The following is a 57,671-nucleotide window of genomic DNA, read 5'->3' on the forward strand; positions in this document are numbered from 1 at the left end:
TGAACCGCTTCGACGTTAAATCAGAAGCGGACAGATCATGTGCTACCAAAACCGGACAACTTGATTAGCTACCGACAGCCCGGTAGGCCTTGTGCGACCCGCCTGAGCCGGCTGGTGACGGGAAATCATGCGGTCTCCGTCGCCGATGCCGCAACCTTCTTCCAGTCTCCGGTCGTGTTCCACCAGCGATTCGGATTGGCGCGGTCGTCCAGCCCCTTGGAACGGCTGGCGAGAATCGGTTGAATGCGGATCACCGGTTCCTGGTAGGAATGTGCCTGGAAAATCGCCTCGACGACACGGGCGGCCAGCGCCTGATCGTCCGGCAGTTCGAAGGAAACCTCGACCGTGCCGGGCCGCCGCCGCAATTCGGTTTCGGCGCCGGCGGCCGCACCGTCAAGCGGCCTGTAGCGTTCGATGCCGTGCGCCGACTGATAGGCATTGCGGTCATATTTGCCCATGGCCAGCGGCGCGATCGCCACCACAGCATCCATGATGCGGTCGACGTCGGCGGCCGGAGCCTGGAAGGTCACGAGCAGAAGCAGTGTCATTCGTAGCGATGTGGTTTCAAAGCCGCTGTCGATCATGGAAGTGTCCTCAAGTGTTTTGGGACACCTTTCTAGCCCTGTGCTCCTGACACGGTTCTGTCAGCAGCCTGTCACCGTGACGTGCCAAATGCATGGTCGGTCGCGGTCGCGCTACAGCAGGATCTTGCGAACCAACCTGACGGCGACCAAAGCGATATAGGCGGCGAAGAACAGGCCGAGCGACCAGCCGAAGCCGGATGGTCCGAACGCATCCATGCCGATGCCGATCGCCTGCGGGCCGAGCACCATGCCGACGCCGTAGCACAGCACGAAGGCGGCGTTGGCCGACGCCAGTTCATGGCCGGAAAGCTGCGAGCCGAGATGGGCAAGGCCGATCGTGTACATGGCAGCGACGACGCCGCCCCAGACGAACAGAAGCGCGGCCATCAAATGCCAGTTCTGGGCGAAGAAGGGCATGAAGACGGTGCCGACAAGACCGACCGTCGCGCAGGCAATCAGCAGGTAGCGGCGGTCGCTGACGCGGTCGCTGATCATGCCGATCGGGATCTGCAGCAGCACGTTGCCAAGACCGATCATGGTCAGGAGAAGGGCTGCGTCGGCTTCGGAATAGCCGATGCGGCTGCCGTAGATCGGGAACAGCGCAAAGCCACCGGTTTCCACCGCGCCGAACACCAGCACGGCAGCGGTCGCCGACGGCACCAGCCAGATGTAGCGCAGGAAATTGCTGGTCTCGCCGTCGGAGGCGATCGTCGGGCTCTCGTTGCGCGCCGCCAGCACCGGTATGGCGGCCAGCGTCACCAGAGCGATGATGACGCCGAACGGCCTGAAGCCGGAACTGCCGAGATGGGCGAACAGCCACGGTCCGGCGGCAAAGCCGAGCGACAGGACAGTGGCGTAAATGCCCAGCACAAGGCCGCGCCGGTGCGGCGGCGCCGAGGTGCTGATCCAGAATTCAGACAGGATGAACAGCACCGTCAGCGCAATGTGCAGGACGATGCGCAGTGGGAACCACATCCAGAAATCGGGTGCGAAATGAAAGCCGACAAAGGCCAGCGCGCCGGCGGCGATCATGGCGATCATTGTCCAGGCAACGCCGAAGCGCATGGCGAGCGGGGTCGCCAGCGGCGCACCGGCGATCGAGGCGAGGCCGGCGACGGCGGTGTTGAGGCCGATCATCGAAGCCGAATGGCCGCGCGTTTCCAGGATGACGCTGAGCAGCGGCATGCCGAGGCCGATGGCGATGCCGACGACGCTGATCGACGAGATCGCCGCCACCATCGGCAGCCAGTGTACGCGTTCGTCGCCCTGTGGTTGGGTATCGACCGTCATGGGATGCTGAATACTCTGTCTCTTTGATCTTACGCAATTCAGGACGGAAATCCGCGTCACACATTCCTGGAATTGCTCTACAGAAGTTCGCGGGTGAAGCGGTTGCGGATAAGCCGGTAGAAGGGCACCGGGCCGCCTGGACGCAACAGTGGATCATGGGCGAGGAGCTTTTCCAGCTCGTCCAGGATCATTCGGGTGATGTCGGGTATGTCGGCTTCCCTGGCCTTGGCAAGCGGCAACCAGACCAGCTCTTCGAGTTCGTTGGTCGGGCCGCCACCGGGCAGTTCGACCGCGACGTCGTCGCGCCAGGCGCTGAAGAAGCGGGTGTCGAAGCGGCGCACCCGATTGGGCGGCGTGATGGCGCGCGCGACGAAGCGCAGCATGTCCAGCGAGGGTTGCACGCCGTGTTCGGCAAAACCTTGCCAATCGGGCCTGGTTGTGGCGAAGGCCCCTTTGCGGCCGATCAGCAATCCGGCTTCCTCATAGGTCTCGCGGATGGCGGACAGGGCGATGGCGCGGGCCCGTGCGGCGCTTGTGCGGCCCGGCCCGGCGATCAGCCGGGCCTCCTGCTCCGGGTGCAATGCGGCGGCGACCGGGATGCGGCTGTCGGCCGGATCGGTGCGGCCGCCGGGAAAGACGAACTTGCCCGGCATGAAGGCGTGGCCGGCATGGCGGCGGCCCATCAGAACCAGCACATCATCGCCCTTGCGGTCGAGCAGGATCAGGGTTGCCGCATCGCGCGGGCGAATTGGCCGGTCGCTATGAGCGATCATGCTCCGTTCGATCTTGTCGACTTCCGCCTTGGTCATACCGTCCATGCGCAGGACCTAGCGGAAACTTCTGGCAAGCGAAAGTGGCCTTTCACGATGGGTATGTTGCGCCAGGCCACATTCTTGGCTGCAGCTCAGGCTCCTGGATGCGGCTCGATCACGTCGTGTTCGCCGCCGAAGCCGTGCATATAGAAGGCCCATTGCAATCCTATGACGGCGCCCTTGACCGGCTGCAATAGCGCGACCGACAGAAGGATGGTCAGCGGCACCCAGATGGCGATGTGCTGCCATGTGGACAGAGTGGAGGTTGCCTCGACGCCCATGAAGGCGCCGAGCACGATGTGACCGACGATGACGATGACGAGATAAGCAGGCAGGTCGTCGGCGCGGTGGTGATGCAGTTCCTCACCGCAGACGCTGCATGTGTCGACGGTCTTGGTGAAGGCGCGAAACAGCTTGCCTTCGCCGCAATTCGGGCAACGGCCGAGCAGGCCGCGCTTCATCGCCGTCCACAGCGGGCGGGCAGCCCGGCCCGAGTGATGTTCTCCGCCGAAAACCTGTTCTTCCGTGACTGTTGTCATCATCGTCTCCTGCCGCGCGGACCCGGTCGCGTTTGCGACGCGCGGGCGCGGCCCTTGGCCTTGTGAAACGACCGCTTGGAGCCCGGCAAAGGCTTCGGGTCGGTCAACATCTCGAAGCGCATCGCGCCGGCCATCGGCGCCACCTCGATGAGTCGGACCTCGACGCGATCCGCGAGTTGATAGCCTTTGCCCGAGCGTTCTCCGAACAGGGAGCGGGCCGTTTCGTCGTATATATAGTAATCGCCGCCCAGAGTTGACACCGGGATGAAACCATCCGCGCCGTACTGCGGCAATTGGACAAATAGTCCTGATTTGGTGACGCCGGAGATCCGGGCATCGAACCGGTCGTCGACGCGTTCGGCGAGATAGCTGGCGATCAGACGGTCGACCGTGTCCCGCTCGGCCGCCATTGCGCGGCGTTCCGTGCCGGAGATCAGCACGGCGACATCTTCGAGCCGGGCCGCTTCGTCCTGCGTCAGCCCGCCCGGACCCAGTCCGAGTGCGGCAATAAGTCCGCGATGCACGATCAAATCGGCATAGCGGCGGATCGGCGAGGTGAAATGGGCGTAGCGGCGGAGGTTGAGACCGAAATGGCCGATGTTCTTTGGCGAGTATTCGGCTTGGCTCTGCGAGCGCAGAACCACTTCGTTGACCAGGCCTTCATTGTCGGCGCCGCGCACGCGCTCCAAAATGCCGTTGAACTGGCTTGGCTGCATCTGCGCGCCGCGCGCAAGTGACAGGCCCAATGTCTGCAGGAACTCGCGCAGCGATTCCTGCTTGGCCAGCGATGGCGCGTCATGGACGCGATAGACCAGTTCCTGTTTCTTCGCTTCGAGCGTCTCGGCCGCCGCGACATTGGCCTGGATCATAAATTCTTCGATGAGCTTGTGGGCATCGAGCCGCTCCGGCACGATGACGCGATCGACGGTGCCGTCCGGCTTGAGTACGATCTTGCGCTCTGGCAGATCGAGTTCGAGCGGCTGGCGGCCATCGCGGCCACGCTTGAGGATCGCATAGGCGTCCCACAGCGGCTTAAGCACCGTATCGAGGATCGGACCGGTCTTGTCGTCCGGCACGCCGTCGATCGCCGCCTGAGCCTGGCTGTAGGCGAGCTTTGCCGCCGACTTCATCATGACGCGATGGAAGGAGTGCCTGAGCTTGCGGCCCTCTGCCGAAAAAACCATGCGCACGGCGAGCGCCGGCCGGTCCTGGCCCTCACGCAGCGAGCAGAGATCGTTGGAGATGCGCTCGGGCAGCATCGGTACCACGCGATCGGGGAAATAGACCGAATTGCCGCGCTTCAGCGCTTCGCGATCGAGCGCCGTGCCATAGCGCACATAGGCGGCGACATCGGCGATCGCCACCGTGGCGACCACGCCGCCTGGGTTCTTTTCGTCGAGATCCGGTGTGGCGAAGACGGCATCGTCATGGTCCTTGGCGTCGGCCGGATCGATGGTGACCAGCGGCAGGTCGCGCCAGTCCTCGCGATGATCAAGCGTCGCCGGTTTGACGGCTTCGGATTCGGCGATGACGTCGGCCGGGAAGATATGCGGAATGTCATGCGCGTGGATGGCGATCATCGAGACCGCCTTTTCGCTGGTCAGCGAACCCAGTACGTTGAGCACCTTGGCTCTCGGCAGCCCATAGCGAGAGGCCCGTGCGGGCTCGACCTCGACCAGGTCGCCGTTCCTGGCGCCGTTCTGGAATTCCTTGTCGACGATCAGTTCGGGCTGACGCCGTTCCACCGGTTCGATGCGGAAGGTGCCGTCCTGCAGGATGCGAAAGACACCGAGCACGGCATCGGTGCGCTTCTCGAAGATCTTCATCACCCGCCCGGTGTAGGCGGGGCCGGTCGCTTCGTTGGTCGGAAAGGTCTTGGCCAGCACGCGGTCGCCGATGCCGGGCGCCGGGCCGCTGCCGCCACGCGATACGCGGATCGACACGACGGGCGGCTCGCCCGTGCCCACGGCCTCGGCCGGGTGCGCCAGCAAAATGCCATCGCCGTCACGGCCGAAGATGTCGAGCACGGCGACATGGGGCAGGGCGCCGACGCGGGCCAGTTGCTTGCGTTCCTTGGTCAGGACGCCTTCGTCCTGCAGGTCGCGCAAAATGTCCTTCAGCCAGATGCGGTCGTCGCCCCGCAGCGCGAACGCCTTGGCGATGTCACGTTTTCCCGCGCGATCGGGATTTTCGGCGATGTAGCGCAGGATTTCGTCACGCGATGGCCGGTAGTCGTCCTTGACCTTGGCCCTGGTGTCGGCGGTGCGCGGATCGCCGTGGGTTCTACCGGTGATCTTGCGCGCCACGTCGTCCTACCCTTTTTTCTTCGCTGCCGGCTTCTTGGCTGCCGTTTTCTTGGCCGCCACTTTCTTGGTTGCCGGGGCCTTGGCCGCGGCCGCCTTGCGGAACGGCTTCTTGCCGCCGCCGCCCTTGGCTTCTTTCTCGGCAATCAGCGCCAGCGCGTCCTCGAGGGTCACCGACTGCGGATCCTTGCCCTTGGGCAGGGTGGCGTTGACCTTGCCGAAATTCACGTATGGCCCGTATTTGCCGTCGCGCACGACGATCTTGCCGCCGCCATCGGGATGGTCGCCAAGCTCCTTGAGCGCAGCGGCCGTGCCGCCATTGCGGCCGCCCTTGCCCTTCAATTGCTTCTCGGCGATCACCGACACGGCGCGGTTGAGGCCGATCGAGAACACGTCCTCGATGCTTTCGAGATTGGCGTAGGTGCCGTCATGCAGAACGAACGGACCGTAGCGGCCGAGCCCGGCCGAGATCATCTTGGCCGTTTCCGGATGCTGGCCGACATCGCGCGGCAATGACAGCAGCGCCAGCGCCTTCTCGTGGTCGATCGACTCTGCCGTCCAGCCCTTGGGCAGGCTGGAGCGCTTGGCCTCCTTGCCGTCGCCACGCTGCAGATAGGGGCCGAAGCGGCCGCTGCGCAGCGTGATTTCCTCTGACGTGTAGGGGTCCTTGCCGATCACCTTGGTGCCGTCTTCGCCGCCGCCATTCTCGCCATTGGGGTTGGCGGCGTCGCCGAGTTGGCGGGTGAAGGAGCATTCGGGATAGTTGGAGCAGCCGACAAAGGCGCCGAATTTCCCGAGCTTCAGCGACAGATTGCCGGTGCCGCATTTCGGGCAAATGCGCGGGTTCGAACCGTCTTCGCGCGCGGGAAACACCAGCGGCGCCAGTTCCTCATTGAGCGCGTCTAGCACATCCGTGACGCGCAGCTCCTTGATGTCGGCGACGGCGCCGGAAAAATCCTTCCAGAAATCGCGCAGCACTTCCTTCCAGGCGAGCTTGCCGTCGGAAATCTCGTCGAGCTTCTCTTCCAGAGATGCCGTGAAGTCGTACTCGACATAGCGCTTGAAGAAGCTTTCGAGGAAGGCCGACAGCAAGCGGCCCTTGGCCTGCGGCACCAGTCGGCGCTTGTCGATGGTGACATAGTCGCGGTCTTCGAGCGTCTTCAGGATCGCCGTATAGGTGGAAGGCCGCCCGATGCCGAGTTCTTCCAGCTTCTTGATCAGCGAAGCTTCCGAATAACGCGGTGGCGGCTCGGTGGTGTGCTGGGTAGCGTTGATCGCCTGACGGGCAAGTTGCTCGCCGGCGCGGATCTCGGGCAGACGGCGATTTTCCTCGTCTTCCGAATCGTCATCCTTCTGGTCGGTGTAGGCGGCGATGAAGCCGTCGAACCGAACGACCGAACCGACGGCGCGAAGCTCGGCGGTGCGCGATCCGTTGACCGCCTCGATCTCGGCGGTGGTGCGCTCGATCTCGGCGGACTGCATCTGGCTGGCGATGGCGCGCTTCCAGATCAGCTCATAAAGCCGCATCTGGTCGGAATCGAGATATTGCCTGACCGATGCCGGGGTGCGCATGAAATCCGTCGGGCGGATCGCTTCGTGCGCTTCCTGGGCGTTCTTGGCTTTGGCTGTATATTGGCGCGGCTTTTCCGGCAGGTATTTCGGACCGAATTCCTTGGCAATGGCATCGCGTGCGGCGTCGATCGCCTCAGGTGCCATCTGCACGCCGTCGGTTCGCATATAGGTGATCAGACCGGTGGTCTCGCCGCCGATCTCCATGCCTTCATAGAGGCGCTGCGCCACCTGCATGGTGCGGCTGGCCGAGAAGCCGAGACCTGACGAGGCGGCCTGCTGCAGGGTCGAGGTGGTGAAGGGCGGGCCGGGATTGCGCTTGGTCGGCTTGGCTTCCACCGACACCGCCTTGAAGGTAGCGCCTTCAAGCATCGACTTGATGTCGTCGGCCTGCGCCTTGTTGGAAATGTCGAGCTTTTGCAGCTTCTTGCGATCGAAGGCGGTCAGCCGCGCTTCGAAATTCTCGTTGCGCGGCGTGCCCAGCAGGGCAGCAATCTGCCAGTATTCCTCGCGGATGAAGCGCTCGATCTCGGATTCCCGGTCGCAGACCAGGCGCAGCGCTACCGACTGGACGCGGCCGGCCGAGCGGGCGCCCGGCAGCTTGCGCCACAGCACCGGCGACAGCGTGAAGCCGACGAGATAATCCAGCGCCCGGCGAGCCAGATAGGCATCGACCAGTGGCGCATCGATCTGGCGCGGATTGGCCATCGCCTCCAGCACCGACGATTTGGTGATGGCGTTGAAGACGACGCGGCTGACCGGCTTGTCCTTCAGCGCGCGCTTCTGCTTCAGCACTTCCAGCACATGCCAGGAAATCGCTTCGCCTTCGCGATCCGGATCGGTGGCGAGGATCAGGCCATCGGCGTCCTTGACCGCCTTGGCGATGTCGGCGAGGCGCTTGCCAGAGGCGGTGTCGACCGCCCAGGACATGGCGAAATCCTCATCCGGACGCACCGAGCCATCCTTGGCCGGCAAATCCCTGATATGGCCGAACGAGGCCAGAACCTTGTAGTTCTTGCCGAGGTATTTGTTGATTGTCTTCGCCTTGGCCGGCGATTCGACGACGACGACGTCCATGAGGTCTCATATCAGCTGTGGTGCGGCAGAAGAATTCCGCTGCGCGCGACGAAATCTCGTTCTATTTGTCGCTCACATGGCCGCGCTTTTGCATCCGGTCAAGGGGAAGCGCCCAAATTGCGGGCCGGCCCGAAGCAATACACTCTTAGAGTGTATGGAGAAAATCACAGAATTTGGGAAAGGGGGAGACCGTGGCCGCGAGTCAGCGGAAACGACCGGATTCATTTTTCCGCCGAGTCGGTGAAATGCTGCCCAAACCGGTACGGGCGACATTATAACCGGGCTGTTCGATGCCGGCCGCCGGGTGCATGGAGATGCCCGGCGACCAGCCCTTGTCCCGCCAGCAGGCGGGATTGGCGTGCTTAGTCGGCCTTGACGATATGCCAGACCTCGCCGACGCCGTCGCCGGTCACGTCGCCGGGCTTCTTGTCCTTTATGAAGGTGTAAACCGGCTTGCCGTCATAGGCCCACATCTTGGTGCCGTCGGTGCGGTCGACAACGGTCCATTCATCATCCGCCTTGGCGCCGGCTTCGGCCTTCAGCGGCGGCCAGTTGGTGGCGCATTTGTCGTAGCAATTCGTCTTGCCCTTCTCGTCCTTGTCATAGGTGTAAAGCGTCATGCCATTGGCGTCGGTGTAGATCTTGGTGCCATTGACCTCGGCTTCCTTCCACGCGTCGGCGGCGAAGGATGCGGCGGTGCTGAGCAGAAGCGCTGCCAACCCTGCGGTTATGGTTTTCATGGAAAATCTCCCTGACTGATGTCTGGAGACGCGCGGGAAATCGCGGCCTCACAGCGTCAACGCATGCGGGCTGTCGTTTCTTCCTGGCAAGTGCGTCGGGCAATGGATGATCTTGCCAACACAATGGTGATTGGTGGACAAGGCTGCGCGTCGCTATATCGGCGTCACGGCATTGGAGTTCTTGGAAATGGCATTGGACATCGGTTATGTCAGCGCGGTCGGAGCAGGGGCGATCTCGTTCCTGTCGCCTTGCGTGCTGCCGCTGGTGCCGCCCTATCTCTGCTATATGGCCGGCGTCTCGGTCGACGATTTCCGCGGCAATGCGGGTGCGACAGCGCGTGAAGGCGCGCGTGGCGCGCTGCTCTATTCCTCGATCGCCTTCGTGCTTGGCTTCTCCACCGTCTTTGTCGCGCTTGGCGCCGGCGCCTCGACCATCGGTCGGTTGCTGCGTGTCTGGCAGGAGCCGCTGGCGATGGGCGCCGGCGTGCTGATCATCCTGATGGGTCTGAATTTCCTCGGAATCCTGCGCATCCCGCTATTGTCGCGGGAGGCGCGCTTCCAGTCGCAGGGCAAGCCGGCAAGTGCCGTTGCCGCCTATGTCATGGGGCTGGCTTTCGCCTTCGGCTGGACGCCGTGCATCGGCCCGGTGCTGGGGCCGATCCTGACGCTGGCCGGCGGCCGTGAGACGGTCGGCGAGGGCGCGTTGCTGCTTGCCGCCTATTCGCTAGGCCTCGGCATACCGTTCCTGATCGCCGCGCTGTTTTCCGGCGCCTTCATGCGCTTCCTCGGCAAATTCCGCGTCCATCTCGGCCGCGTCGAAAAGGCGATCGGCGCTTTGCTAGTCGTTGCCGGTGTGTTTTTCCTCACCGGTGGCGTGCAGACCGTTTCCTACTGGCTGCTGGAGAATTTCCCGGTGTTGGGGCGGTTGGGGTAGCGTTGACGGCGGCGGGAGAGGCGCAGGATTGAACTGCGGACCCGCTGATTAAGAGTCAGCTGCTCCACCATCTCACTGGAATTTAACCTCATTGGTGCAGCATGGCGCCAGATGCTACCTATCTCCGATTCCCGATCCCTTTTCATATGGTTGTCCTTCCATGAGCCAGAGATCCTGCCTGTCCGTCATTCTCGCCGCCGGCGAAGGCACGCGCATGAAGAGCGTGCTGCCGAAGGTGCTGCACCAGATTGCTGGGCTGCCGATGGTCGCCCATGTGGTGAAGGCAGCCGAAGCCGCCGGCGCCGGCAGCCAGGCGCTGGTGATTGGCCATGGCGCGGACGAGATGCGCAAGGCTGCGGCAAAGTTCGCTCCGAAGGCTGAGACCTTCGTGCAGGAAAAGCGCCTTGGCACCGCACATGCCGTGTTGGCCGCGCGCGATGCGATATCAAAGGGTTATGATGATATCCTGGTGATGTTCGGCGACACACCGCTGATCGACGCGGATGCGCTCACGGTGGCGCGGCTGAAACTGGCGGAGGGTGCTGCCGTCGTTGTGATCGGGTTCCGCCCGCCCAGTCCGACAGGTTATGGCCGGCTGATCGAAAAGGACGGCAAGCTGATTGCCATCCGCGAGGAGAAGGACTGCTCCGAGGAGGAGAGGAAAATAACCTTCTGCAATGCCGGCATGATGGCGGTTGCCGGCGCCCACGCGCTGAAGCTGCTCGACGCGGTCGGCAACAAGAATGCCAAGGGCGAGTATTACCTCACCGACATCGTCGAGATCGCCGGCGCGCGAGGCCTCGATGTCGTCGCCACCGAAGCCAGCTTCGAAAGCGCGCTTGGCATCAACAACCGCGCCGAACTGGCGCAGGCTGAGGGCATCTGGCAACAGCGCCGGCGGCACGAGGCGATGCTGTCGGGCGTGACGCTGATTGCGCCGGAGACCGTGTACTTCTCGCACGACACCGAGATCGGTACCGACACGATCGTCGAACCGAATGTCTGGTTTGGCCCAGGGGTGAAGATCGCCACCGGCGCCAAGATCCATGCTTTCAGCCATATCGAAGGCGCCACCATTGCGTCCAATTGCGATGTCGGGCCGTACGCGCGGCTGCGGCCGGGCGCTGATCTCCGGTACAAGGCCAAGGTGGGCAATTTCTGCGAGGTCAAGCAGGCTGTTATCGAGGAGGGCGCCAAGGTCAACCACCTGACCTATATCGGCGATGCCCGTGTCGGCGCCGGGGCCAACATCGGCGCCGGCACCATCACCTGCAATTATGACGGCTATTCGAAATTCTTCACCGACATCGGCGAGGGCGCCTTCATCGGCTCGAATTCGTCGCTGGTGGCGCCTGTCACCATCGGAAAAGGCGGCTACATCGCCTCGGGCAGCGTGATCACCGAAAGCGTGCCCGACGACGCGCTGGCCTTCGGCCGCGCCCGCCAAAAGACGATTCCCGGCAAGGGCAAGGAATTGCGCGAGCGCTTTGCCTCGGCGGCGGCTGCGAAGAAGAAGTAAAACCGGTCCGCAAAAAATCGAACAATTGCTGTAACCGGATTGCAAGCGCTGCCTGTCATGGTGCATCGACAGAATGAGCGTTCCGTTATACGGGACGAAATGCAATGTGATTTTCCACGGCAGCCGGCCATCCCTAAATAGCGCTGGTTTTCCGGGGAATCGGGGGCTCTCTGCATGTGCGGTATCGTTGGAATCGTTGGCCACTCGCAGGTTGCGCCGCTCATCGTCGATGCGCTGAAGCGGCTTGAATATCGCGGCTATGACTCGGCTGGCGTCGCCACCATCGAGCATGGTGAGCTTGGCCGCCGCCGCGCTGAAGGCAAGCTGGTCAACCTCGAACGCTTGCTGAAAAACGAGCCGCTCGCCGGCACGATCGGCATCGGCCACACGCGCTGGGCGACGCATGGCGTGCCCAACGAGACCAATGCGCATCCGCATTTTTCCGACGGCGTCGCCATCGTCCACAACGGCATCATCGAGAATTTCGCCGAACTGCGCGACGAGTTGGTCCGCGACGGCTATTCTTTCTCATCGCAGACCGACACCGAAGTCGTCGCGCATCTGGTGGCGCGCGAACTGGCCAAAGGACTGAAGCCGGTCGAGGCCGCGCACCAGGCGCTGAAGCGGCTCGAAGGCGCCTTCGCGCTGGCGATCATGTTCAGGGGTGACGAGGACCTGATCGTCGGCGCCCGCAATGGTCCGCCGCTGGCAGTCGGCCATGGCGATGGCGAGATGTTTCTGGGTTCAGACGCCATCGCGCTCGCCCCCTTCACCAATTCCATCACCTATCTCGAAGATGGCGACTGGGCGGTGGTGCGCCGCGACGGTGTCACCATCTTCGATATCGACGGCAAAAAGGTCCAGCGCAAGCGTCAGCAGTCGCTCTCGACCAGCTTCATGGTCGACAAGGGCAACCGGCGCCATTTCATGGAGAAGGAGATCCATGAGCAGCCCGAGGTGATCTCGCATACCTTGGCGAATTATCTCGATTTTGTCGGCGGCGTCTCCAAGCCGCTGGATCTGCCCTTCGATTTCGCCAAGATTGGCCGGCTGGCGATCTCGGCCTGCGGCACCGCCTATCTTGCCGGCCTGATCGGCAAATACTGGTTCGAGCGCTACGCGCGCCTGCCCGTCGACATCGATGTCGCCTCCGAATTCCGTTACCGCGAAATGCCATTGTCGAAGAACGACGCGGCGTTCTTCATTTCGCAGTCCGGTGAGACCGCCGACACGCTGGCCTCGCTGCGTTATTGCCGCAAGGCCGGCATGAAGATCGGCGCGATCGTCAATGTGCGCGAATCGACCATGGCGCGGGAATCCGATGTCGTGCTGCCGACGCTCGCCGGGCCGGAAATCGGCGTCGCCTCCACCAAGGCGTTCACCTGCCAGCTATCCGTCTTGGCTTCGCTGGCCGTGCGGGCTGGCGTGGCGCGGGGTACGATCTCGAAAGAACAAGAGAAGGCCCTGGTGCGCGCGCTTTCGGAAGCGCCGCGCTATGCCAACCAGGTGCTCAAGCTCGAAGAGCAGATCGAACGGATCGCGCGCGAACTCTCGCGTTACAAGGATGTGCTCTACCTCGGCCGCGACACCAATTTCCCATTGGCTATGGAAGGCGCGCTGAAACTCAAGGAAATCTCCTACATCCATGCCGAAGGCTATGCGGCGGGCGAGCTGAAGCACGGCCCGATCGCACTGATCGACGAGAACATGCCGGTCATCGTCATCGCGCCGCACGACCGCATTTTCGAAAAAACCGTGTCGAACATGCAGGAAGTGGCGGCGCGCGGCGGCAAGATTATCCTGATCACCGACAGCAAGGGGGCGGCACTGACGAGCGTCAAGACGATGGAGACGATCGTGCTGCCGGACGTCCCGGAAATCATCTCGCCGATCATCTACGCGCTGCCGATCCAGATGCTGGCCTATTTCACCGCCGTGTTCATGGGCACCGACGTCGACCAGCCGCGCAATCTGGCGAAATCGGTGACCGTGGAGTAGGTTTCATCCTTTCGTCATCCTCGGGTCTGCGCGGCGTCGCTTCGCTCCTTGCTCGCCCATACATGACGAGGGGAACGATGTTTCGGCCAATCGCGAACGTACGCTGCTTCCGTTTGGATTGCTCGGGTGGAAGTGGCGGCATAATCGGCTCTTTAAAAACTTCGCAGTTCCAAACTGCACGGCGGTTCACTAATGTTGCGTCGCAATAGCGGCCTCCGGTGAACCATGTCCGACGCTCCCAAGACCTCCGGCATGACCCGGCTGAGGAACTATTTCCTCACAGGCTTCATCGTCTGCGCGCCGCTGGCGATCACCGCCTACATCGCCTGGTCGTTCATCGGCTGGGTCGATTCCTGGGTGAAACCCTATATTCCGGCCCGCTACAGCCCGGACACCTACCTGTCGTTTCCGGTGCCGGGGTTCGGACTGATCGTGGCGCTCATCCTGATCACGCTGATTGGCTTCCTGACGGCAAACATCGTCGGCCGCGCGATCGTCAATTTCGGCGAGCGCCTGCTTGGCCGCATGCCGCTGGTGCGCGGCATCTACGGCTCGCTGAAACAGATTTTCGAGACCGTGCTGTCGAACAAGGGCGACATGTTCCGCCAGGTCGGGCTGGTCGAATATCCGCGCAAGGGCGTGTGGTCGCTGGTGTTCGTCGCCAGTGAAAAGGAAACCGAGATCAACCAGAAGCTCGACCAGGAAGGCGATCCGCTGATCGCCGTATTCATGCCTTGCACGCCAAACCCGACCACCGGCTTTCTGATGTATGTGCCGAAGTCGGACATCGTCCTGCTCGACATGACGATCGAGGATGGCGCCAAGCTGATCGTGTCCGCCGGGCTGGTGGCGCCCGAGGTCAAGCAAATGGTTGTCGTGAATGGCGAGCCGATCGAGGGAGTGCTGGCCAACCCGTCGGTTGCCGCCCTGGCTCAGCCGGCGCGCAAGAGCCGCACGGCCTCGTCGCGGCCGAACAAATAGAGCAACAGGCGCAACGCCTCGCCTCGGTCTGATTGCAGCTCCGGATCGCGTGACAGGATCAGCCTGGCATCGTCGCGGGCGGCCTCCAGAAGATCGGCATGCGCTTCGATGCGCGCCACCTGGAAACCCGGCGTGCCCGACTGGCGGGTGCCCAGAAGTTCGCCTTCGCCGCGCAGCTTCAAATCCTCTTCAGCAATCAGGAACCCGTCCTCGGTCTCGCGCATCACCGACAGCCGGCGTTTTGCGGTCTCGCCGAGCGGGTCCTTGTAGAGCAGCACGCAGGAAGAGGGCTTGTCGCCGCGCCCGACCCGACCGCGCAGCTGGTGCAACTGGGCGAGGCCAAAGCGTTCGGCGTGCTCGATGACCATGACGGTGGCGTCCGGCACGTCAACGCCGACCTCGATGACGGTGGTGGCGATCAGGATGAGTGTCTCGCCCTGCTTGAAGGCGCGCATCGCCTCGTCCTTCTCGGCACCCTTCATGCGGCCGTGAACGAGACCCATGCGATCACCGAACAATGGTTTCAGCGAGGCGAAGCGGTCTTCGGCCGACATCAGCTTGATTTCTTCGGATTCCTCGACCAGCGGACAGATCCAGTAGATCTTCTGGCCGGTGGCGACGGCGTCCACCATGCGGTCGACCAGTTCGTCGAGCCGCTCGAGCGGCAGCGTAACGGTACGGATCGGTTGCCGGCCGGCCGGTTTTTCCGTCAGTTTCGACACGTCCATGTCGCCGAAAGCGGTCAGCACCAGCGTGCGCGGGATCGGAGTGGCCGTCATCACCAGCATGTCTGGTGCATCGCCCTTGGCGGTGATGGCAAGCCGTTGATGGACGCCGAAACGGTGCTGCTCGTCGATCACGGCAAAGACCAGGTCGTGGAAGATGACAGTCTCCTGGAACAGCGCATGGGTGCCGACGATGATGTCGATCTCGCCGCTTGCCAGACCGGCCAGCGTATCAGCGCGCTCGCGGCCTTTCTCGCGGCCGGTGAGAATGGCGATGCGCAGCCCAACCTCGGCGGCAAGGGGCGTGATGGTCGCCAGATGCTGGCGCGCCAGGATTTCGGTCGGCGCCATCAAAGCTGCCTGGCCGCCGGCCTCGACAGCCCGCGCCATGGCCAGCAGCGCGACGACGGTCTTGCCGGAACCGACATCGCCCTGCAGAAGCCGAAGCATGCGCTCTGGGTCGGCGAGGTCGGCATTGATTTCGGCCAGCGCAAACTCCTGGCTTGATGTCAGCGAATAGGGCAGTGCGGCCCGCAGTTTTTCGACGATGCGGCCGTCGCCGACCAAGGGGCGCCCGGACAGGCGGCGGACTTTCGCCCGCACCAGCGCCAGCGAGACCTGTCCCGCCAGCAACTCGTCATAGGCGAGCCGCCGCCACGCGGCGCCATCGACAGAGACGTCGATCGGGTCGGCCGGATTGTGGATGCGGGCGAGCGCATCGCCAAAGGCAGCAAAGGTGTGCCGGCGTATGAAGGCGCCGTCCTGCCATTCGGGAAATTCAGGCACACGCGCCAGCGCCTGGCCGATCGCCCGGCGCAGCACCTTGCCCGACAGCCCGGCTGTCAGGGGGTAGACCGGTTCTACCAGCGGCAGGTTTTCCGCCTCGCTGGCCAGCGCAATATGGTCGGGGTGGACCATGCTCGGGCGGCCGTTGAACCATTCCATGCGACCGGAGACCACGACATGCTCGCCCTCGGGCATCGCCTTTTCGAGATAGGAAGCGTGAGCATGGAAGAAGGTCAGCGCGATCTCGCCGGTGTCGTCGTGGGCGTAGACGCGGTAGGGCACCGACTTGTTGCCGCGCGGCGGCGGCTGGTGGCGGTCGATGCGCACGTCGAGCGTGACGATCTGGCCTTCCGCCGAGCCAGCGATACCAGGCCGGCTGCGCCGGTCGATGACGGTATGCGGCAGCACGAACAGAAGATCGCCGGCACGCGCCGCGCGATCGCCGAGATCGGCCGGGACAACCTTTTCGATCAGCGCGCCGACTTTCGGTCCGACGCCGGCAAGCGACGTGATCGGGACAAACAAGGGATCGAGGATGGTCGGGCGCATGATGTCAGCTTATGTTGCGACGGCGGCAGCGCAAGGCTGACAGCCCCTTCTATCCACGCTATATGCGCCGCAGCAAGCAAGGATGCGGCACAATGACCGGAACGACGAGATCAAGCGAGGGGCTGGACGCCCACCGCCGCAAGCTTCTGTTTCGCTCCTGGCATCGCGGCATGCGCGAGATGGACCTGATCCTCGGCACTTTCGCCGACGCTGAGATCGGTACCTTGACCAACGAGGAAATCGACCAATATGAGAGGCTTCTCGACATTCCCGACACCGAATTCCTGCCGCTGATCACTGGCGAACGCCCGGTGACGGCGGATATCGACTGCGCCGTCCTGCAAAAGATCCTGGCGTCCCGCCGAACCATGACTTTCTGAACACAAGCAATTCCAGGAAAAGTGCGAAGCGGTTTTCCGTTCGGAGTTGCGATAAAACAAGACCGTGATTTCATGAGCCTCATTCCCACCATCGGTCTGCCGAAAGGCCGCGCCGGCCAGTTCATCGTCGACGGCGTCGCCGACGGCTACGAAGCCTTTGCGCTGGTGCAGGCGGCACTCGAGATCGCGCCCGAGAAGCCGGTTCTGTTCGTGGCACGCGACGGCCAGCGGCTGCCGGCGATCATCGAGGCGCTGTCCTTCGCGGCCCCAGGCCTGCCCGTGCTGGAACTGCCGGCCTGGGACTGTCTGCCCTACGACCGCGTCTCGCCCGGCTCGGATGCCGCCGCCAAGCGCCTCGATGCGCTGACCGCCATGATCGCGCTGGCGAAGAAGCCGCACCGCGCCGTCATCCTCACCACCGCCAATGCATTGTTGCAGCGCATTCCGCCGTCCGAGTTGGTCGAGGCACAGACTTTTCATGCCAGGCCCGGCAACCAGATCAACATGAACGTGCTGGTGTCGCGGCTGGAAACATCCGGTTTCGAGCGCGTGCCGACGGTGCGCGGCATCGGCGAGTTCGCGGTGCGCGGCGGCATTCTCGACCTATACGCCCCCGGCTGGACCGAAGCGCTCAGGCTCGATTTCTTCGGCGACACGCTGGAATCGATCCGTGTGTTCGACGCCGCCACCCAGCGCACCACCGGCCAGCGCAAGTCGATGGCGCTGCAAGCGATGAGCGAAGTGGCGCTGACGCCTGAAACCATCAGCCGCTTCCGCCGCTCCTACATCGAAGCTTTTGGCGCGCCACAGCGCGACGATGGGCTCTATGCGGCGGTCAGCGAAGGGCGTCGCTTCGCCGGCATGGAGCACTGGCTGCCGTTCTTTTACGAACGGCTGGAGACGGTGTTCGACTATCTGCCTGACACGCCTGTCATCTTCGACCATCTGGCGCATGAGGCGCTGGCCGAGCGCCACACGCTGATCCTCGACCACTACGAGGCGCGCAGGAAGCAGGCCGACGGCGCGCTGAAGGATGCGGTGCCCTACAAGCCGGTGCCGCCGGACCTGCTCTATCTCTCACCGGAAAACCTGATCGCCTCGCTTGGACCGCGCGAAGCGATCGATTTCACGCCATTCGACGCGCCCGACGTCGGCGCCAAGAAAGTCTATCACGCCGGTTCGCGCCACGGCCGCAGCTTCGTAGAGGAGCGCGCCGATCCGCACGCCAATGTGTTCGATGTCGTCGTCAAGCACATCGCCGACGAGCGCGCGGCGCGCCGCCGGATCGTCATTGCCGGCTGGACCGAAGGCTCGCTGGACCGGCTTGGCCAGATCCTTGCCGAACACCATCTCGGCAACCTCAAGCAGGTGGCGACGCTGGCGGAAGCCGAAAAGCTCGAACCGGGGCAGGCGGCCTTGGCCGTCCTGCCGCTCGAATCGGGCTTCGAGACCGAAAAACTGGTCGTCGTCGCCGAACAGGACATTCTCGGCGACCGGCTGATCCGGCGCTCGAAGCGCAAGAAGCGTCCCTCGGATTTCATTGCCGAGGCCTCGGCGCTGTCGGCCGGCGACATTGTTGTCCATGCCGACCACGGCATTGGCCGTTTCATTGGCCTGCGCACCATCGAAGTGGTCGGCGCACCGCATGACTGCCTGGAAATCCACTATGCCGGCGACGACCGGCTGTTCCTGCCGGTGGAAAACATCGAGCTTCTGTCGCGCTACGGTTCTGACACGGCCGAGGCGACGCTGGACAAGCTTGGCGGCGGTGCCTGGCAGTCGCGCAAGGCGCGGCTGAAGAAACGCCTGCTCGACATGGCCGGTCAATTGATCCGCATCGCCGCTGAGCGGCAGATGCGCTCCGCACCGCCACTGGTGCCGGCAGAAGGCCTCTATGGCGAGTTCGCCGCCCGCTTCCCTTATGAAGAGACCGACGACCAGCAGACGGCCATCGATTCGGTGCGCGACGATCTTGCTGCCGGCAAGCCGATGGACCGGCTGATTTGCGGTGATGTCGGCTTCGGCAAGACGGAAGTGGCACTGCGCGCCGCCTTCATCGCGGCGATGGAGGGTTTTCAGGTGGCGGTTGTGGTGCCGACGACATTGTTGTCGCGCCAGCATTTCAAGACGTTTTCGCAGCGCTTTTCCGGCCTGCCGATCCGTGTGGGCCAGGCCTCGCGGCTGGTCGGCGCCAAGGAACTGGCCGAAACCAAGAAAGGCATCGCCGAGGGCCAGGTCGACATCGTCATCGGCACGCATGCGCTGCTCGGTTCCGCAATCTCGTTCAAGAACCTTGGCCTGCTGATCATCGATGAGGAGCAGCACTTTGGCGTCAAGCACAAGGAGCGGCTGAAGGATCTGAAGACCGACGTGCACGTGCTGACGCTGTCGGCGACGCCTATCCCGCGCACGCTGCAACTGGCGTTGACCGGGGTGCGCGAGCTGTCGCTGATCGCCACGCCGCCGGTCGACCGCATGGCGGTGCGCACCTTCATCTCGCCATTCGATCCGCTGGTCATTCGCGAGACGCTGCTGCGCGAGCGCTATCGCGGCGGGCACTCTTTCTACGTCGTTCCGCGCATCAGCGATCTGGCGGAAATCCATGATTTCCTGAGAGAATCCGTTCCTGAACTGAAGGTGGCGGTGGCCCATGGCCAGATGCCGCCGGGCGAACTCGACGACATCATGAATGCCTTCTACGACGGCCAGTACGATGTGCTTTTGTCGACCACAATTGTGGAATCGGGTCTCGATATCCCGACCGCCAACACGCTGATCATCCACCGCGCCGACATGTTCGGCCTGTCGCAGCTTTACCAGTTGCGCGGGCGGGTCGGCCGTTCGAAGGTGCGCGCCTATGCGTTGTTCACGCTGCCGGCCAACCGCAAGCTCACCGACACCGCCGAGCGCCGGCTGAAGGTGCTGCAATCGCTCGATACCCTGGGCGCCGGCTTCCAACTGGCCAGCCACGACCTCGATATCCGGGGCGCCGGCAATCTTCTCGGTGAAGAACAGTCCGGCCACATCAAGGAGGTCGGCTTCGAGCTTTATCAGCAGATGCTGGAGGAAGCCGTCGCCGAGGTGAAGGATTCCGGCGAAGTGCAGGATGGCGGCTGGTCGCCGCAGATCGCGGTCGGCACGGCGGTGATGATCCCGGAGAGCTATGTGCCCGACTTGCAGCTCAGGCTGGCGCTCTATCGCCGTCTCGGCGATCTCGAAAACACCGAGGAAATCGATGCTTTCGGAGCCGAGCTGATCGACCGCTTCGGCCCGCTGCCGGAGGAGGTCAAGCATCTGCTCAAGATCGTCTTCATCAAGGCGCTCTGCCGCAAGGCCAATGTCGAAAAACTCGACGCCGGGCCGAAGGGTGTCGTCATCCATTTCCGCAAGCGCGAATTCTCCAACCCGGTCGGGCTGGTCCGGTTCATCGGCGAGCAGGGGTCCTTGGCCAAGATCCGGCCGGACCATAGTGTCGTGTTCGTGCGCGACTGGCCAACGGCCGAGAAGCGGCTGGCGGGCTCGGCGGTCGTCATGACGCAGTTGGCGCGGCTGGTGGAGAAGGCTGCCTAGAGCAGCCGGCACATTCGCCAGCGCTTGAATTCCGGTCTAGAATAGGAAATCGGCTTCGTGTATGGAGCCGCGATCCCCATTAGGGGTGGGAATGGCGGAGTATAGGCCGCTGGAAAGAGCGTTGGGTGCAGCGATGACGAAATGGTCGCCGAATTCGTGGAGAGCAATGCCGATCAAGCAGGTTCCTGCCTATCCGGACCTTGCCGCGCTGAAGAACACGGAAGCCCAGCTCGCCACCTTTCCGCCGCTGGTTTTTGCCGGCGAGGCGCGCAAGCTGAAGAAGCAGCTCGCTTCTGTCGCTGCCGGTGATGCATTCCTCCTCCAGGGCGGCGATTGCGCCGAGAGTTTTGCCGAGCATGGCGCGGACAACATCCGCGACTTCTTCCGCGTCTTCCTGCAGATGTCGGTGGTGCTGACCTTCGCCGGCGCGCAGCCGGTGGTGAAGGTCGGCCGCGTTGCCGGCCAGTTTGCCAAGCCGCGCTCATCCGACAACGAGACCAAGGGCGAGGTGACGCTGCCCAGCTACCGCGGCGACATCATCAACGGCATCGAATTCGACCCGAAGTCGCGCATTCCGGATCCTGCCCGCCAGGAGATGGCGTACCGCCAGTCGGCGGCGACGCTCAACCTTCTGCGCGCCTTCGCGCAAGGCGGCTATGCCAGCCTGGAGAATGTGCACCGCTGGATGCTCGGCTTCGTGTCCGACAGCCCGCAGGGCGAGAAATACGAGTCGCTCGCCAACCGCATCACCGAGACGATGGACTTCATGAAGGCCGTCGGTATCACTTCGGAAACCAACTACGCGCTGCGCGAGACCGATTTCTACACCAGCCACGAGGCGCTGCTGCTCGGCTACGAGGAGGCGCTGACCCGTGTCGATTCGACCTCCGGCGACTGGTACGCCACCTCGGGCCACATGATCTGGATCGGCGACCGCACCCGCCAGCCCGACCATGCGCATGTCGAATATTGCCGTGGGATCAAGAACCCGCTGGGGCTGAAATGCGGTCCGTCGCTGACGCCTGACGGGTTGCTGGAGCTGATCGACCTGCTCAACCCCGAAAACGAGCCGGGCCGGCTGACGCTGATCGCGCGCTTCGGCTCCGACAAGGTCGCCGACCATCTGCCGAAGCTGGTGCGCGCGGTGCAGAAGGAAGGCCGCAGCGTGGTGTGGTCGTCGGACCCGATGCACGGCAACACGATCGAGGCCGCCGGCTACAAGACGCGGCCGTTCGATCGCATCCTGAAGGAGGTGCAAACCTTCTTCGAGGTGCACCGCGCCGAAGGCACGCATCCGGGCGGCATCCATGTCGAAATGACGGGCAAGAACGTCACCGAATGCACCGGTGGCGCGCGCGCCATCACGGCCGAGGAGCTGCAGGACCGCTACCACACGCATTGCGACCCGCGCCTCAATGCCGACCAGGCGATCGAATTGGCCTTCCTGGTCTCGGATCTGTTGAAGAAGAGCCACCCGGTACAGCACAAGCAGGCGGTCAACGGCTGATTTTCGCAGCCCAAATAGGATCCATGAAAAGGCGTCCGAGAAATCGGGCGCCTTTTAGGTCTGCGCTAGTCTAGTGTTCCCTGCACGAGCCAGCAGGCGGGGAGGCAAGAGCCGGAAACTGTCAGTCCTTCTTGTAGAGCAGCCAGCTCTTGCCGGCCCGGCCTGCCATCGTCGAGTGCTTGGTGACCCGGTTGCGGCCGCTGACCTTGGAGCGATAGAGCGCCCGGTCGGCCTTGGTGTAGAGATCTTCGGGTCCTTCGGCTTCGGACGCCATGCAGATACCCATCGAAACGGTGACGGTGCCGTAATTCGTGCTGGTCTGGCTGCTGGTGAACGGCGTCTGCTCGATCAGGGCGCGAATGCGCTCCGCAACGTCATAGGTGGCGTCCTCGCTGGCGCCCTCGATGATCAGCGCGAACTCCTCGCCGCCGGTGCGGGCGACGAACATGTCGCCGCGAATACTGGTCTGGAAGATATCGGCGATGCTCTGGATGATCTTGTCGCCGACCGGGTGGCCATAGCGGTCGTTGATGTCCTTGAAGCGGTCGATGTCGGCAAGGACCAGGGCGTTGAACAGGATACCCCTGTTGCTGTTGTAGATCCTGGTGATTTCCTTGTCGAAGGCGCGGCGATTCCAGATATGGGTCAAGGGATCGGTGTCGGCCAGCCGCTTGTACTCCTCGAGCTTCGACTTGACGCTCTCGAGTTCGGCCGTCTTGTCGCTGAGCGTCGAGGCCACCTGCCGGCCGTGATCGATCGTCGAATTGGTGGCAGCCGCCATGGCGTTGGCGATCTTGTGCAAAAGATCCTGAGAGAGAAGGCTGCGGCCGCTAAGGCCGCTCGATGTCTCATCGAGGATCCTGCCGTATTTCTCGATGTGGCTGCGCTCGCTCCGCAGCAGTGAAGCAACCTCCTCGAGCTCCCTGGCAATGACGTCTCGGGCATGCTCGACGATGCCAGGACCATGGTTGTGGGCAAAGAAAGTGCGCCCGATCTGATCCAGTTCATCCTGTGTCGGCCGGCTGCTCAGCGAAACGACGGCCAGGCTGAGTTCGCGATTGGTGCCGCTCAGGGCCTCATAGAAGATCTCGTAATTGCGCGGCAGGCCGAGCACGCCCAACTGGCGCATTGTCGCGACAACAGTGGCTGCCATGTCGGTGCTTCGTTCGGTCGGGACAGCTGCCGGCTGCATCTTGGTTCTTCCCCTCGGATGTTCCGCGGAATCGCGGATTCCCTTTGTCGTCGAGCCCTGGGGAATGCGACCGACGCTTCGGAACAACTTGCGAAGGGATGCGTCCCCACCCACGGCCTTCGCTTGCGGATGACCATAAATGCGCTGTCGCTAAAGTTTCCTTAACTGACAGGGGTTCAACGGGTTTTCTCTGTCTGCGGGCTGTAAGAGCTCTAATCCGCGCGTCCAACAGTTGGAAACAACGCCGGTGCGGAGGCTTGAAGTCGCGATTCGCGCATCGCGCTCTTGAAAATGAAACCGAATTTCGGATTCTCCACGCCAGTACATGTCGCATTTGCTTGCGTGCGTGCGCCGCAAAGCTGGAATCCTGAAGGCGATGCCAGGCACTTTTCTTCAAGGAGGATCGACGTGAGTGATGGTCACCAGGGATCGTGTCTGTGCGGAGCTGTCCGCTTCAGAACGAACGGAGCGCTGCGCGGCGTCGTCTATTGTCATTGCTCGCAATGCCGTAAGCAGAGCGGACATTTCTATGCCGCGACCAATGTTGCCAACGCCGACATCGTGATCGAAGGCGTGGAAAGTATCACCTGGTACGAAGCCTCCACCTTCGCCAGGCGTGGGTTCTGCAAGGCATGCGGGTCGGTGCTGTTCTGGAAGCCGCGAGACCAGGACTACGTTTCAGTCATGGCGGGATCGTTCGACAAGCCGACAAGCCTCGAGGGGGAATGCCATATCTTCGTCGGTGACAAGGGCGACTATTATTCGATCGACGACGGGCTGCCGCAGTTTGAAAAGTCGACACCGTCCATACCGGTTGCTGAATGAATCTTGGACAAGTCACCTTATTCCATTGATCTGGCCAGCCATTGCATTATCCCGTGCCGGTGATTCGCAAAGGGGTTTGGCATGCAGCGGCTGATCGACGCTTATTTCAATTCGGTGCGGGCGTTTCGCAAGCTGGCCGCCAGCGAAAAGGCTTTCCAGCAGGAACTGATGCTGCTTGCGCTGGCACTACCGCTCGGCTGGTTCGTTTCGATCTCGTGGCGCGGTTATGCCTTGCTGATCGGCGCGGTGCTGCTCTTGATCATGGTCGAGGTGCTTAACACCGGCATCGAGGCGGCATGCGACGCTTTCAGCCGCGAGTTCAATGTCGATATCCAGCTGGCCAAGGATTGCGGTTCGCTGGCGGTGCTGATTTCGGTGCTCATCGTCGCCGGCGTCTGGGGCATCGCCATTATCGAGCGGATTACGGGACTACCGATCTAGCCTTTCGATGCCTATATGCCAGTCACCAAAGGAGACTGTCATGGCCGGGGCCGCCAATTTTCTGCTTCTTGAGCGAGCTGGCCTGCCAGACGATCTGCGCTGGCTCGTCGAAAAATACCCGCGTGAAAGCTGGCAGGGCCATGCCAACATCCATGGCATCGCCAATATGTGGCTGCAGCGGCACGACATGTTCCGCGAACTTGGCGGCATGCTGGCCAACGGCATTGGCGACTACCGTGAGGGACGGCTGACGGCGCCAGATTTCGCGCGCTGGTTTGCGCCGCGCCTCAACCATTTTCTAGGCAACCTCGACGGTCACCACAATGTCGAGGATTATCAATATTTCCCGGTCTTCGCCGGGGCCGAGCCCCGTTTGAAGCGCGGCTTCGAGATCCTCGATGCCGACCATCACACCATCCATGAAGGGCTGGAGCGCAATGCCGAAGCGGCCAATGCGTTCATCAAGACGCTTCAGGAGAGCGAAGACAGGCAGCGCTTTGCCGCCGACGCCTATGCCGACGAAAACGGCCGGCTGATCGCCATGCTGACAAGGCATCTTGCCGACGAGGAAGACCTGATCATCCCGCTGATCCTCGATCGGGGGGATCAGGCGCTCGGCGTGGATTGACGATCAGTCTTCCCTGGCGCGTTCCTTCCTGGCGATGTGACGGGCGACGAGCCATGCCAGAACGGCCACGGTCAAGCCGATGCCAAGCCCGATCAGCAACCGTTCGTGATGCATCAAAGCCTGGCCGATGAAGTGCTCTGCGCCAAGTCCAAAGACATAACCGATCGTACCGAACAGCACCGCCCAGACCGCCGATGAAAGCGCGTTGAGGATGACGAAGCGCGGCGCAGGGATATTGGAAAGCCCGGCCGCAATGCCGCCGACGAGACGCATGCCGTAGATATAGCGGTTGGACAGCACGAAAATGTCGGGATGGGTATTGAGCAGGCGAAAGGCGCGGCGAAAGCCGGGCCGTTTGCGAAATCTGACGACATAGGGATGGTCGGCAAAGCTTCGTCCGAGGATGAAGAAGAAAGTATCGCCGACGAAGGCGCCGAGCGCGGCCGCCAGGACGGCGTGCCACAGCACAAAGACCTGCTGGTGGGCAAAGAAACCGCCAAGAATGGCAGCACTTTCGCCCTCCGCGAGGCAACCGACAAAGACGGCAAGCAGTCCATACTGTTCGATGAAATGATGGATAGCCTGCGTCATGAGGGTTGGGTCTGGGGGTTGAGCCGTTCGTCGATCCGCTTCAACTGTTCGGCTATCTGCGCGATCTCGTCGCGCATGCCGATGATCTGGCTGTGGCGCAGCTCGTCCAGCTTTTCGTGCAGCGCCATGATCTCGATCTCGGCCTTGAGGTTGACCTCGTAGTCGTGAGCGGCGTCGATGCGGTCGCGCGCCGCCTGGCGGTTCTGCGACATCATGATCACCGGCGCCTGCAAGGCGGCGATCATCGAGAGCACGAGGTTGAGGAAGATGAAAGGGTAGGGGTCGAACGAATCTCGCCCCAGCAGCCACCAATTGGCGCCGATCCAGAGGATGAGGAAGGCGATGAAGGACAGGATGAACGTCCACGAACCGCCGACGCGCGCAATGGCATCGGCGATACGGTCGCCCGCGCCCTGAAGCCCGGCGAGATTGTCGTTGATGTCCTGCGATATGGGCTTGCGGTCGACGGTACTCTGCAGCACCCGCCTCTCAAGTTCGCTCAAATTCTCCGGGTTTCGCCTGAGCCAGCGATTGGCCAGTTCGGGCACGGTCTTGTTCATGGATGTCTCCATACAAAGCATCGGCTTGGCAGCCTGGTTTCCATATAGGAAGATGCCGCTTCGTCAAAAGCACGACGTGGGGATGCAAGCAGAATGCCCGATTTCGCAAAAATCCGTGCATGTGCCGCAAAACGCAAGGGTGGCGAGGAGGAACTGACGTCACTGTTGGGTCCAGCGCCTGACAATGCCGCCGTGGCTGACATCCCCGATGACCGCATTCTCTCTGTTATGGCCGAGCGCGTCTTCGCCGCCGGTTTCGTCTGGCGCGTCATCGAGCAGAAATGGCCTGGCTTCGAGGAGGCGTTTCTGCGCTTCGAGCCGAAGCGGCTGTTGTTTCAGCCCGATGATTTCTGGCACGATCTGACGGCCGACCAGCGCATCGTGCGCAACCCGCAGAAGATCAGATCCGTGCGCGACAACGCTGCCTTCGTCGAGCGCGTGTCGAAGGAATATGGCGGCTTCGGCCAATTCCTCGCCAACTGGCCTGCTGACGACCAGGTCGGGCTGATGGCCTGGCTCGGCAAGCATGGCAGCCGGCTGGGCGGCAATACGGGCCAGTATTTCCTGCGCTGGCTGGGTTGGGATGCGTTCGTCATTTCGGGCGATATGGCCGCGGCGTTGCGCGACGCCGGCCTCGACATCGCCGAAAGCCCGACTTCGAAGAAGGACCTGGACCAGATCCAGAGACAAATCAATCAATGGGCAGCGGAGACGCATCTGCCGCGCCGACATATTTCACGCATCCTGGCGATGTCGATCGGCGAGAACCATTCGCCGCAAGCGCTGCGCGAATATATGGGCGACGATTGATACCTGGTCGCTCGCCACGATCGGCATTCCTCGATCGGTCAGACGCGATCGAATCGATCGGTTCGGAGCGAATGACATTCGTCATTCGCTCCGAATTGGTCCAAACGAACGCCATTGCCCGGGCAATTTTGCCGCGCTAAGTCAGCAGGCATGACCAAGAAGCTCGACATCCTGCGCATCGCCGTCGCCCAGCTCAATCCGACTGTCGGCGACATATCAGGCAATCTCGCCAAGGCCCGCGAGGCGAGGGCGGATGCCGCACGTCAAGGCGCCGATCTCGTGCTCTATACCGAGCTTTTCCTCGCCGGCTACCCGCCGGAGGATCTGGTGCTGAAGCCGGCCTTTTTGAAAGCCTGCGAAAAGGCGGCACAGGACTTTGCCGCCGACACCGCGGATGGCGGTCCCGGCGTCATCATAGGTACGCCGTTGAAGCGCAAGAGCGGCACGCACAATTCGATCATCTTCGCCGATGGCGGCAAGATCATCGCCGAACGCTACAAGCTCGATCTGCCGAATTACGGCGAGTTCGACGAGAAGCGCGTCTTCCAGGCCGGACCCGAGATCCAGGGGCCGGTCAATTTCCGCGGCGTGCGCATCGGAATTCCGATCTGCGAGGACATCTGGGGCGATGTCGATATCTGCGAATCGCTGGCCGAAAGCGGGGCGGAAATCCTGCTGGTGCCAAATGGCTCGCCCTACTACCGCGCCAAGATCGATGTCCGCCATCAGGTCGTCATCCGCCAGGTCATCGAATGCGGGCTGCCGATAATCTATGCCAACCAGCTTGGCGGCCAGGACGAACTGATCTTCGACGGCGCCTCGTTTGCCATTGGCGCCGACAAGACGCTTGCCTTCCAGATGAGCCAGTTCGAGGAAGCGGTCGATGTCACCACCTGGAAGCGGACCCGCGACGCCGTAGGCGCGCAAAATGGAAATTCCGAAGGCTGGGTCTGCTCGGAAGGGCCGATGTCGAAGATCCCGGACCGGGAGGAAGCCGACTATCGCGCCTGCATGCTGGGTCTGCGGGACTACGTCAACAAGAACGGCTTCAAGAATGTCGTGCTTGGTCTGTCCGGCGGCATCGATTCGGCAATCTGCGCGGCGCTGGCCGTCGATGCGCTCGGCGAGGAACGCCTGCGCGCGGTGATGATGCCCTATCGCTACACCTCAAAGGACTCGCTGAAGGATGCCGAGGATTGCGCTCGGGCGCTCGGCTGCCGCTACGACATCGTGCCGATCTTCGAGCCGGTCGAGGGGTTCCTGCACGCGCTGACGCAGATGTTCGAAGGCACCAAGGAAGGCATTACCGAGGAGAATTTACAGAGCCGCGCGCGCGGCACCATCCTGATGGCGATCTCCAACAAGTTCGGCTCGATGGTCGTCACGACCGGCAACAAGAGCGAGATGTCGGTCGGCTACGCCACGCTCTACGGCGACATGAATGGCGGCTTCAATCCGATCAAGGATCTCTACAAGATGCAGGTCTACGCGCTGTCGCGCTGGCGCAACAGCCACGTGCCGCCGGGCGCGCTGGGCCCCTCGGGCGAGGTGATCCCGAAAAACATCATCGACAAGGCACCGTCGGCGGAATTGCGCGAGAACCAGACCGATCAGGATTCGCTGCCGCCCTATCCGGTGCTGGACGATATCCTCGAATGCCTGGTCGAGAACGAGATGGGCGTCGACGACATCGTCGCGCGCGGCCATGAGCGGGCAACGGTGACGCGCATCGAGCACCTGCTCTACATCGCAGAATACAAGCGACGGCAGGCGGCGCCGGGCGTGAAGATCACCAAAAAGAATTTTGGCCGCGACCGCCGCTACCCCATCACCAATCGTTTCAGGGATCGCAGCTAAGTACCGAAAGCGCGGCCGCGCGGCCGGAGACAGCCATGCCCGAATGTGAAATCAGCTTCGACGTGTCACGGATCGATTTCCGTGCGACATCGGACCTGTTGATGGCAAGCTATTGGGGCGCCGGACGCACTGACGAAGTCCATCGCCGCGCCTTTGCCAATTCGCTTTGCGTCGGCGCCTATGTCGATGGCAAGCAAGTGGGATTCGGCCGCGCGATCACCGACCGCACGGTGTTCGCCTATCTCGCCGATATCATCATCTGGCCGGAGAACCGCGGGCAGGGCATAGGCAGCCGGCTCGTCCAGGCCCTGATCGACCATCCGGAGGTCAGGACCGTTTTCCATTGGAGCCTGTCGACCAGCGATGCCCATGGCATGTATGAAAAGCTCGGGTTCAAGCCATCGACCGATGGCCGCTACATGCGGTTAGATCGCGTTCCTGAATGAGGCGCGGCTTGCCCGCCGTTGTTGCAAAATAATCGCAGTGGTGGGACCAGATGCGCTTTTGACGTCAGCCGGTCTTGGCGATGCATCGGACCGTCTCTATAAGGGCCCCTCCGCAATTGTCTTGCGGGAGGTCCGAATGGCAGTATTTCACATGGTAATGCGAGGCCGCGAAGCCTAGGTCTCATCCGGCGCTCCGCGAAGGTTTGCCCTTCGTGCTGATGCCGGATCGAGCACAGGCTTATGCCGATGCCGGTCGCCGCCCGATTATGGGTGGGACGCCATACGCCACTCCGCTTTCCGGGCATTCATTGGCCCCTTGCGCGGCTTCTTCAATTTTCGACCTATTGGGATCGGGCTCGTTTGTGCCCGAATGACATCATGGCTCGTTTTAAGATCGATTTGCGCGCGAGCGCCTTTCGCAGCGTTCTTGGCTTCACGCTTACCCATTGGCGGCGCCAGCCGTGGCGGCTTTCGCTCATCATGGGCAGCTTCCTGCTGTCGACGCTGGCCGATGTGCTGACGCCGCTCTATTCCGGCCGGCTGGTCGACGCCGTCGCCAGCAGCGCCGGCGCCGACGCGATTGCCTGGAATGCCGCGCTGATGGCGTTCTCGATGCTGATGGCGCTGGCGCTGGCCGCCGTTGTGTTGCGCAACCTGGCGTTCATGGGGATCGTCGAGCTGACGCTGAAGATGATGGCCGACATCGCCGCCGATGCTTTCCATCGCGTCCAGCGCTTTTCCACCGACTGGCATGCCAACAGCTTTGCCGGCTCGACCGTGCGCAAGGTGACGCGCGGCATGTGGGCGCTCGACCTGCTCAACGACACCATCCTCATCGCGCTGTTGCCGTCGATCGTCATGCTGGTCGGCTCGACGTTGCTGCTCGGCTGGTTCTGGCCTTTGATGGGTGCGGTCGTTGCTGCCGGTTCGGTGCTGTTCATCACGGTGACGGCGCTGTTGTCACTTGGTTATGTCGCGCCGGCGGCAAGGCTCGCCAACACCTGGGATACCCGCCTCGGCGGCTCGCTGGCCGACGCGGTCAGCTGCAATGCCGTCGTCAAGGGCTTTGGCGCCGAGGAGCGCGAGGAGCGCCGCCTGGCCAAGGTCGTCGCCAAATGGCGTGCGCGTACACGGCGCACCTGGGTGCGGGGCACCATCAACGGCACCACGCAGGGGGTGCTGCTGCTGGTCATGCGCGCCGCGGTGATCGGCCTGGCGCTGATGCTGTGGTCGTGGGGGCAGGCGAGCGCCGGCGACGTTGCCTTCGTGCTGACATCGCTCTTCGTGCTGCAGGGCTATCTCAGGGATATCGGCACGCATATCCGCAATCTGCAGCGCTCCATCAACGATATGGAAGAGTTGGTCGATTTCCAGTCCGAACCGCTCGGCATAGAGGACCGGCCAGGTGCCAAGCCGATCCGGATCACCGAAGGACGGATCAGCTTTGACAACGTCACCTTTCACTATGGCCATCACCGATCGGCGCTTTACCGCGACTTTTCGGTCAATATCGCGCCGGGTGAGCGCGTCGGGCTGGTCGGCCATTCGGGATCGGGCAAGACGACATTCGTCAAGCTTATCCAGCGGCTCTATGATGTGAATGCGGGGAAAATCCTGATCGACGGCCAGGACATCTCCCAGGTGGCGCAAGCATCGCTGCGTGGGCAGATCGCCATCGTTCAGCAGGAGCCGATCCTGTTCCACCGGTCGCTGGCCGAAAACATCGCCTATGCCAGGCCGAGTGCGACGCAGGAGGAGATCGAGCATGCCGCGAAGCTGGCGAGTGCGCATGACTTCATCACCAACCTGCCGAAGGGTTACGGCACGCTGGTCGGCGAACGCGGCGTGAAACTGTCGGGCGGCGAACGTCAGCGCGTGGCGATCGCTCGCGCCTTCCTTGCCGATGCGCGCATCCTGATCCTCGACGAAGCGACATCGAGCCTCGATTCGGAATCGGAGGTGCTGATCCAGCAGGCGATGCAGCGGTTGATGGTCGGTCGCACCACGCTGGTCATCGCGCACCGGCTTTCGACGGTGAGGGCGCTGGACCGCCTGCTGGTCTTCGATCGCGGCAACATCGTCGAGGAAGGCTCGCATGACGAACTGATCCGGCTGAAAGGCGGCATCTACCGTCGCCTGTTCGAACGCCAGGCGCTAGAACTGACCAAGGGACTTGTCAGCTGACCTGAGGCGGCCTCCAGCTTCGGCCGGAGGCCGCCTCCGTCCGCCACTGTCAGTTCAGCGGTCTGGAGCAGGGCATGCCATCACAGGGCGGCAGCCGACCTGCCCATCAGCGCCGTGATGCTGGCCGACTAAATTTGCCTGTGAAGTCCTGTTCCGGATCGTAAGTCTTGGGACCTCTGTTCATCATACTGACCGAGATGCGTTGTTTCTACCATTGGTTGATATATATCCGATGAGAGCAACCTACGGACGTTCTTCACGATGCATCTTTCTGCAAATGCCGAGGAAAAGTTGGCTGCGCCGTCAGTGCTGGAATCTCAGCATGGCTCGGTTCGGCCGCTCGCTGCCGAAGATCTCGAGCGCGTCGCCGCACTCTTCCTGACGAAGTTTCGCCGGCGGCGCCGTCACCTCCTCGATCGAGCGATCGCCGAGACAGCCGCGTATATGAGAGAGATTTATCTCGAACCTGCCGGCCAGTCCGGTGAAAGCAACGCTCTTGTCCAGATCAACCGGCAGGGTCGTCTGGGCGGGTTCCTAGGCGTTCTGAAAGCCCGCTACGAGCTCAATGGAGGGCCATTGAATGCGGCAATCATCGGGCCGCTCATGGCCGACCCCGGCACTGATGACGGCTCGGCCGGACCGCAATTGCTGCGTGCCTTACATCAAGGCGAATTCGATCTGCAGCTGACCGATTCAGCCAACCGGACATCCTTGGCCTTCGCGCGCCCGATGAAATATCAACTCCTGCCGGTGCATTGTCTGGGATGGACATATGTTTTCCGGCCGGCGGGAATGGCCGCCGCCGCACTGCACCGTAAATGGCCCGGCCTGCCTCACCTTGTACTCGACCCCTTTGCGCGAGCGTTCGATGCTCTTGCGAAGAGAAGGTTCGAGCCCCCCGTCCAGCATTCATCGTCGCATCGCACCCACCGTGAGCCGATCGATGCCGTGCAATTTGCCGAAAAGCTGCCGACCCTCCTGTCTGGTTACGCTCTTCGGCCGAGTTGGAAGGATGAGGAGCTGCCACGGCTGCTTGCGCTGGCGGCCGAGAAGCGGGCCGACGGCCCCCTTCATTTCGGTGGGACCTACGACGAAACGGGCAAAATGCTCGGTTGTTATGCCTTCTATGGTCAAGCCGGCGACATGGCGAACCTGTTGCAAATCCAGGCATTCGGATCGCACTGGGGCGCGACGCTGGATGCGCTTGTCGCCGCCGCATGGGAGATGGGCTGCGTGGGCATCACCGGACAGACGCAGACCAGATTCATATCTCAACTCTTTGGCCACAAGAATGTCTTCTTCCGCTATGCCGGGGGAACGATGGTCCGCTCGCGGATCGCCGAGGTCACGGAAGCGGTCCGCTCCGGCGACATCTTTATCGGTGGATTGGTGGGCGACCGCTGGACCCGCCTCAGTTCCGATGATTTCGGCCGCTGATCGCCTTCAACCGGTCGCCGGCCCCAGCGGCTGGCTGCGCTCGGTTACAAAGGCCGCCTCCGGACTGGACGCTTCCTGAGGCGTCCGACGCCCGGTCTTTTCATTCCAGCCGCCATGTTCTATGTCTGCCGGGCAGCGCGGGGGCGCGTCTTGTCAACCGTAAAAGCATCCGGTACGCCCCTCTCATGACAGTTACCGTTCGTTTCGCCCCTTCGCCGACCGGCCGCATCCATATCGGCAATGCGCGCACGGCTCTGTTCAACTGGCTGTTCGCCATGAACAACAAGGGTCGCTTCATCCAGCGCTTCGACGACACCGACATTGCGCGCTCGAAGCAGGAGTTTTCCGACGCCATCCTCTACGACCTGCATTGGTTGGGCATTTTTCCCGACGCCACCGAGTACCAGTCGCGGCGCTTCGAAATCTATGATGCGGCGGTCGAGAGGCTGAAAGCGGCAGGCGTTCTCTATGCCTGCTACGAAACGCCGGAGGAGCTGGATCTCAGGCGCAAGGTGCGCCGCACGCGCGGCCTGCCGCCGGTCTATGGCCGGGAAGCGCTGACGCTGACGCAAGAGCAGATCGACGAGTACCAGGCCGATGGCCGCCGGCCGCACTGGCGTTTTCTCCTCCCCAATTTCTCAGGCGATCCACAACAGCCGGAACGCACCGAAATCCAATGGAACGACCTGGTGCGCGGTGAGGAAACCGTCGATCTGGCCTCGCTTTCCGACCCGGTCCTGGTGCGCGAGGACGGCACCTATCTCTATACGCTGCCTTCCGTGGTCGACGACATCGAGATGGGCGTCAGCCATGTCATTCGCGGCGACGACCATGTCACCAACACCGGCGTGCAGATCGCCTTGTTCCAGGCGCTGGCTGCCGAGCCGCCAGTGTTCGGCCACCATAATCTCCTGACCACCGCATCGGGCGAAGGCTTGTCGAAGCGCACAGGCGCGCTCTCGATCGAGAGCCTGCGCGAGGACGGCATCGAGCCGATGGCCGTCGCATCATTGGCCGTCCTGGTAGGCACTTCGGAGAATGTCGCGGCGATGCCGACGATGGGCGAACTCGCCGAACGCTTCGATCCGGCGGCGACATCGAAATCCGCGGCCAAGTTCGATCCCGACGAGCTGTTCGTGCTCAACCGGTCGCTGCTGCACCACATGCCGTTCGCCGAGGCACAAGACCGTCTGATCGTGCTCGGCGTCTCCGGCGAGCAGGCCGAACCGTTCTGGCTGGCGGTGCGCGGCAATCTCGACAGGCTGGCCGATGCGGTCAACTGGTGGCGCATCCTGCGCGAAGGACCGCAGGAGAAGCCGGAATTTTCCGATGACGACCGCGATTTCCTTCAGCAGGCCTTCGACCTGCTGCCGGAGGAACCCTGGAGCGCGACGATCTGGAAGGACTGGACGGGCAAGATCAGGGAAGCGACCGGCCGCAAGGGCAAGGCGTTGTTCATGCCGCTCAGGACAGCCCTTACCGGACTGCCTTCGGGGCCGGAGCTTGCAGATCTATTGCCGCTGATGGGTCGGGAAGGAACGTTGGCCCGACGACCCTGACCTTGCGCTGTTCCGGCGGCAAAGCTGATATCGGCGACGTCACCGGCTTGGCGGAAAGCCGCTTGATCGCCTCACGGTCGAGCCCACCTTCCAGATTGGCCAGCGTTTCGGGATCGGCGCCCGGATCAGGTTTTGCAACCGGGACTGGAATGAATGGTGACGCGTCTGTCTCGGGCTGCGATTGCTCCGGATTCGGCGGGTTGCCGGCAATGATCTGGAAGCCCTGCGCAGCGGCATTGCAGCCGCAGGCCGGTGGCCGCGACATGTCGGGCTGCTTGTAGAGATAGGCGGTCGGCAATTCGCTGTAGGGCCGGCCGGTGACAGATGACGTCATTGAGGCCGTATCGTCGCCCATGCCGCGCGAATAGAAAACCTGCATCTCGGTGCCGGGGCAGCTCGATTCGCAATTCTTCTGGTCGCGTTCGAAGTCGCCTGCCGAGGCCGAGTTCGACATCGGGAAAAAGTAGCCGTCGCAGGTGCGCACACAAGACGTGTGGAATTCGCCGCCGACGCCCGGAAAATCCGGTACGCCGGGCTGGTTGAGCACACGACGGACATTGCGCTCCTCGGCGGGATCGTCGGGCTGGTTGGGCTCATCAAGCATATCGAGTTGCTGGCTGTTGCCGCCAAAAAGCTGATTGAACAGGTTTGCGCTGCCGCCGTCGCGGTTCGCTTCCTGCAAAGGCGCACGCCGAGGCGCAACGGTGTCGTCGCGGCAGCCATTGGCGTCGAGCGCCGCCAGGATGCGTCCGCGATCGCGGCGAGAGCCACCGCCAGCCAGCCGCTCGCGCTTGTTTTGCAAGGCGTCGAGATTGGCATTCATGCGGTCGATCGTGGCGTTGAGCCCGGCGCATTGATTGAGGTTGCGGCCAAACAGCGAAAAACCGCACCCGGCCCGGCTCGCCTGGCTGCGCGCTTTCGAAATCTGCTCATGTTGCCTGGCAATTGCGGAATCGTACTTCCGGACTAGCGCCGGACCGCCACCGCCGCCGCGCGAGGACGCGGCAAGATCGGCTTCCAGCTGGCGGCAGACGCGCGAAGCAGCCCGTGGTTCGGCTACTCCCCAGGTTGCGGACAACAGCAGGCCAAGCAGCACGGCAGCATGCGCCTGCTTCCACCCTCCGCTTGCCATCCGCCCAAACTCCGCCTTCCAAATCCGACTGTTAGCCCGCAAGGCTACCGTGTTCGCGGTTAACTGCAGTTTACCGCGAAATCCGTGTTCAGCCCAGATTGACGACCGCTTGTGCCTTGTGGGCGGCTTCGACCACGGCAAGCGCCGTCATGTTGACGACGCCGCGCGAGGTGACAGACGGCGTCAATATATGCGCCGGCATGTCCGTGCCGAGCAGGATCGGCCCGACATGCAGCGCATCCGTCATGGATCTGAGCGCCGTCAGCGTGATGTTCGCCGAATCGAGATTGGGGAACACCAGCAAATTGGCTTCGCCCTTTAGTCTCGAATGGGGATAAACGCGCTGGCGCAGGTGCTCCGACAGAGCAGTGTCCGCGTGCATCTCGCCATCGCATTCAAGGTCAGGCGCGATGCGCGCCAGGATCGCCGCTGCTTGCCGCATCTTCAGCGCACTCGGCGAATCGCGCGAGCCGAAATCCGAGTGCGATAGCAGTGCCGCCTTCGGTTCGATGCCGAAGCGCTGAATTTCCTCTGCCGCCAGCACCGTCATCTCGGCGATTTCTTCCGCCGTCGGGTCGACGGAGACGTGGGTGTCGGTCAGAAAGATGATGCCGCGCTGCGAGATCAGCATGGAAAGCGTCGACAGGTCGTGGTCCTTGATGCCGGCACGGGGGCCGATGATCAAGGTGACGTTGCGCAGATGCCGCTCGAAGCGGCCTTCGAGGCCGCAGACCATGGCATCGGCATCGCCGCGCTTGAGCGCCAGGGCCGCGATCACCGTGTTGTCTGTGCGCACCATGGTGCGTGCCGCCTCCGTCGTCACGCCGCGCCGGCCGGCGAGTTCGATCAGCAGGTCGACATAGTGGCGATAGCGCGGATCGTCTTCCGGGTTGATCAGTCCGAAATCGACACCGGGCTTGATGCGCAGCCCGTAGCGCTTCAGGCGCACCTCGATGACGTGCGGGCGGCCGATCAGGATCGGCTCGGCAATGCCTTCCTCGAGCACCACCTGTGCGGCGCGCAGCACGCGTTCGTCCTCGCCATCGGCATAGATAACGCGCTTGGCGCTCGATGCCTTGGCGGATGAGAACACCGGCTTCATCACCAGGCCGGAGCGGAAGACGAAGCGGTTCAGCTTGTCTATATAGGCGGCGAAGTCGGTGATCGGCCTTGTCGCGACACCGGTGTCACACGCAGCCTTGGCTACCGCGGGCGCGATTCGCAGGATGAGGCGCGGATCAAAGGGCGAGGGGATCAGGAACTCCGGTCCGAAGATCGGCGTTTCGCCGGAATAGGCGCGGGCCGCGACATCGGAGGGTTCCTCCCGTGCCAGCGCTGCGATCGCCCGCACCGCTGCCATCTTCATCTCCTCATTGATGGCGCTGGCGCCGCAGTCGAGCGCACCGCGAAAGATGTAAGGAAAACACAGTACATTGTTGACCTGATTGGGAAAATCGGACCTGCCGGTGCAGATCATTGCATCCGGACGCGCCGCACGGGCTATTTCCGGCATGATTTCCGGGTTGGGGTTGGCCAGTGCCAGGATCAGCGGCTTCGGCGCCATGTGCTGGAGCAGTTCCGGCTTCAGCACGCCTGCCGCCGACAGGCCGAGGAAGACGTCGGCGCCCGGTATGACGTCGGCCAGCGTGCGCGCCTCGGTGTCCTTTACATAGGGATCTTTCCAGCGATCCATCTCGTCAGTGCGGCCCTTGTAGGCGACGCCGAAACGGTCGGTGACCCAGATGTTTTCGCCCCGCGCGCCGAGCGAGACCAGCAGGTTGAGGCAGGCAAGGGCGGCTGCACCGGCGCCGGAAGTGACGATCTTGATGTCCGATATGGTTTTTCCGGCGAATTCCAGCCCGTTGAGCACGGCGGCGGCGACAATGATGGCGGTGCCGTGCTGGTCGTCGTGGAACACCGGTATGCCCATGCGGGCCTTCAGCTGTTCCTCGACCTCGAAGCACTCCGGCGCCTTGATGTCCTCGAGGTTGATGCCGCCGAAGGTGGGCTCCAGCGCCGAGATCGTCTCGACCATGCGCTCGATGCCGGGCGCGTCGATCTCGATGTCGAAGACGTCGATACCGGCGAACTTCTTGAACAGGACGGCCTTGCCTTCCATGACTGGTTTGGAGGCCAGCGGGCCGATATTGCCGAGGCCGAGCACGGCCGAACCGTTGGAGACGACACCGACCAGATTGGCGCGCGCGGTGTAGTCGGCGGCGGTCGCCGGATCGTCGCGGATTTCCAGGCAAGGGGCGGCGACTCCCGGGGAATAGGCGAGCGCGAGATCGCGCTGGTTGCCGAGCGGCTTGGTCGCCTGTATCTCGAGTTTTCCCGGCCTTGGGTGCTTGTGGAAGTAGAGGGCGGCTTCGTCGAGGTCCGAACGTGCCGTCTTTTTGCTCTCGCCTTCCATGCGGCCGCTCCCTCGAAATCTGGCTGGAGATTCCCTTTTAGCATGCAGCCGTGGTTTTTCGCGACGCTAATCGACGCGCCGGCAGCGTTACTCCGCTGAGCGTCGAAAGTCATGTTTTATCAAAAGCTTATGCCGATTTTATAGCAGATGACTCCTGCCGTTTGGCGGGTGCGTCGATCAAAAGGCGCTGACGTAGAGACCGCCATCGACCGGTATGTTCTGCCCGGTCAAATAGCCGGTATGGACCGAGCACAGGAAGGCGCAGATCTGGCCGAATTCCTCCGGCGTGCCGAGCCGCTTGGCCGGAACATCGGCACTGATGCGTGTCTTGCGCGCGGCTGCGGCCTCAGGGCTTTCGACGGTGCCGGCTTCATGCGGGCTGCGCAGACGGTCGGTGTCGAGCTTGCCCGGCAAAAGACTGTTGATGGTGACGTTGCGGTCGATCACTGTGCGCGCCACGCCGGCAAGGAACGAGGTCAGGCCGGCGCGCGCGCCGGACGACAGGTCGAGGCCGGGAATGGGCACATAGACCGATAGCGAGGTGATGTTGACGATACGGCCGAAGCCGCGTGCCGCCATGCCGTCGAGGACAGCCTGGACCAGCTCGATCGGCGTCACCATGTTCTGGGTAACGCCTTCGAGGATCTTTTCGCGGTCAAGCGTGCGGAAATCGCGAAGCGGCGGGCCGCCATTGTTGTTGACGAGGATGTCCGGCTCGGGGCAAGCGGCGAGCAGCGCCTTCTGCACCTCCGGCTTCGAGACGTCGCCGACGACTTCCGTCACCGTGACGCCATATCGCTCGCGCAACTCCGCAGCGGTTTTCGCCACCAGCTCCGCGTTGCGACCGTTGACGACGATATCGCAGCCGGCTTCCGCCAGCGCCATGGCGCAACCGCGCCCAAGTCCCTTGCTCGAAGCGCAGACGATGGCCTTTTTTCCGCGGATACCGAGATCCATGACGATTTCTCCTGTGATTTGGCCGGCAAGCTAGTCCTTCGGCTGGACCAAGCGCAACCGTCATACGGTTGTTGCATGAATCGGGGCATAGCCTGCGCGAAAGCAAGGGTGAAATCGCGATGTCCGGCCAAGAGCCCCGCACTTTCCGCAGCATGTTCATCTCCGACGTCCATCTGGGCTCGAAGGCGGCCAAGGCCGAATTCCTGATCGATTTCCTTCGACATCACGATGCCGATATCATCTATCTGGTGGGTGACATCGTCGACGGCTGGCGGCTGCGGCGGAGCTGGCACTGGCCGCAAAGCCACAATGACGTCGTGCAGAAGTTGCTGCGCAAGGCGCGCAAAGGCGCCAACATCACCTACATCGCCGGCAACCATGATGAATTCGCTCGCCAGTTCCAGGGCGTGCATTTCGGCGGCATCGTCGTTGCCGACCGCGCCATCCACGAGACTGCCGACGGCAAGCGGCTGCTCGTCATCCATGGCGACCAGTTCGATACCGTCGTCCACAATGCGCGCTGGCTCGCCTATCTCGGCGACCACGCCTATGACGCGGCCATGCTGGTCAACCGCGTGGTGACGCGGCTGCGCCAGTTGCTCGGCCTGCCGTATTGGTCGTTTTCGTCCTGGGCCAAGCACAACGTCAAGAAGGCGGTGAATTTCATCGGCTCGTTCCAGACCATGCTTGCGGACGAGGCGCGCCGCTCGCATGTCGATGGCGTCATCTGCGGTCACATCCATCATGCCGTCATCGAGAATTTCGGCGATGTCCAATACATCAACACCGGGGACTGGGTGGAAAGCTGCACGGCTGTGGTCGAGCACTTTGACGGCCGCATGGAAATCCTGACCTGGGCGCAGGTGCTGCCCGAAGCGCCGGACGAGCCCTTTATCCCGCTGCTCATCGAGGACCGGGTAGGGCACGCGGCATAGTCCGAAGTCTTTTCGCGCTTCGGAATCAATCAACTAGTCCAACCGGTTTCGTCCGGTTTTCGTCCATGTTAAGGGATCGATACGCGTTGCCGTCCGGCCGAGCGCAACGTGATTGGATCGATTCATGTCCCTGCCGCCGCTTTCGCCCGAACAACTCGTCAAGCCGCGCCATTTCGAACTGCGCATGAGCCTGATCTTCGCGACGCTATTCGTGTCGCAAGGCACGCATTTGCCCTATTTTCCGCTCTGGCTGCAGGCGAAGGGCTTCGGCGCCGAACAGATCGCCGTGATCCTTGCCGCACCGATGTTCTTGCGCGTCGTGTCGACGCCTATGCTAACGGCATATGCCGACCGGGCGAAGGATCGCGCCAACGTCTATATCGCGCTGGTCGCGGCAACGATGGCCATTTCGGCTGGCTATTTCCTGCCAGCGACTTACGCGATCGTGCTGGCCGTATCTCTGCTTTTGACGATCGTCTGGACACCGCATTCGCCAATGGCTGATTCGCTGGCGTTGTCCGGGGTGCGCCGCTTCGGCTCGAATTACACCGCTATGCGCAAATGGGGCTCGATCTCTTATTTCTGCGCCAATGTTGTGGGCGGCTTCATCCTGGCGGCGGCCGGAGCCAAAGCTGTGCCGATAATCATATTCGTGGCGCTTGCCACAGCGCTTGTCGCAGCCCTGTTTGCGCCGCGAATGGGGCGGCCGCGCAAAGCCTCGCCGCTGTCGGCCGCAGAAATCCAGCACGCCGCGCCTAGCCTGTTCAATGCCTATTTCCTCTACTTCACCTTGGGCGTCGGCATCATTACCGCCAGCCACGCCTTCCTCTACGGCTTCGTCTCCATCTATTGGAAATCGATCGGCATCAGCGATTCCGTCGTCGGCCTGCTGTGGGCCTGGGGCGTGGTGTGCGAAGTCTGCATGTTTTTGTCTTTCAATCGCATTTTCGCCTCCGTGTCCGTCGTCAAAGTGATGGTGATCGCTGGCATCGGTTCGATAGTTCGCTGGATCATCTTTCCACTGGTATGGCCGCTCGGTCTTGGCATTCCCGGCTTCTTCGCCGTGCAGTCGCTGCATTCGGTGTCTGTCGCACTGGTGCTGATCGGCCTACAGAAAATGATCGCCGAGACCGTCTCCGAAGAGCGCACCGGTGCTGCGCAAGGCATCGCCTATTTCTTCAACGGCTTCTTCATGGCCGCCGTTACGCTTGCTTCCGGCCCGCTCTATGACCGTCTCGGCGTCGATGGGTTCCTTGTGATGATTCCGATCGCTATCGTCGGCCTCGTGCTGATCGGCCTTGCAGCGCGCTCAGCCCCACAGCGCCACATCGGGCGGTGATACCAGCGATCCCCGGTAGACGAGACCAGGCACACGGTCGCGGGCGAGCAGCAGCGGACCGTCGAGGTCGACGAAATCGGCATCCTGAGCAAGCAGCACCGCTGGCGCCATCGCCAACGACGTACCGACCATGCAGCCGACCATCACGCCGAAACCGAGTTCGCGGGCGCGATCGCGCAGCACCAAGGCCGCCGTCAGGCCGCCCGACTTGTCGAGCTTGATGTTGACAGCATCGTAGAGGCCGACAAGTGCTTCGAGATTCTTCGCCTCGTGCACGCTTTCATCGGCGCAGATCGGCACGGGATGCGCGATGTGGCGCAAGATCTCGTCATGACCGGCCGGCAGCGGCTGCTCGATCAGCGCGATGCCCTGTTCGGCGGAGAATGCAAGATTTGCAACGATGTTGTCGTCGCTCCAGCCCTCATTGGCGTCGAGGATGATGCGGCTGTCGGGCGCCGCTTGCCTGACCGCGCGGATGCGGGCAATGTCGTTGTCGCCGCCGATCTTGACCTTGAGCAGCGGCCGCGCCGCGTTGGCGCGGGCTTGCGTCGCCATCGCCTCCGGCTCGCCCAGCGACAGCGTGTAGGCGGTTTCAAGCGCCCGTAGTGGTGCGGCGCCGATGCTGGATGCCACCGGTCTGCCGCTCAGCTTGGCTTCGAGGTCCCACAGGGCGCAGTCGATGGCGTTGCGGGCAGCTCCTGCCGGCATGGCATCGAGCAAGGCGCTGCGGCTGATGCCGCCGGCGATCCGGCCGCGCATGGCCTCGATCGCGTCGCGGACGCCATCCAAGGTCTCGCCATAGCGCTTGTAGGGAACGCACTCGCCACGGCCGGCGTGGCCGCCCTCGCTGATCGTGCAGGAGATCACTTCGGCTTCGGTCTTGGAACCGCGCGAAATGGTAAAGGTTCCGGCGATTGGAAAGCGCTCGGCCTCGACCGAAATGACACGCGCCATATTTTTCTGCTCCTGCTATGCGACAAGCGTGGTCGGCAAATCGACAGGTCAGACCCGTCAGGCTAAACAGGACGCCATGTTGACCATCGGCAAGCGCGACGCAAGCGGCACGACTGCAGGGGAGGCTGACCACGAACCGCGCGTGGCGGTCGGCGAGGAGGACGGCGTTCTTGGCTGCGCTTTCTCCGGAGTCTGGACGACACGGACGGTCGCGCTGATCGACGCCGACATGCGCAAGATCGAAAAGCGAAGCGGCTTCAAAACCTTGGCGCTCGATGTTTCCAAGATCGAGAAAATGGACACCGCCGGCGCCTGGCTGATCGACCGGCTGGTCAGCGCCTTCGAGAAGAAGGGCGTCGAGATTCAGATGCAAGGCCAGAGCGAGATCGCTTCGATCCTGCTCGAAGCTGTCGGCGAGGCCGTGCGGCGCGAACCCGAATCCGGCCCGGCGCGACCGCCCAACATCGTCATTCGCGCGCTGGAGGCGGTTGGCCGCCGGGTCTACGAGATGCGCGACGATTTTCTCGCCTCGATGAACATCCTCGGCGCAACCATCCGTGGCGCGCAGATGAAGCTCGGCCGTGGCCATGCCGTCAACCCGGCGGCGATTTTCAACCAGATCGACCGCATGGGCGTCGGCGCCATTCCGGTGGTGGTGCTGATGTCGGCGATCGTCGGCGCCATCGTTGCCCAGCAAGGCGCCTACCAGCTCAGCTATTTCGGCGCCGATATCTTCGTCGTCGACCTGGTCGGCGTGCTGATCCTGCGCGAACTCGGCGTGCTGATGACGGCGATCATGATTGCCGGCCGCTCGGGCAGCGCGATCACCGCCGAGATCGGCTCGATGAAGATGCGCGAGGAGGTCGACGCGCTGAAGGTCATCGGGCTCAATCCCATCGGTGTCCTGGTCTTTCCGCGCCTCGTGGCGCTGGTCATCGCCTTGCCATGCCTGACCATCATCGCCAATTTCGCCGCACTTGGCGGCGGCATCCTGGCCGCGTGGCTCTATTCCGACATTCCACCCGCTGCTTTCATCGACCGGCTGCGCGTCGCCATCGATCTCAGCACCATCTTTGCCGGCCTGATCAAGGCGCCGTTCATGGCCATGATCATCGGCACGATTGCCTCGGTCGAAGGCATGAAGGTCGGTGGCAGCGCCGAATCGCTCGGCCAGCATGTTACCGCCTCGGTGGTGAAGTCGATCTTCGTCGTCATTATCCTCGACGGACTTTTCGCCATGTTCTACGCAGCGATCGAGTTCTGAGATGCAGCTGCGAAACAGGAAAAGGGCAGGTGCATTGGCTGATGACACGGGCGAGGGCGACATCGTGCTTTCCGCGCACGACATCAGCGTTTCCTTTGCCGACAATCTTATCCTCGACAGACTGTCGCTCGACATAAGGCGCGGCGAAATCCTTGGATTTGTGGGCGCCTCGGGTGCTGGTAAATCCGTTCTGCTGCGCACCATTCTCGGCCTGACGCGCAAGCAGTCGGGCACGATCAAGCTGTTCGGCGTCGATATCGAGAAGGCGAGTGACATCGAGCGCCTTCGTATCGACATGCGGCTTGGCGTGCTGTTCCAGCACGGCGCCCTGTTTTCGGCGCTGACAGTGCTGGAAAACGTCCAGGTGCCGATGCGCGAATATCTCGATCTGCCGCGAAAGCTGATGGACGAACTGGCATTGCTCAAGATCGAGCTGGTCGGGCTGCCGCCCGATGCGGCGCAGAAATTCCCGTCCGAACTGTCCGGTGGCATGATCAAGCGCGCCGCGCTGGCTCGGGCGCTGGCGCTCGACCCCGACATCGTCTTCCTCGACGAGCCGACGTCGGGCCTCGATCCGATCAGCGCGGCGGAGTTCGACGAGCTGGTGGTCAAGCTGCGCGATACGATGGATCTGACCGTTTATATGGTGACGCATGATCTCGACACGCTTTTCACCGCTTGCGACAGGGTGGCCGTGCTCGGCAAGAAGAAAGTGCTGGTCGAAGGCACCATCGACGACATGCTGAAGAGCGAGGAACCGTGGGTAAAGTCCTATTTCCGCGGAAAACGCGCCCGGCAACTTGATCTTGCGGCGCGCGCATAGCCATAAGTGGGACAATGGAAACCAGAGCCAATTACGTCATTGTCGGCATTTTCACGCTGGCCGCGATCCTGGCGGCGTTTGCCTTCGTCTATTGGACGGCGGCGATCGGCGACAAGGGTGAGACGACGTTGCTGCGCGTGCGCATTCCGGGCTCGGCGTCCGGGCTTGGCCGCGGCAGTTTCGTGCTGTTCAACGGCGTCAAGGTCGGTGATGTCAGGCGCGTCTATATCGATGTCGACAATCCGACGGTTGCCATCGCCGATACCGAGATCGACCGCATGACGCCGATCACCAAATCGACGCAGGCCGATATCGGGCTTGCCGGCCTGACCGGGCAGGCCAACATCGAGCTCAAGGGTGCCGATCCAAAGGAGGTAAAGCTCCTCGACCAGGCGGAAAAGGAAGGCAAGGTTGCCGAGATCGTCGCCAACCCGTCGGCGGTGACCAACCTCCTGCAGACGGCGCAGAATATCTTCACCCGCGCCGACAAGGTACTGACCGAGCTCGAAGGCTTCACCAAGGACGTTCGCGGGCCGCTGACGCAGACCGTCCAGAACGTCCAGACCTTCTCCGATGCGCTGGCCAAGAATTCGGACGGCATCGACAAGTTCCTGTCCGCCGCCAGCACGCTGGCCGATGAGTTGAAAGGCGTTTCCGGCAAACTCGACGGCACGCTGAAGGCGGCCGAAGGCCTTCTCAACGCCGTCGACAAGGACAAGATCAAGAGCATCGTCGCCAATGTCGACGCGGTAACCGGTAACCTCAAGGAGACGTCGAAGCAGCTCGACGGCGTGATCAAGAACGTCGATACAGCCGTGGGGTCGGTCAACGATTTCGCCAAACGGACGCAAGGCACGCTGGCCAAGGTCGACAACGTGCTCGACGGTATCGATCCCGCACAAGTGCGCTCGGCGCTCGCCAACATCCAGAAGGCCAGCGAGAGCGCCGACAAGGCCGCCGCCGACATCGCGGAGGTGACACACAAGTTCGCCAACCGGGCCGACGACATCGACCAGACGATCAAGGACGCAAAGCAGCTTGCGCAACGGCTCAACGATGCCTCGGTGCGGGTCGATGGCATTCTTGCCAAAGTCGATACCTTGCTCGGGTCGGGGCAGGCCGACGGCGTGATGGCGGATGCCAGGGCGACGCTGAAGTCGTTCAAGCAGGTTGCCGACACGCTGAATGCCCGCCTTGGCGTCATCACCGACAATCTGGCGCGATTCTCGGGCCAGGGGCTTTCGAATGTCGAGGCACTGGTGCAGGACAGCCGCCGTTCGATCAGCCGCATCGAAGAGGCGGTAACCGATCTCAGCCGCAATCCGCAGCGTATCCTTTCGGGTGGCGATGGCGAGGTTCGGCAATTCGATGGCAGGGCGCGGCGTTGACTTCGGCGTCGGCGCGTCCCAGAAACATGAGCCGCGAAATCGGGTCGATCTTACGATCCGGGGACAACGGGGATCGCGCGTGAAGTCTGTGTGGGTGAAAACGGGCGGGTTGACATCGGCTGCGGCACTGCTTGCCTTGACGCTCGCAGGCTGCGCGGCGTTGGGCGGCAAGCCCGCGCCGCTCGATACGTTTGAGCTGTCGGCGCCTTCGGTCGATGCGCATGGCCACAGCCGCAAGCAGATCCTGATCGCCCAGCCCTCGGCGCTCAAGGCGCTGGACAGCCAGAACATCGTCATCAAGCCGTCGGATCGCTCGATCCAGTATCTCAAGGGCGCGCAATGGGCCGACCGGCTGCCGCTGATCGTGCAGGCGCGGCTGGCCGAGACGTTTCAGCGCTCGGGCAGCTTTGCCGGCGTCGGCAAGCCGGGCGAGGGCCTGGCGATCGACTATCAGGTGATCGTGGAGATCCGCTCCTTCGAGGTGCGCGTCGACGGCGGCGAGCATGCCGAGGTCGATCTGTTCGTGCGGATCCTGAACGATCGCAACGGCGAGGTCCGTGCTTCCAAGAGCTTCACCGCAGCCGCACCCGTCTCGGGAAGTGGTAATCCTGCTTATGTCACCGCGCTCGACAAGGCGTTCGGCGACGCCGCCGGGCAGATCGTGCGCTGGACGGATTCGGTGATCTGAGCGCGGGGCACGCCGGAATCCTACCAAGCTTCATCCCATAGGCTTCTCTCCCTACAAGCGGTCGAAGATCACCGGCCGGAGCTTTCCGGTCGTCTTCATCAGGTGCTGCAGGGTATAGCTCACGGACAGCGCGTCATCGAGCGCGTCGTGCCCCTGCAATGGCGGGTGCTCGACGCCGTAGTAATCCGCAAGTTTGTTGCTCGGCGTTCTCGCCAGATCCTCGATCGGCATTACGGCTGCGATCAGCAGCTTGACGGCGTTGTCAAACCGGGTGGCAGGAATCGAAGGCTGAATGCCGCGACATAGCAGCTCATGTGGATTTCAGTGCGGTCGGAAATACGACTTCGGCGAGTCCCGAACGCGTCGATCGGCTTGCAAAACTTGCTGCGGGCAGGTTCAGCGCGTGCCGGCGGTTCAGCGCAGTCACAGGCGGGGCCATGGCCCCGCCTGTTCAATTCCTGTCTTAGTGCAGACGGCCGCTGGCATGGGCCAGCATGGTGTAGACCTTGCCGGTGTCCGAGGTCAGGTAGGTCTGCGCCATGATGTTGTCGCGGTCGTTGCGCGAGACATCCTTGAGCAGCTTCTCGAAATCGTCGCAGTAGCGATCGACGGCGGCCCGGAACTCAGCCTCCGCCTGATATTTGCGACGGATCTCGTCGAACGTCTGCTGGCCCTTCAGCGTATAGAGTCGCCTGGTGAACACGTCACGCTCGCCGCGCCGGTAGCGGTTCCACAGCTCGATCGAAGCATCGTGGTCGATGGCCCGCGCGATATCGACGGAGAGCGAGTTCAGCGATTCCACGACATGCAGGGGCGAGCGCTGGGCAGGGGTAGCGCGCGGCGCTTCCGCCGGCGCCGTGGGAGCTGCCGACCTGAGGTCCTCATCGTTCGATGCCGCAGTCAGCAGATCGCGCACCCAGCCGCCCTGCGGCGTTCGGGCGTTGGCATCGCCGCGCGGACGCGGTGCCGCCTCGGCAGGGCGCTCAAGGTCGAGCGTGCCGCGCAATGCAGGGCCGCCCAAGGGCGCCTGAGGCGTGCGCAGCTCCGGCTGTGGTGTCGGTGCGCGGCGCGGCGGCTCCGCAGCGCGTGCGGCCGGCGCTTGCGGCGCCGGACGCAGATTGCGTGGCTCGGACCCCTCGCCGCCGCGGCCGGACTTGGCCACGATGTCCGAAAGCTCCTTCAGGGCATTGATCTGTTCGGAAACAGCGCGGCGGATGGCCGAGGTCGATTCCTTGGCCTCTTCCGGCATCTCGATGACGCCCTTCTTGAGCTCGGCGCGGGTGAGGTCGAGCTCGCTCTTGATCGAGCCCGCGGTGCGCCGCATCTCCTCGGTCGCATCAGCGAAGCGCTTGGTTGCCGAATCGACGACGTCGGTGATGGCACTGCGGATCTTGTCGGCCGATTCCATCGTCTTGCCTTCGGCGTTCTGCAGCGTCTGGCCGACGAGATTTTCGAACGAGCGCATGACCCTTTCGAGATCTTCCGACTTCTTGACCAGGCCGACGGCGAGGTCTTCGAGCGACGACTGCCGTTCGAGCGTGTGCTCGAGGTTGCTCTGGGCCGAGCTCAACAGGTCCGAAGCGCTGGACAGCAACCGGCTGTGCTCGTCGAACTTGGTGGCGATCGACGCGACCTCGCGCAGGGTTGACGACGATAGTTCCGTCAGCCTTGTCGTGTTCGAATCGACCAGTCGCGCCGAGCTGGCAAAGGTCTGCGCGGCTTTCTCGGTGGTGGCGGCGAAGCTTTGCGTGCTGCCGCTGAGGCGTTCGTCGACCTGGCCGAGATTGACCGCGGCCTGCTCGATCAGCTGACCGAGCTGCGAGCTGGAGTTGGTCATGCGGCCGATAAGGTCGGCGACGCTGTCGGACAGCGACGAGCGGGCGCCTTCGACCGCCGACAAGGTTTCGGCGGTGCGGCTGGCGAGAGCGTCGACAAGTGCGGCATTCTCGCTGCGCAGCTTCTCGGTGGCGCGCTCGGTGACCTCTTCCATGCTCTTTTGCAGTTCCGAGCCGCCCTGGGCGAAGCGCTCGACCAAAGGCCGTGCGGTTTCGTCGAGGATCTTCGACATTTCGGCCGAACGCGCCGCGAGCATGGTGTTGAGTTCGCGGGTGTTGGCGCCGATCGTCTTGGCGGCATCATTGGTGCTCTGGCCGATATGCTGGCCAACCGCGGTGAAGGTCTCCGCGATCACATTGGCGCGCGAGACAAGTTGCGCCTCGGCGTTCGACACCTGCTCGCTGAGCTTCTGGCCCATCGTCTCGGCCGTGTAGGCGAGGCGGTTCTCGACGCCTGAGACCTGCTCTTCGACACGGGCCGCCGCGGCTGCCGCGCTCGATGCGAGCCGCTCGTCGGCGCCGGCAAGCGCCTGCTCGATTTCGCGGGCATGCACGGCCATTTCCTGGCCAGTCCGCCGTGCACGTTCGGCGACCCTTTGCTCGGTATCGGCAAAGGCGCCGACAATGGTCTCGGCATGCTCGCCAATCGTGGATGTGCTGCTGGCGATGCGCGACACCAGACGTTGATCGGCGTCGTCGAAGATGCGGCCGATTTCGGAGGCACGGCTCGACAGCGCTTCCGAACCTTCGGCAATGCGCGATACGAGTTGCTGGTCGGCGGCATCGAAGATGCGGCCAAGGTCCGATGCGCGTGCGGCAAGCGCTTCGGCCGATTCGCCGATGCGCATGCCGAGCCGCTGGTCGGCGCCTTCGAAGTTACGCAGGATGTCGCCGGCGCGCGCGGCCAGCGACTGGGCCGTTTCGATAGCACGGGCAACCAGCTTCTGGTCTGCTGCATCGAACGTACCGGCGATCTCGCTTGCACGGGCCGCCAGATGGTCGGCGGTGTCCTGGGCCCGGGCGGTCAGCTGATCGGCGGTTTCCTGGGCGCGGGCGGCGAGCTTCTGGTCAGCCGCTTCGAAGGTGCCGGCGATCTCGCTTGCGCGAGCAGCCAGCTGATCGGCGGTTTCATGGGCACGGGCCAGCAGCGAGCTGGACGTGTCGTCGGCGCGGGCAAGCAAGGCGTTCGACGTGTCTTCCGCACGGGCGTGCAGGCGACGGTCGGCGTCCTCGAAGGTGCGGGCGATGTCTTCGGCCCGCGCCAGCAGGGCGGCGGACGTCTGCTCGGCGCGCTCGGCGATCTTGCGGTCGGCGTCGCTGAACGCGGCACCGGCCTGCTCGTGCAGGGTGCTGGTGACTTCCAGCACCTTTTCGCGCAGGGCGCCGGCGACAAACACGGCGCTCTTCTCGAGCACGGCGCGGACGTTGTCGACGCCTGTCGAAAGCGCACGCTCCATGGTCCCGGCGCGCTCCTCGATGATGCCCGTCTGGCGGCTGAATGCCTGCTCGATCTTCTCGACATCGGCAGCGATCGCGTCGGAAATGCCGGTGCTCCTGGCGGCGATCTGGTCGATATGGCCCGACAGCGAACGGTCGACGTCCTTGCGGGTCTCGGCGAGCTTGCCGAGATCGTCTTCCAGCGCGCGGGTCAGCATATTGCGGCCTTCGGACAGCTTGCCGACATGTCCGGCGATGACGTCGTCAATATCGCTGCGGCTTTCGGTTAGCTTCTGCAGGTCAGCTTCGAGAGCGCGTTTGAGAATGTCGCGGCCCTCGGCCAGTTTCTCGACCTGGCCTGCGACCAGACCGTCGATGCTGGAGCGGCTTTCGGCCAGCTTGGCGAGATCGGCTTCCAGCGCGCGCTTGAGAACATCGCGGCCTTCGGCGAGCTTCTCGACCTGGCCGGCGACCAGCCCGTCGATGCTGGAGCGGCTCTCGGCCAGCTTGGCGAGATCGTCCTCAAGCGCCTTCGACAGGGTCGAGCGCTCCTGGACAAGCCTTTCCGCGTGGCTGTTGACGAGGCCACCGACGTTTTCCAGATCGGCTTCAAGTGACCTCGACAGGGTCGAACGATCCTGGGCGAGCCGTTCGGAATGGCTGTTGACCAGGCCGTTGACGCTTTCGAGATCAGCCTCGAGCGCCCGGGCGAACTGCGCCCGGTCATCGACCAGTTTCTGCGACTGGTCGGCAATGGTGCCCTTGATCGCATTGAGGTCGGATTCCAGAGCGCGCCGCAAGATATCTCGGCCCTCGGACAGCTTCTCGACCTGACCCGCAACCAGTCCGTCGATGCTGGAGCGGCTGTCGGCCAGCTTGGCGAGGTCGTCCTCAAGGGCTTTGGATAGAGCCGAGCGATCCTGAACCAGCTTGTTCATGTGATCGGCGATGACGCTGTTCACATTCTGCAGGTCGGTTTCCAGGAGCCGCGAAAGCTGCCCGCGATCCTCGGCCAGTTTTTCCGACTGGCTCGATATCACGCCCTTGATCGTGTTCAGGTCGGATTCCAGCGCGCGCTTGAGAATGTCGCGGCCTTCCGCCAGCTTCTCGACCTGACCGGCGACCAGACCGTCGATGCTGGAGCGGCTCTCGGCCAGCTTGGCAAGGTCGGCTTCAAGGGTCTGCGAAAGCAGGCTGCGGTCCTCGGCCAATCGTCCCGAGTGGCTTTCGATCAGGCCGCGTATTCCGGACAGATCGTTGTCGAGCGAATGGGAAAGCTGCGTGCGGTCCTCCGCCAGTTTGGCGGAATGGGTTTCGATGAGGCTCTTGATGCCGACGATGTCGTTTTCCAACGCCTTGGCGAGCACGGCGCGGCCTTCGGCAATCTTTTCCACCTGACCGGCGACCAGACCGTCGATGTCGGCGCGGCTGTCGGACAGTTTGCCGAGGTCGGCCTCCAAGGCGCGTGACAGGATGTTGCGGCCCTCGGCGAGTTTTCCAACATGCCCGGCCACCATTTCATCAATAATGGTACGGGCTTGCACCAATTTCCCGGAGTCTTCGTTCAAGGCAGTAGAGAGCCTGTTGCGGCCTTCTTCTAGCCTTTCGAGATGGCTGCCGAGCGATGCATCGATGGCTGCCCGCGATTCATTGACCTTGCGCAGGTCCTCTTCGAGAGCCCGCGAGATCAGGCTGCGGCCTTCGGCCAGCTTCTGCACCTGGTTGGTCACCGCCGCATCGATGCCGGCGCGGCCCTCGGCGAACTTCGCCAGGTCGGCCTCCATGGCCGCGGCCATGCGCTCGCGGCTTTCCGACAGTTTCCTGCTGTGGTTCTCGACAGCTTCCTCGATGCCGACGCGGGCATCGGCGAGCCGCTGGATGTCACTGTCGAAAGAACGCGACACGACGTGACGGGCGGCTTCCATGCGTCCGGCGAAGTCGCTGGCGCGGGCTTCGAGCATGGAGGAGGTCGAGGTCACGATATCGGCCATGTCGGCGCCGATCTGGGTCTTGCCCTGATCGATCATTGCCGACAGCGTGTCCCTGCTCTCGGCGAAGGTGTGCGCGATTTCGCGGGCGCGCTCGACCAGCGTCTCGTTGATCTGGCGCGCGCGCGCCTCGAGTGCCGCATTGAGCTTCTGCGTTCCGGTGTCCAGCGCCTCGGCGCGGGTCTGGAATTCGCTGATCAGCGCCTGGCCGCGTTCGGCGAGCGTCCGCTCGATGCCGTTGAGGCTGGCCTCGAATTCGGAATTGAGGGTGCGCGCGGCACCGCCAAGCAGCGACACCATGCCGGTGGTGCGATCGTCGAGCAGATCGGTCAACGACCGCGTCAGGCCGTCCGTGGTGTCCGTCAGCTTGGCAATGCGGGTGTCGAGAAGGCTGGCGAAGGCCTCGCCCGAGGTCGACAGCCGGTCGGTGATCGAATCGAGCCGGCCTTCGACCGAATCGAAGATCGACATCGAGCTTTCGTTGATGCGGTCGATGAGCGTGTCGCCGGAATTGGTGATCGTCATCGACAATTTGGTCGATGCATTGAGGATCGAGTCGCGGATGATGTCGGAGGCGGCGCCGATCTCGTCCTTCAGCGTCTCATGCGCGCCGGTGATCGAGGCGCGGACGCGCTCGGCATGAGTGACGACGGCCTCGCGCTCGCTGCCGAGCCCGTCGACCAGCGAGCGGATGCGGGATTCATTCTCGGAATAGGAGCGTTCGATCTGGTTGACTTCGCTGTGGACCAGCGTTTCCAGTTCGACGGCGCGGGCAAGCGTGCGTTCGATGCCTTCGCCCATGGCCGCGACCTCGCGACGAACGGCCTGGCCGATCATCATGACGCGATCCTGGGCAAGGTTTTCCGGTTCGGTCAGGCGGAAGGCCACTTCGGTCATCGACTGTGCGGCGATGCGCATTTCCTGGGCGCGGCGAATCATGGCGGCGAAGGCCCAGAACAGAATGACGGGCACGATGGCCGCGACGGCGAGGCCGATCAGCTCCGGACGGGCAAGGAACTGGTCGAGCGTACGGATTCTCCAGATGCTCGGTCCGAAAAGCAGGTTGGCCAAACCACCGGCGCCGGCGAACCAGGCGAGCGAAACGAAGGCGACGACCCAGTAAATGGTGTTCGAGGCACGCCTGTTGAGGCTGTGCAGGAGCGTCTTGTAGTCCTTCTGTCGATCGTCATTGGCCGGCGCGAAGCCCGCGGGCTGGGCGCCATTGCGCGGTTCCACGGGGCGCAATTCGGCAGGCTTGGGCTTGGGCGCGGGTTTCGCGGGTTGGTTCTGATTGACCACGGGCTCCGGGTTCTGTTCCGGCTTATGATTGCGTCCCTCGCGCGCCAGCTCGTCAGCCGCCTGGGATATCTGCGCTTCCAGATCCTCCATCGAAGCCGCAATGTCGAGGTCGCCGCTGCCGATCTCGTTGCTGAGGTCGAGATCGAGCGCCTTTTCCAGTTCCCTGGCCACTTCGCTGTCGAGAGTTCTCGTCGTTGTTGGTTTCTTTGCCATGCCTTCGCTACCCTGTACTAGCTGCCGCGGGCTTATAATTCTGTTTGTCGTACCACGCGCAGGAGGCTGAAAATGGACCCCTCGTATCGTAATGACACAGGGGGGTAAAGAAAACATGCATTCCGCGGGATACGTAAAACTTTAAATATAAGGTTAACGGAACTGTGATTTGGGCGCCGCTTTGGCAACATTTTTTCCGGCCATTCATTAACCCGTTGTCCATTGGATTCGCCTAGGTTTTTGGGCAAATCGAAGAAACGGAGTTCGAGTTCATGCGTGGCGAAAGCGGCATTGCCTTCTCAATGCCCGGGGGCGACGTATCCGGACCAAGGCGGTCACGGCCGGTCGATTTGGCACACCTTGCCCGCCAGACGATGGGTGACCGCAGCCTTGAGCAGGAGGTGCTGGCGCTGTTTGTACAGCAGGCGCTGTCCGTGCGCGACAGAATAGTCGACGCCGACATCAAGGACCGGCTTTTGCTCGCCCACGGGCTCAAAGGTTCGGCACGGGGCGTGGGCGCCTTTGCCATCGCCGATTGCGTCACCGAGATAGAGCGCCAGCCGGAAGACAACCAGACACTCAAGCGGCTTGGCACGCTGATCGACGAAGTGCGAGATTTCATCGCCGCCATCAATCGCTGAATCCGCGCCGAACCCGATTTGCGGAAAAACGTCATCGGGCGGCGCTTTCATGCGGCAGTTGACTTGTCAGCCGGAGTGATTATCTCGGCTGGAACTCCCTTCAGGTGACAAATGACCAAGCTGACTTTCATTGCCCATGACGGCACGCATTTCGACATGGACGCCGAGAACGGCTCTACGGTCATGGAGAACGCGATCCGCAACGCCGTGCCCGGGATCGAGGCCGAATGCGGGGGCGCCTGCGCCTGTGCCACCTGTCACGTCTATGTCGACGAAGCCTGGACAGCCGAAGTCGGCGAGCCGGAAGCGATGGAAGAGGACATGCTGGACTTCGCCTACGACGTCCAGCCCAACTCGCGCCTGTCATGCCAGATCAAGGTCCGCGATGCGCTTGACGGCCTGGTCGTGCGGGTGCCTGCCCGCCAGGGATAAGCGCGGGATCTTTGCCAACTGATTTTTCCCGCTGTGGCTTGGCAGCGGGGCGATGGTCATGCAGTGTCCTGTTGTTTCACTACAGCGCCGCGTGTGCTCTTGGGCGCGCAAAGGACGCTGTAGCACTTTTATTTGCGCATGATCCTTCCGAAAATCGATCCGATTTTCGGGGTCATGCGCAGCGAGGCACAGGCATGACAGACATCACCAGGACAGACGTGCTTATTGTCGGGGCAGGGCCGGTCGGCCTGTTTGCCGTGTTCGAGCTCGGCCTGTTCGACATGAAGTGCCACCTGATCGACATTCTCGATCGGCCGGGCGGCCAATGCGCGGAACTCTATCCGGAAAAGCCGATCTACGACATTCCAGGCTGGCCTTCGATCTCGGCGCAGGGGCTGGTCGACAAATTGCTCGAGCAGATCGCGCCGTTCAAGCCTGATTTCAGCTACAACCGAATGGTTTCCAGCCTGGAAAAACTGGAGGACGGCAGTTTTCGCGTCACCACCGACGAAAACGAGGTGTTCGAGGCCAAGGTGGTGGTGATTGCCGCCGGCGGCGGCTCTTTCCAGCCCAAGCGTCCGCCGATCCCCGGCATAGAGCCCTATGAAGGCAACAGTGTCTTCTATTCGGTGCGTCGGATGGAGGATTTTCGCGGCCATGACCTCGTTATTGTCGGCGGCGGCGACTCAGCACTCGACTGGACGCTGAACCTGCAGCCGGTGGCAAAGAGCGTGACGCTGGTGCACCGGCGGCCCGAGTTCCGTGCCGCCCCCGACAGCGTCAACAAGATGTATGCCATGCAGGAGATGAAGCAGCTGGAGTTTCAGGTCGGGCAGGTGACCGGATTGACCGGTGCCGACGGCCAGCTATCATCGGCCACCATCAAGGGACCGGATGGCGACGTCGAGGTGCCTTGCACGCGCATGCTGCCGTTCTTCGGGCTGACCATGAAGCTCGGACCGATCGCGGAGTGGGGTCTCAACCTTCACGAGAACCTTATCCCGGTCGATACGGAGAAGTTCCAGACATCGGTGCCCGGCATCTTCGCGGTCGGCGACATCAACTGGTACCCGGGCAAGCTGAAGCTGATCCTGTCGGGTTTTCACGAAGTGGCGCTGATGGCGCAGGCCGCCAAGCGCATCATCAGCCCCGGCGAGCGCATCGTTTTCCAGTACACGACCTCCTCGACCAGCCTGCAGAAGAAGCTCGGCGTCTCCGGCTGAGCTTTACTCGGCGAGCATCGGCGCCGCATCGTCGGCGTAACCGCGAAGCTCTTTTTCGGGCATCAGCGTCAGCGTGATCAGCCCCAGCAGCAATATAGCGGCGGCAACGGCAAAGATCATCACGAACGGCTCGACCGTCGCGCTATGGCCAGCGATCCGCACGCCTTCACCGGCAAGCGGCAAGCCGTAACCCAGAGCGACCGCGCCGAGCATCGCGACCCCAAGCGCACTGCCAAGCGAACGCAGGAATGTCAGCACGCCCGTCGCGACGCCAAGATGCAGGCGATCGACGGCGTTCTGGACCGACACGGTGGTGACCGGAAACGTCGTTCCGGTTCCAAACCCGATGCAAATCGTCAAGACCTCTACCTCCAGCAGCGTGGCATATCCTGCGACGACGGCCAGCAGGCAGAGGCACAGCATGCTGAAGACGACGCCCACCATTGCAATGCGCTTGTAGTGGGTGAAATGCGGTATCATGCGCCCGCTGAATGCCGCGCCGCCGACGGTCCCCAGCAGAAGCCCAAGCATCGCGATGCCCGACTCTGCTGCCGACAGGCCGAGCACCGCCTGAAGGTAGACGGGCAGGTACACAGCCATGCCGACGCTTGCGGCCTGAAGCAGGAACATCGAAAGCGTGCCCGCCAGAACGATTGGATTGCCAAGCACTTCGAGGGAGATGAGCGGCTCGGCGGCTCGCATAAGCCGCAAGGCAAAAGCGCCCCAGAAAATCGCCGAACCACAGAGAACGCCCATGACTTCAAGCGAAATCCAGGGATAAGCGCTGCCGCCCCAGTTCAATGCGAGCAGCAGCAGCGCCGTGGCAACGATAAGAAGCAATGCGCCCAGGCCGTCGATACGATGGCGCTTTGCGGCAACGGGCAGTTTCTTGAGCGGCTTGTTGATGATCGCCATCGCAAGAAGACCAAGCGGAATGTTGATCCAGAAGATCAGTGACCAGTGCAGGTGCTCTGCGAAAGTGCCGCCGAGCAACGGACCGGCAATGCTGGCGACAGCCCATGTGCCGGAGAACCAGGCGGCATAGCGTGCCCGCTCGCGCGGCGGAACGAGATCGCCCACGACGGTCTGCGTCAAAGCGAACAAGCCGCCGCCACCGGCGCCCTGGATCGCCCGCCCGACAACCAGCACAAACATGTTGGGAGCCAGCGCACTGACCAGCGATCCCGCCAAAAAGATCAGGATCGCGGCGTAGACGGTCGGCCGGCGGCCGTAGACGTCGGAAATCTTGCCGTAGAGCGGGGCCACGGCGGTAGCGGTCAGGAGATAACCGGTGACGATCCATGGCAGATAGTGTGCGTTTCCGAGCGCATGCCCGATGGTCGGCATGGCCGGCGCGACAATGGTCTGATCGAGTGCCGCCAACAGCATCGACAACAGCACGCCGCCGATAATGGCGTTCTTTTCGCTCTCTGTTATCGGCGTGCCGGTTTCCGCCATCGTTTGATTGTCGACAGCCTGGTCCATGATCGTTCATCCATAAGCTTGCGATCTGACCGGCGCTGTTCAGCCGTTCCGGCTTCTCGGCCGTTGGATCGCATTGGTGTTTTAAGCTCGTCTGGCGAGCCCGATATATGTCGTCCCATATAGGCCGGTTTCGACAGGGGCTCGAAAGTTTTTCGAATCTGGCACTACGCTTCGGCGAATTTGGCTTTCAGTTCGGGTGCGTTCAGGCCGGCGGCAGTCGGCCGTTCCCGATGCGCTCCATGCGATAGCGCAGCAGCCGCAGGATGCGGCTTTCGAAATTGACGCTTTCGACGCGGTCGAACTGAAGCTGGGCGCGGTCGTGCCTGGCCAGAATAACCGCGGTGATCGCGGCCGCCTTGGCCTTGGCGGCGTTGCAGTTCTTTTGCGGGTAGGTGGCCTTCAAGGCCTCTTCGAGTTCGCCGCCATGGTTCTTGGCGATTTCGACGTGGCGCTCCTCGTGGCGCTTGATGTCGGCGGACAGCGTATCCCAGAACAGCCTGACATCGGCATCGGCTTTGCGCGGGCGGCGCCACTCGGGAAGGATCACCTTCACCTTGACGGTCACCACCGCGTCGGCGATCCGGCAGGCACTCGGCGTCTGCGCATAGCTGATGCGGGTGGTGAAGGCCATTTGCGTGGCGCCCGGGTGGCGGGTGCCGGTGCTTTTCACCTCCGGCCCGCGTTTGGAGAGTTGTGCCTCGATGTCGTCGAGCGTGCTGCCGCCGATGGCGAAATAGCTGTACGTCTTGACGAGATTGGCCGCCGCCGCGGGGTGCGGCGTCATGGCGAGCAGCAGCGCGCAAGCCAAGGATTGTTTCACGCCCAAGGACTG

43 protein-coding genes and 1 pseudogene (1 of these 44 running past the window's edge) are annotated in these 57,671 nt (G+C 62.8%); 25 read left to right on the forward strand and 19 right to left on the reverse strand.

Going from position 1 to position 57,671, the window contains the following annotated elements:
* Positions 1–125: 125 nt before the first annotated feature.
* The 7 genes from LB558_RS19800 to LB558_RS19830 all read right to left on the reverse strand — a co-directional run bounded on the left by LB558_RS19800 (position 126) and on the right by LB558_RS19830 (position 8,914).
* Complete coding sequence (locus LB558_RS19800) at positions 126–584, reverse strand: hypothetical protein (protein ID WP_024503577.1); 459 nt, start codon at positions 582–584, stop codon at positions 126–128.
* Positions 585–695: 111 nt separating this feature from the next.
* Positions 696–1,874, reverse strand: coding sequence for an MFS transporter (locus LB558_RS19805; RefSeq protein ID WP_224699095.1), 1,179 nt, complete (start codon positions 1,872–1,874; stop codon positions 696–698).
* Positions 1,875–1,951: 77 nt separating this feature from the next.
* Positions 1,952–2,692, reverse strand: a complete 741-nt coding sequence (locus LB558_RS19810) for an NUDIX hydrolase (protein WP_224699096.1) — start codon at positions 2,690–2,692, stop codon at positions 1,952–1,954.
* An 86-nt stretch (positions 2,693–2,778) separates the two neighbouring features.
* Positions 2,779–3,225, reverse strand: coding sequence for a DUF983 domain-containing protein (locus LB558_RS19815; protein WP_224699097.1), 447 nt, complete (start codon positions 3,223–3,225; stop codon positions 2,779–2,781).
* A complete protein-coding gene (gene rnr, locus LB558_RS19820; protein WP_224699098.1) occupies positions 3,225–5,531 on the reverse strand; it encodes a ribonuclease R in 2,307 nt (768 codons plus the stop codon). Before rnr ends, LB558_RS19815 begins: the two co-directional genes overlap by 1 nt.
* Positions 5,532–5,537: 6 nt before the next feature.
* Positions 5,538–8,174, reverse strand: coding sequence for a type I DNA topoisomerase (topA, locus tag LB558_RS19825; protein ID WP_224699099.1), 2,637 nt, complete (start codon positions 8,172–8,174; stop codon positions 5,538–5,540).
* Between the two features lie 362 nt (positions 8,175–8,536).
* Positions 8,537–8,914, reverse strand: a complete 378-nt coding sequence (locus LB558_RS19830; RefSeq protein WP_128303545.1) for a hypothetical protein — start codon at positions 8,912–8,914, stop codon at positions 8,537–8,539.
* Positions 8,915–9,101: 187 nt separating this feature from the next.
* Here LB558_RS19830 and LB558_RS19835 point away from each other — a divergent pair, with 187 nt between their 5' ends.
* From LB558_RS19835 to LB558_RS19850, 4 genes are all read left to right on the forward strand, one after another.
* Positions 9,102–9,848: a cytochrome c biogenesis CcdA family protein gene (locus LB558_RS19835; protein WP_015317638.1), complete on the forward strand. Its 747-nt coding sequence runs from the start codon at positions 9,102–9,104 to the stop codon at positions 9,846–9,848.
* Between the two features lie 160 nt (positions 9,849–10,008).
* Entirely contained in the window at positions 10,009–11,367 is a 1,359-nt protein-coding gene (glmU, locus tag LB558_RS19840; RefSeq protein ID WP_224699100.1) for a bifunctional UDP-N-acetylglucosamine diphosphorylase/glucosamine-1-phosphate N-acetyltransferase GlmU, read from the forward strand.
* 174 nt (positions 11,368–11,541) lie between these two features.
* A complete protein-coding gene (gene glmS / locus LB558_RS19845) occupies positions 11,542–13,365 on the forward strand; it encodes a glutamine--fructose-6-phosphate transaminase (isomerizing) (protein WP_224699101.1) in 1,824 nt (607 codons plus the stop codon).
* A 225-nt stretch (positions 13,366–13,590) separates the two neighbouring features.
* Complete coding sequence (locus LB558_RS19850) at positions 13,591–14,346, forward strand: DUF502 domain-containing protein (RefSeq protein WP_127261095.1); 756 nt, start codon at positions 13,591–13,593, stop codon at positions 14,344–14,346.
* Here the strand turns inward: LB558_RS19850 and recG are convergent.
* Positions 14,298–16,406 (reverse strand): ATP-dependent DNA helicase RecG, encoded by a 2,109-nt coding sequence (recG, locus tag LB558_RS19855; RefSeq protein ID WP_224699102.1) that lies wholly within the window; start codon positions 16,404–16,406, stop codon positions 14,298–14,300. The two genes, LB558_RS19850 and recG, sit on opposite strands and share 49 nt — an antisense overlap.
* A gap of 92 nt (positions 16,407–16,498) precedes the next feature.
* Here recG and LB558_RS19860 point away from each other — a divergent pair, with 92 nt between their 5' ends.
* The 3 genes from LB558_RS19860 to LB558_RS19870 all read left to right on the forward strand — a co-directional run bounded on the left by LB558_RS19860 (position 16,499) and on the right by LB558_RS19870 (position 21,863).
* A complete protein-coding gene (locus LB558_RS19860; RefSeq protein WP_224699103.1) occupies positions 16,499–16,786 on the forward strand; it encodes a succinate dehydrogenase assembly factor 2 in 288 nt (95 codons plus the stop codon).
* A gap of 72 nt (positions 16,787–16,858) precedes the next feature.
* On the forward strand, positions 16,859–20,356 hold the full coding sequence (gene mfd / locus LB558_RS19865; protein ID WP_224699104.1) for a transcription-repair coupling factor: 3,498 nt from the start codon (positions 16,859–16,861) through the stop codon (positions 20,354–20,356).
* Positions 20,357–20,489: 133 nt separating this feature from the next.
* On the forward strand, positions 20,490–21,863 hold the full coding sequence (locus LB558_RS19870) for a class II 3-deoxy-7-phosphoheptulonate synthase (RefSeq protein WP_127261134.1): 1,374 nt from the start codon (positions 20,490–20,492) through the stop codon (positions 21,861–21,863).
* A gap of 121 nt (positions 21,864–21,984) precedes the next feature.
* Here the strand turns inward: LB558_RS19870 and LB558_RS19875 are convergent, their stop codons facing one another.
* Positions 21,985–23,055 carry a GGDEF domain-containing protein gene (locus tag LB558_RS19875; protein ID WP_224699105.1) on the reverse strand — a complete coding sequence of 357 codons (1,071 nt, stop codon included), beginning with the start codon at positions 23,053–23,055 and terminating at the stop codon, positions 21,985–21,987.
* Positions 23,056–23,463: 408 nt separating this feature from the next.
* Between LB558_RS19875 and LB558_RS19880 the strand changes: the two genes are divergently transcribed.
* From LB558_RS19880 to LB558_RS19890, 3 genes are all read left to right on the forward strand, one after another.
* Positions 23,464–23,880: a GFA family protein gene (locus LB558_RS19880; protein WP_127261135.1), complete on the forward strand. Its 417-nt coding sequence runs from the start codon at positions 23,464–23,466 to the stop codon at positions 23,878–23,880.
* A gap of 81 nt (positions 23,881–23,961) precedes the next feature.
* On the forward strand, positions 23,962–24,321 hold the full coding sequence (locus LB558_RS19885) for a diacylglycerol kinase (RefSeq protein ID WP_024503562.1): 360 nt from the start codon (positions 23,962–23,964) through the stop codon (positions 24,319–24,321).
* A gap of 40 nt (positions 24,322–24,361) precedes the next feature.
* The gene (locus tag LB558_RS19890) at positions 24,362–24,949 is read left to right on the forward strand and encodes a hemerythrin domain-containing protein (protein WP_224699106.1); all 588 of its coding nucleotides are present in this window, start codon (positions 24,362–24,364) and stop codon (positions 24,947–24,949) included.
* A 3-nt stretch (positions 24,950–24,952) separates the two neighbouring features.
* Here LB558_RS19890 and LB558_RS19895 read toward each other — a convergent pair whose 3' ends face one another.
* Both LB558_RS19895 and LB558_RS19900 read right to left on the reverse strand, forming a co-directional pair.
* Positions 24,953–25,540 (reverse strand): DedA family protein, encoded by a 588-nt coding sequence (locus tag LB558_RS19895; protein WP_224699107.1) that lies wholly within the window; start codon positions 25,538–25,540, stop codon positions 24,953–24,955.
* On the reverse strand, positions 25,537–26,100 hold the full coding sequence (locus LB558_RS19900; protein ID WP_224699108.1) for a DUF1003 domain-containing protein: 564 nt from the start codon (positions 26,098–26,100) through the stop codon (positions 25,537–25,539). The genes LB558_RS19895 and LB558_RS19900 overlap by 4 nt, the downstream gene beginning before the upstream one ends.
* A 93-nt stretch (positions 26,101–26,193) precedes the next feature.
* On the opposite strand from LB558_RS19900, the gene LB558_RS19905 reads away from it, so the two are divergent.
* The 6 genes from LB558_RS19905 to gltX all read left to right on the forward strand — a co-directional run bounded on the left by LB558_RS19905 (position 26,194) and on the right by gltX (position 34,393).
* Entirely contained in the window at positions 26,194–26,910 is a 717-nt protein-coding gene (locus LB558_RS19905; protein ID WP_224699109.1) for a DNA-3-methyladenine glycosylase I, read from the forward strand.
* A 150-nt stretch (positions 26,911–27,060) separates the two neighbouring features.
* Positions 27,061–28,767, forward strand: coding sequence for an NAD+ synthase (locus LB558_RS19910; RefSeq protein WP_224699110.1), 1,707 nt, complete (start codon positions 27,061–27,063; stop codon positions 28,765–28,767).
* Positions 28,768–28,802: 35 nt separating this feature from the next.
* Positions 28,803–29,213, forward strand: coding sequence for a GNAT family N-acetyltransferase (locus tag LB558_RS19915; RefSeq protein WP_224699111.1), 411 nt, complete (start codon positions 28,803–28,805; stop codon positions 29,211–29,213).
* A 378-nt stretch (positions 29,214–29,591) separates the two neighbouring features.
* Positions 29,592–31,397 carry an ABC transporter ATP-binding protein gene (locus tag LB558_RS19920; protein WP_224699112.1) on the forward strand — a complete coding sequence of 602 codons (1,806 nt, stop codon included), beginning with the start codon at positions 29,592–29,594 and terminating at the stop codon, positions 31,395–31,397.
* 261 nt (positions 31,398–31,658) lie between these two features.
* Positions 31,659–32,834: a hypothetical protein gene (locus LB558_RS19925; protein WP_224699113.1), complete on the forward strand. Its 1,176-nt coding sequence runs from the start codon at positions 31,659–31,661 to the stop codon at positions 32,832–32,834.
* 185 nt (positions 32,835–33,019) lie between these two features.
* Positions 33,020–34,393, forward strand: coding sequence for a glutamate--tRNA ligase (gene gltX / locus LB558_RS19930; protein ID WP_224699114.1), 1,374 nt, complete (start codon positions 33,020–33,022; stop codon positions 34,391–34,393).
* Here gltX and LB558_RS19935 read toward each other — a convergent pair.
* The 3 genes from LB558_RS19935 to LB558_RS19945 all read right to left on the reverse strand — a co-directional run bounded on the left by LB558_RS19935 (position 34,311) and on the right by LB558_RS19945 (position 38,895).
* The gene (locus tag LB558_RS19935; protein WP_224699115.1) at positions 34,311–35,525 is read right to left on the reverse strand and encodes a DUF2865 domain-containing protein; all 1,215 of its coding nucleotides are present in this window, start codon (positions 35,523–35,525) and stop codon (positions 34,311–34,313) included. The genes gltX and LB558_RS19935 overlap by 83 nt on opposite strands.
* A gap of 88 nt (positions 35,526–35,613) precedes the next feature.
* Positions 35,614–37,938: an NADP-dependent malic enzyme gene (locus LB558_RS19940; RefSeq protein ID WP_224699116.1), complete on the reverse strand. Its 2,325-nt coding sequence runs from the start codon at positions 37,936–37,938 to the stop codon at positions 35,614–35,616.
* 177 nt (positions 37,939–38,115) lie between these two features.
* Complete coding sequence (locus LB558_RS19945; RefSeq protein WP_224699117.1) at positions 38,116–38,895, reverse strand: SDR family oxidoreductase; 780 nt, start codon at positions 38,893–38,895, stop codon at positions 38,116–38,118.
* 119 nt (positions 38,896–39,014) lie between these two features.
* Here LB558_RS19945 and LB558_RS19950 point away from each other — a divergent pair, with 119 nt between their 5' ends.
* Positions 39,015–39,830 (forward strand): UDP-2,3-diacylglucosamine diphosphatase, encoded by an 816-nt coding sequence (locus LB558_RS19950; protein ID WP_127261113.1) that lies wholly within the window; start codon positions 39,015–39,017, stop codon positions 39,828–39,830.
* A gap of 124 nt (positions 39,831–39,954) precedes the next feature.
* Positions 39,955–41,169, forward strand: a complete 1,215-nt coding sequence (locus tag LB558_RS19955) for an MFS transporter (RefSeq protein ID WP_224699118.1) — start codon at positions 39,955–39,957, stop codon at positions 41,167–41,169.
* Here LB558_RS19955 and dgcA read toward each other — a convergent pair.
* Positions 41,140–42,123, reverse strand: coding sequence for an N-acetyl-D-Glu racemase DgcA (gene dgcA, locus LB558_RS19960; protein WP_224699119.1), 984 nt, complete (start codon positions 42,121–42,123; stop codon positions 41,140–41,142). The genes LB558_RS19955 and dgcA overlap by 30 nt on opposite strands.
* Before the next feature lie 76 nt (positions 42,124–42,199).
* Here dgcA and LB558_RS19965 point away from each other — a divergent pair, with 76 nt between their 5' ends.
* The 4 genes from LB558_RS19965 to LB558_RS19980 all read left to right on the forward strand — a co-directional run bounded on the left by LB558_RS19965 (position 42,200) and on the right by LB558_RS19980 (position 46,286).
* On the forward strand, positions 42,200–43,387 hold the full coding sequence (locus tag LB558_RS19965) for an MlaE family ABC transporter permease (protein ID WP_224699120.1): 1,188 nt from the start codon (positions 42,200–42,202) through the stop codon (positions 43,385–43,387).
* Position 43,388: 1 nt separating this feature from the next.
* Entirely contained in the window at positions 43,389–44,210 is an 822-nt protein-coding gene (locus LB558_RS19970) for an ABC transporter ATP-binding protein (protein ID WP_224699121.1), read from the forward strand.
* 14 nt (positions 44,211–44,224) lie between these two features.
* Complete coding sequence (locus tag LB558_RS19975) at positions 44,225–45,598, forward strand: MCE family protein (protein ID WP_127261118.1); 1,374 nt, start codon at positions 44,225–44,227, stop codon at positions 45,596–45,598.
* A gap of 79 nt (positions 45,599–45,677) precedes the next feature.
* Entirely contained in the window at positions 45,678–46,286 is a 609-nt protein-coding gene (locus LB558_RS19980) for an ABC-type transport auxiliary lipoprotein family protein (RefSeq protein ID WP_412033483.1), read from the forward strand.
* A gap of 51 nt (positions 46,287–46,337) precedes the next feature.
* On the opposite strand, the pseudogene LB558_RS19985 reads toward LB558_RS19980, so the two are convergent.
* Positions 46,338–46,606 (reverse strand): annotated as a pseudogene (locus LB558_RS19985) (exonuclease); the annotation flags it as partial.
* Positions 46,607–46,749: 143 nt separating this feature from the next.
* Positions 46,750–53,058 carry a kinesin gene (locus LB558_RS19990; protein WP_224699123.1) on the reverse strand — a complete coding sequence of 2,103 codons (6,309 nt, stop codon included), beginning with the start codon at positions 53,056–53,058 and terminating at the stop codon, positions 46,750–46,752.
* A 272-nt stretch (positions 53,059–53,330) separates the two neighbouring features.
* Between LB558_RS19990 and LB558_RS19995 the strand changes: the two genes are divergently transcribed.
* From LB558_RS19995 to LB558_RS20005, 3 genes are all read left to right on the forward strand, one after another.
* Positions 53,331–53,699 (forward strand): Hpt domain-containing protein, encoded by a 369-nt coding sequence (locus LB558_RS19995; RefSeq protein WP_136618936.1) that lies wholly within the window; start codon positions 53,331–53,333, stop codon positions 53,697–53,699.
* 111 nt (positions 53,700–53,810) lie between these two features.
* Positions 53,811–54,131: a 2Fe-2S iron-sulfur cluster-binding protein gene (locus LB558_RS20000; protein WP_013531878.1), complete on the forward strand. Its 321-nt coding sequence runs from the start codon at positions 53,811–53,813 to the stop codon at positions 54,129–54,131.
* A 194-nt stretch (positions 54,132–54,325) separates the two neighbouring features.
* A complete protein-coding gene (locus LB558_RS20005; protein ID WP_224699124.1) occupies positions 54,326–55,354 on the forward strand; it encodes an NAD(P)/FAD-dependent oxidoreductase in 1,029 nt (342 codons plus the stop codon).
* Between the two features lie 3 nt (positions 55,355–55,357).
* Here LB558_RS20005 and LB558_RS20010 read toward each other — a convergent pair whose 3' ends face one another.
* Together LB558_RS20010 and LB558_RS20015 are read right to left on the reverse strand one after the other, a co-directional pair.
* Positions 55,358–56,839, reverse strand: a complete 1,482-nt coding sequence (locus LB558_RS20010; RefSeq protein ID WP_224699125.1) for an MDR family MFS transporter — start codon at positions 56,837–56,839, stop codon at positions 55,358–55,360.
* A 202-nt stretch (positions 56,840–57,041) separates the two neighbouring features.
* Positions 57,042–57,671, reverse strand: the 3' portion of a protein-coding gene (locus LB558_RS20015) for a DUF922 domain-containing Zn-dependent protease (RefSeq protein ID WP_224699279.1). Its footprint extends 30 nt past the window's final position; the window shows 630 of its 660 coding nt (coding positions 31–660); its start codon lies beyond the right edge, outside the window; it ends in the stop codon at positions 57,042–57,044.

This window comes from Mesorhizobium sp. CO1-1-8 (assembly GCF_020164875.1).
Taxonomy (GTDB): Bacteria; Pseudomonadota; Alphaproteobacteria; order Rhizobiales; family Rhizobiaceae; genus Mesorhizobium.

Excerpts from the sequence above, each read along its gene's own strand:
- LB558_RS19800 (WP_024503577.1), bottom strand. The coding sequence starts at position 584 with ATGATCGACAGCGGCTTTGAAACCACATCGCTACGAATGACACTGCTT.
- LB558_RS19805 (WP_224699095.1), bottom strand. The coding sequence starts at position 1,874 with ATGACGGTCGATACCCAACCACAGGGCGACGAACGCGTACACTGGCTG.
- LB558_RS19810 (WP_224699096.1), bottom strand. The coding sequence starts at position 2,692 with ATGGACGGTATGACCAAGGCGGAAGTCGACAAGATCGAACGGAGCATG.
- LB558_RS19815 (WP_224699097.1), bottom strand. The coding sequence starts at position 3,225 with ATGACAACAGTCACGGAAGAACAGGTTTTCGGCGGAGAACATCACTCG.
- topA (WP_224699099.1), bottom strand. The coding sequence starts at position 8,174 with ATGGACGTCGTCGTCGTCGAATCGCCGGCCAAGGCGAAGACAATCAAC.
- LB558_RS19830 (WP_128303545.1), bottom strand. The coding sequence starts at position 8,914 with ATGAAAACCATAACCGCAGGGTTGGCAGCGCTTCTGCTCAGCACCGCC.
- LB558_RS19835 (WP_015317638.1), top strand. The coding sequence starts at position 9,102 with ATGGCATTGGACATCGGTTATGTCAGCGCGGTCGGAGCAGGGGCGATC.
- glmU (WP_224699100.1), top strand. The coding sequence starts at position 10,009 with ATGAGCCAGAGATCCTGCCTGTCCGTCATTCTCGCCGCCGGCGAAGGC.
- glmS (WP_224699101.1), top strand. The coding sequence starts at position 11,542 with ATGTGCGGTATCGTTGGAATCGTTGGCCACTCGCAGGTTGCGCCGCTC.
- LB558_RS19850 (WP_127261095.1), top strand. The coding sequence starts at position 13,591 with ATGTCCGACGCTCCCAAGACCTCCGGCATGACCCGGCTGAGGAACTAT.
- recG (WP_224699102.1), bottom strand. The coding sequence starts at position 16,406 with ATGCGCCCGACCATCCTCGATCCCTTGTTTGTCCCGATCACGTCGCTT.
- LB558_RS19860 (WP_224699103.1), top strand. The coding sequence starts at position 16,499 with ATGACCGGAACGACGAGATCAAGCGAGGGGCTGGACGCCCACCGCCGC.
- mfd (WP_224699104.1), top strand. The coding sequence starts at position 16,859 with ATGAGCCTCATTCCCACCATCGGTCTGCCGAAAGGCCGCGCCGGCCAG.
- LB558_RS19870 (WP_127261134.1), top strand. The coding sequence starts at position 20,490 with ATGACGAAATGGTCGCCGAATTCGTGGAGAGCAATGCCGATCAAGCAG.
- LB558_RS19875 (WP_224699105.1), bottom strand. The coding sequence starts at position 23,055 with ATGCAGCCGGCAGCTGTCCCGACCGAACGAAGCACCGACATGGCAGCC.
- LB558_RS19885 (WP_024503562.1), top strand. The coding sequence starts at position 23,962 with ATGCAGCGGCTGATCGACGCTTATTTCAATTCGGTGCGGGCGTTTCGC.
- LB558_RS19890 (WP_224699106.1), top strand. The coding sequence starts at position 24,362 with ATGGCCGGGGCCGCCAATTTTCTGCTTCTTGAGCGAGCTGGCCTGCCA.
- LB558_RS19895 (WP_224699107.1), bottom strand. The coding sequence starts at position 25,540 with ATGACGCAGGCTATCCATCATTTCATCGAACAGTATGGACTGCTTGCC.
- LB558_RS19900 (WP_224699108.1), bottom strand. The coding sequence starts at position 26,100 with ATGAACAAGACCGTGCCCGAACTGGCCAATCGCTGGCTCAGGCGAAAC.
- LB558_RS19905 (WP_224699109.1), top strand. The coding sequence starts at position 26,194 with ATGCCCGATTTCGCAAAAATCCGTGCATGTGCCGCAAAACGCAAGGGT.
- LB558_RS19910 (WP_224699110.1), top strand. The coding sequence starts at position 27,061 with ATGACCAAGAAGCTCGACATCCTGCGCATCGCCGTCGCCCAGCTCAAT.
- LB558_RS19915 (WP_224699111.1), top strand. The coding sequence starts at position 28,803 with ATGCCCGAATGTGAAATCAGCTTCGACGTGTCACGGATCGATTTCCGT.
- LB558_RS19920 (WP_224699112.1), top strand. The coding sequence starts at position 29,592 with ATGGCTCGTTTTAAGATCGATTTGCGCGCGAGCGCCTTTCGCAGCGTT.
- LB558_RS19925 (WP_224699113.1), top strand. The coding sequence starts at position 31,659 with ATGCATCTTTCTGCAAATGCCGAGGAAAAGTTGGCTGCGCCGTCAGTG.
- gltX (WP_224699114.1), top strand. The coding sequence starts at position 33,020 with ATGACAGTTACCGTTCGTTTCGCCCCTTCGCCGACCGGCCGCATCCAT.
- LB558_RS19935 (WP_224699115.1), bottom strand. The coding sequence starts at position 35,525 with ATGGCAAGCGGAGGGTGGAAGCAGGCGCATGCTGCCGTGCTGCTTGGC.
- LB558_RS19940 (WP_224699116.1), bottom strand. The coding sequence starts at position 37,938 with ATGGAAGGCGAGAGCAAAAAGACGGCACGTTCGGACCTCGACGAAGCC.
- LB558_RS19945 (WP_224699117.1), bottom strand. The coding sequence starts at position 38,895 with ATGGATCTCGGTATCCGCGGAAAAAAGGCCATCGTCTGCGCTTCGAGC.
- LB558_RS19950 (WP_127261113.1), top strand. The coding sequence starts at position 39,015 with ATGTCCGGCCAAGAGCCCCGCACTTTCCGCAGCATGTTCATCTCCGAC.
- LB558_RS19955 (WP_224699118.1), top strand. The coding sequence starts at position 39,955 with ATGTCCCTGCCGCCGCTTTCGCCCGAACAACTCGTCAAGCCGCGCCAT.
- dgcA (WP_224699119.1), bottom strand. The coding sequence starts at position 42,123 with ATGGCGCGTGTCATTTCGGTCGAGGCCGAGCGCTTTCCAATCGCCGGA.
- LB558_RS19965 (WP_224699120.1), top strand. The coding sequence starts at position 42,200 with ATGTTGACCATCGGCAAGCGCGACGCAAGCGGCACGACTGCAGGGGAG.
- LB558_RS19970 (WP_224699121.1), top strand. The coding sequence starts at position 43,389 with ATGCAGCTGCGAAACAGGAAAAGGGCAGGTGCATTGGCTGATGACACG.
- LB558_RS19975 (WP_127261118.1), top strand. The coding sequence starts at position 44,225 with ATGGAAACCAGAGCCAATTACGTCATTGTCGGCATTTTCACGCTGGCC.
- LB558_RS19990 (WP_224699123.1), bottom strand. The coding sequence starts at position 53,058 with ATGGCAAAGAAACCAACAACGACGAGAACTCTCGACAGCGAAGTGGCC.
- LB558_RS19995 (WP_136618936.1), top strand. The coding sequence starts at position 53,331 with ATGCGTGGCGAAAGCGGCATTGCCTTCTCAATGCCCGGGGGCGACGTA.
- LB558_RS20000 (WP_013531878.1), top strand. The coding sequence starts at position 53,811 with ATGACCAAGCTGACTTTCATTGCCCATGACGGCACGCATTTCGACATG.
- LB558_RS20005 (WP_224699124.1), top strand. The coding sequence starts at position 54,326 with ATGACAGACATCACCAGGACAGACGTGCTTATTGTCGGGGCAGGGCCG.
- LB558_RS20010 (WP_224699125.1), bottom strand. The coding sequence starts at position 56,839 with ATGGACCAGGCTGTCGACAATCAAACGATGGCGGAAACCGGCACGCCG.